This window comes from Nonomuraea sp. NPDC003727 (genome assembly GCF_053586935.1).
Genome location: NZ_JBSFNE010000010.1, coordinates 112832 through 167362, shown reverse-complemented (window position 1 = coordinate 167362; position 54531 = coordinate 112832). Strand labels below are relative to the sequence as shown.

General features: G+C 72.1%; 59 protein-coding genes and 1 riboswitch (2 of these 60 only partly in view). Of the genes, 27 read left to right on the top strand and 32 right to left on the bottom strand.

The window, feature by feature from the left end; translation table 11 throughout:
* Positions 1 to 1760, top strand: the 3' portion of a protein-coding gene (locus ACWDLG_RS25860) for a PEP/pyruvate-binding domain-containing protein (protein ID WP_449924316.1). The gene continues 895 nt to the left of window position 1, outside the view; the window shows 1760 of its 2655 coding nt (coding positions 896-2655); the start codon falls outside the window, past its left edge; it ends in the stop codon at positions 1758 to 1760.
* 106 nt (positions 1761 to 1866) lie between these two features.
* Here the strand turns inward: ACWDLG_RS25860 and ACWDLG_RS25855 are convergent, their stop codons facing one another.
* The 6 genes from ACWDLG_RS25855 to ACWDLG_RS25830 all read right to left on the bottom strand — a co-directional run bounded on the left by ACWDLG_RS25855 (position 1867) and on the right by ACWDLG_RS25830 (position 7377).
* On the bottom strand, positions 1867 to 2703 hold the full coding sequence (locus ACWDLG_RS25855) for a sugar phosphate isomerase/epimerase family protein (RefSeq protein ID WP_354904379.1): 837 nt from the start codon (positions 2701 to 2703) through the stop codon (positions 1867 to 1869).
* Positions 2700 to 3863, bottom strand: a complete 1164-nt coding sequence (locus ACWDLG_RS25850) for a dihydrodipicolinate synthase family protein (RefSeq protein ID WP_449924313.1) — start codon at positions 3861 to 3863, stop codon at positions 2700 to 2702. The genes ACWDLG_RS25855 and ACWDLG_RS25850 overlap by 4 nt, the downstream gene beginning before the upstream one ends.
* A complete protein-coding gene (locus tag ACWDLG_RS25845) occupies positions 3860 to 4999 on the bottom strand; it encodes a Gfo/Idh/MocA family protein (protein ID WP_449924310.1) in 1140 nt (379 codons plus the stop codon). The genes ACWDLG_RS25850 and ACWDLG_RS25845 overlap by 4 nt, the downstream gene beginning before the upstream one ends.
* Before the next feature lie 228 nt (positions 5000 to 5227).
* Positions 5228 to 6454, bottom strand: a complete 1227-nt coding sequence (locus ACWDLG_RS25840) for an HRDC domain-containing protein (protein WP_449924929.1) — start codon at positions 6452 to 6454, stop codon at positions 5228 to 5230.
* Positions 6455 to 6519: 65 nt separating this feature from the next.
* Positions 6520 to 7113 carry a DUF3000 domain-containing protein gene (locus ACWDLG_RS25835; RefSeq protein ID WP_354904375.1) on the bottom strand — a complete coding sequence of 198 codons (594 nt, stop codon included), beginning with the start codon at positions 7111 to 7113 and terminating at the stop codon, positions 6520 to 6522.
* Positions 7114 to 7173: 60 nt separating this feature from the next.
* A complete protein-coding gene (locus ACWDLG_RS25830; RefSeq protein ID WP_449924306.1) occupies positions 7174 to 7377 on the bottom strand; it encodes a hypothetical protein in 204 nt (67 codons plus the stop codon).
* A gap of 345 nt (positions 7378 to 7722) precedes the next feature.
* Here ACWDLG_RS25830 and hemE point away from each other — a divergent pair, with 345 nt between their 5' ends.
* Positions 7723 to 8757 (top strand): uroporphyrinogen decarboxylase, encoded by a 1035-nt coding sequence (gene hemE / locus ACWDLG_RS25825; protein WP_449924303.1) that lies wholly within the window; start codon positions 7723 to 7725, stop codon positions 8755 to 8757.
* A gap of 210 nt (positions 8758 to 8967) precedes the next feature.
* Here the strand turns inward: hemE and ACWDLG_RS25820 are convergent, their stop codons facing one another.
* Entirely contained in the window at positions 8968 to 10077 is a 1110-nt protein-coding gene (locus ACWDLG_RS25820) for a DUF4349 domain-containing protein (RefSeq protein ID WP_449924300.1), read from the bottom strand.
* A gap of 145 nt (positions 10078 to 10222) precedes the next feature.
* Between ACWDLG_RS25820 and ACWDLG_RS25815 the strand changes: the two genes are divergently transcribed.
* The 4 genes from ACWDLG_RS25815 to ACWDLG_RS25800 all read left to right on the top strand — a co-directional run bounded on the left by ACWDLG_RS25815 (position 10223) and on the right by ACWDLG_RS25800 (position 13732).
* The gene (locus ACWDLG_RS25815) at positions 10223 to 10864 is read left to right on the top strand and encodes a class I SAM-dependent methyltransferase (protein ID WP_449924297.1); all 642 of its coding nucleotides are present in this window, start codon (positions 10223 to 10225) and stop codon (positions 10862 to 10864) included.
* Between the two features lie 19 nt (positions 10865 to 10883).
* Positions 10884 to 12296, top strand: a complete 1413-nt coding sequence (gene hemG / locus ACWDLG_RS25810) for a protoporphyrinogen oxidase (RefSeq protein ID WP_449924294.1) — start codon at positions 10884 to 10886, stop codon at positions 12294 to 12296.
* Between the two features lie 4 nt (positions 12297 to 12300).
* A complete protein-coding gene (hemQ, locus tag ACWDLG_RS25805; protein ID WP_449924291.1) occupies positions 12301 to 13005 on the top strand; it encodes a hydrogen peroxide-dependent heme synthase in 705 nt (234 codons plus the stop codon).
* An 88-nt stretch (positions 13006 to 13093) separates the two neighbouring features.
* Positions 13094 to 13732 (top strand): hypothetical protein, encoded by a 639-nt coding sequence (locus tag ACWDLG_RS25800; RefSeq protein WP_449924288.1) that lies wholly within the window; start codon positions 13094 to 13096, stop codon positions 13730 to 13732.
* Between the two features lie 2 nt (positions 13733 to 13734).
* Here the strand turns inward: ACWDLG_RS25800 and msrB are convergent, their stop codons facing one another.
* On the bottom strand, positions 13735 to 14136 hold the full coding sequence (gene msrB, locus ACWDLG_RS25795; protein WP_354904354.1) for a peptide-methionine (R)-S-oxide reductase MsrB: 402 nt from the start codon (positions 14134 to 14136) through the stop codon (positions 13735 to 13737).
* 347 nt (positions 14137 to 14483) lie between these two features.
* On the opposite strand from msrB, the gene ligD reads away from it, so the two are divergent.
* The 3 genes from ligD (at position 14484) to ACWDLG_RS25780 (ending at position 16757) form a co-directional block, all read left to right on the top strand.
* Positions 14484 to 15482 (top strand): non-homologous end-joining DNA ligase, encoded by a 999-nt coding sequence (gene ligD / locus ACWDLG_RS25790; RefSeq protein ID WP_449924285.1) that lies wholly within the window; start codon positions 14484 to 14486, stop codon positions 15480 to 15482.
* Between the two features lie 62 nt (positions 15483 to 15544).
* Positions 15545 to 16078 (top strand): hypothetical protein, encoded by a 534-nt coding sequence (locus tag ACWDLG_RS25785; RefSeq protein ID WP_449924282.1) that lies wholly within the window; start codon positions 15545 to 15547, stop codon positions 16076 to 16078.
* On the top strand, positions 16071 to 16757 hold the full coding sequence (locus ACWDLG_RS25780; protein ID WP_449924280.1) for a class F sortase: 687 nt from the start codon (positions 16071 to 16073) through the stop codon (positions 16755 to 16757). Before ACWDLG_RS25785 ends, ACWDLG_RS25780 begins: the two co-directional genes overlap by 8 nt.
* Positions 16758 to 16831: 74 nt before the next feature.
* Here the strand turns inward: ACWDLG_RS25780 and ACWDLG_RS25775 are convergent, their stop codons facing one another.
* From ACWDLG_RS25775 to ACWDLG_RS25760, 4 genes are read right to left on the bottom strand one after another with little or no spacing between them, the layout of a single operon-like run.
* Positions 16832 to 18262 (bottom strand): aldehyde dehydrogenase family protein, encoded by a 1431-nt coding sequence (locus ACWDLG_RS25775; protein WP_449924926.1) that lies wholly within the window; start codon positions 18260 to 18262, stop codon positions 16832 to 16834.
* Positions 18263 to 18298: 36 nt separating this feature from the next.
* Positions 18299 to 18652, bottom strand: coding sequence for a hypothetical protein (locus tag ACWDLG_RS25770; protein ID WP_449924277.1), 354 nt, complete (start codon positions 18650 to 18652; stop codon positions 18299 to 18301).
* Between the two features lie 26 nt (positions 18653 to 18678).
* Positions 18679 to 19803 carry an ATP-dependent DNA ligase gene (locus ACWDLG_RS25765; RefSeq protein WP_449924274.1) on the bottom strand — a complete coding sequence of 375 codons (1125 nt, stop codon included), beginning with the start codon at positions 19801 to 19803 and terminating at the stop codon, positions 18679 to 18681.
* Between the two features lie 2 nt (positions 19804 to 19805).
* A complete protein-coding gene (locus ACWDLG_RS25760) occupies positions 19806 to 20525 on the bottom strand; it encodes a pyrimidine reductase family protein (RefSeq protein ID WP_354904339.1) in 720 nt (239 codons plus the stop codon).
* A 130-nt stretch (positions 20526 to 20655) separates the two neighbouring features.
* On the opposite strand from ACWDLG_RS25760, the gene ACWDLG_RS25755 reads away from it, so the two are divergent.
* On the top strand, positions 20656 to 21054 hold the full coding sequence (locus ACWDLG_RS25755) for a hypothetical protein (RefSeq protein WP_449924270.1): 399 nt from the start codon (positions 20656 to 20658) through the stop codon (positions 21052 to 21054).
* Positions 21055 to 21127: 73 nt separating this feature from the next.
* Here ACWDLG_RS25755 and ACWDLG_RS25750 read toward each other — a convergent pair whose 3' ends face one another.
* Positions 21128 to 22036, bottom strand: coding sequence for a LysR family transcriptional regulator (locus tag ACWDLG_RS25750; RefSeq protein WP_449924267.1), 909 nt, complete (start codon positions 22034 to 22036; stop codon positions 21128 to 21130).
* Positions 22037 to 22109: 73 nt separating this feature from the next.
* Between ACWDLG_RS25750 and ACWDLG_RS25745 the strand changes: the two genes are divergently transcribed.
* Positions 22110 to 22499, top strand: coding sequence for a RidA family protein (locus ACWDLG_RS25745; RefSeq protein WP_449924264.1), 390 nt, complete (start codon positions 22110 to 22112; stop codon positions 22497 to 22499).
* Between the two features lie 123 nt (positions 22500 to 22622).
* Here the strand turns inward: ACWDLG_RS25745 and glgX are convergent, their stop codons facing one another.
* The 4 genes from glgX to ACWDLG_RS25725 form a co-directional block, all read right to left on the bottom strand.
* Positions 22623 to 24752, bottom strand: a complete 2130-nt coding sequence (glgX, locus tag ACWDLG_RS25740; protein ID WP_449924261.1) for a glycogen debranching protein GlgX — start codon at positions 24750 to 24752, stop codon at positions 22623 to 22625.
* 170 nt (positions 24753 to 24922) lie between these two features.
* Positions 24923 to 25351 (bottom strand): OsmC family protein, encoded by a 429-nt coding sequence (locus ACWDLG_RS25735; RefSeq protein ID WP_449924258.1) that lies wholly within the window; start codon positions 25349 to 25351, stop codon positions 24923 to 24925.
* A gap of 104 nt (positions 25352 to 25455) precedes the next feature.
* Complete coding sequence (locus ACWDLG_RS25730; RefSeq protein WP_449924255.1) at positions 25456 to 25989, bottom strand: peptidase inhibitor family I36 protein; 534 nt, start codon at positions 25987 to 25989, stop codon at positions 25456 to 25458.
* Positions 25990 to 26122: 133 nt separating this feature from the next.
* Complete coding sequence (locus tag ACWDLG_RS25725) at positions 26123 to 27514, bottom strand: ankyrin repeat domain-containing protein (RefSeq protein ID WP_449924252.1); 1392 nt, start codon at positions 27512 to 27514, stop codon at positions 26123 to 26125.
* Positions 27515 to 27608: 94 nt separating this feature from the next.
* On the opposite strand from ACWDLG_RS25725, the gene ACWDLG_RS25720 reads away from it, so the two are divergent.
* A complete protein-coding gene (locus ACWDLG_RS25720) occupies positions 27609 to 28271 on the top strand; it encodes a DUF1707 SHOCT-like domain-containing protein (protein ID WP_354904325.1) in 663 nt (220 codons plus the stop codon).
* Between the two features lie 84 nt (positions 28272 to 28355).
* On the opposite strand, the gene ACWDLG_RS25715 is transcribed toward ACWDLG_RS25720, so the two are convergent.
* The 6 genes from ACWDLG_RS25715 to ACWDLG_RS25690 all read right to left on the bottom strand — a co-directional run bounded on the left by ACWDLG_RS25715 (position 28356) and on the right by ACWDLG_RS25690 (position 32244).
* Entirely contained in the window at positions 28356 to 29069 is a 714-nt protein-coding gene (locus tag ACWDLG_RS25715; RefSeq protein ID WP_449924249.1) for a sirohydrochlorin chelatase, read from the bottom strand.
* Between the two features lie 239 nt (positions 29070 to 29308).
* A complete protein-coding gene (locus tag ACWDLG_RS25710) occupies positions 29309 to 30037 on the bottom strand; it encodes a phosphoadenylyl-sulfate reductase (RefSeq protein WP_354904321.1) in 729 nt (242 codons plus the stop codon).
* Positions 30034 to 30177 carry an Insertion element protein gene (locus tag ACWDLG_RS25705; RefSeq protein WP_354904319.1) on the bottom strand — a complete coding sequence of 48 codons (144 nt, stop codon included), beginning with the start codon at positions 30175 to 30177 and terminating at the stop codon, positions 30034 to 30036. The genes ACWDLG_RS25710 and ACWDLG_RS25705 overlap by 4 nt, the downstream gene beginning before the upstream one ends.
* A complete protein-coding gene (locus tag ACWDLG_RS25700) occupies positions 30174 to 31847 on the bottom strand; it encodes a nitrite/sulfite reductase (protein WP_449924244.1) in 1674 nt (557 codons plus the stop codon). The genes ACWDLG_RS25705 and ACWDLG_RS25700 overlap by 4 nt, the downstream gene beginning before the upstream one ends.
* A gap of 123 nt (positions 31848 to 31970) precedes the next feature.
* Positions 31971 to 32042, bottom strand: a complete 72-nt coding sequence (locus ACWDLG_RS25695; protein WP_354905218.1) for a putative leader peptide — start codon at positions 32040 to 32042, stop codon at positions 31971 to 31973.
* Positions 32043 to 32103: 61 nt separating this feature from the next.
* Entirely contained in the window at positions 32104 to 32244 is a 141-nt protein-coding gene (locus ACWDLG_RS25690) for a hypothetical protein (protein ID WP_354904315.1), read from the bottom strand.
* A 1-nt stretch (position 32245) separates the two neighbouring features.
* Between ACWDLG_RS25690 and ACWDLG_RS25685 the strand changes: the two genes are divergently transcribed.
* The 4 genes from ACWDLG_RS25685 to glyA all read left to right on the top strand — a co-directional run bounded on the left by ACWDLG_RS25685 (position 32246) and on the right by glyA (position 35845).
* The gene (locus ACWDLG_RS25685) at positions 32246 to 33028 is read left to right on the top strand and encodes a TIGR03084 family metal-binding protein (protein ID WP_449924241.1); all 783 of its coding nucleotides are present in this window, start codon (positions 32246 to 32248) and stop codon (positions 33026 to 33028) included.
* Between the two features lie 32 nt (positions 33029 to 33060).
* Positions 33061 to 33432 carry a YccF domain-containing protein gene (locus tag ACWDLG_RS25680; protein ID WP_354904310.1) on the top strand — a complete coding sequence of 124 codons (372 nt, stop codon included), beginning with the start codon at positions 33061 to 33063 and terminating at the stop codon, positions 33430 to 33432.
* Between the two features lie 66 nt (positions 33433 to 33498).
* Positions 33499 to 34461, top strand: a complete 963-nt coding sequence (locus ACWDLG_RS25675) for a YihY/virulence factor BrkB family protein (RefSeq protein WP_449924238.1) — start codon at positions 33499 to 33501, stop codon at positions 34459 to 34461.
* 24 nt (positions 34462 to 34485) lie between these two features.
* Positions 34486 to 34566, top strand: a riboswitch (ZMP/ZTP riboswitch).
* Between the two features lie 25 nt (positions 34567 to 34591).
* A complete protein-coding gene (gene glyA, locus ACWDLG_RS25670) occupies positions 34592 to 35845 on the top strand; it encodes a serine hydroxymethyltransferase (protein ID WP_449924235.1) in 1254 nt (417 codons plus the stop codon).
* A 69-nt stretch (positions 35846 to 35914) separates the two neighbouring features.
* On the opposite strand, the gene ACWDLG_RS25665 is transcribed toward glyA, so the two are convergent.
* Positions 35915 to 36907, bottom strand: a complete 993-nt coding sequence (locus ACWDLG_RS25665) for a LacI family DNA-binding transcriptional regulator (protein ID WP_449924232.1) — start codon at positions 36905 to 36907, stop codon at positions 35915 to 35917.
* A 106-nt stretch (positions 36908 to 37013) separates the two neighbouring features.
* Here ACWDLG_RS25665 and ACWDLG_RS25660 point away from each other — a divergent pair, with 106 nt between their 5' ends.
* The 6 genes from ACWDLG_RS25660 to ACWDLG_RS25635 all read left to right on the top strand — a co-directional run bounded on the left by ACWDLG_RS25660 (position 37014) and on the right by ACWDLG_RS25635 (position 42381).
* A complete protein-coding gene (locus ACWDLG_RS25660) occupies positions 37014 to 37889 on the top strand; it encodes an ABC transporter substrate-binding protein (RefSeq protein WP_449924230.1) in 876 nt (291 codons plus the stop codon).
* Positions 37886 to 38986 carry an amino acid ABC transporter permease gene (locus ACWDLG_RS25655; protein ID WP_449924227.1) on the top strand — a complete coding sequence of 367 codons (1101 nt, stop codon included), beginning with the start codon at positions 37886 to 37888 and terminating at the stop codon, positions 38984 to 38986. Before ACWDLG_RS25660 ends, ACWDLG_RS25655 begins: the two co-directional genes overlap by 4 nt.
* The gene (locus ACWDLG_RS25650) at positions 38986 to 39729 is read left to right on the top strand and encodes an amino acid ABC transporter ATP-binding protein (RefSeq protein WP_354904296.1); all 744 of its coding nucleotides are present in this window, start codon (positions 38986 to 38988) and stop codon (positions 39727 to 39729) included. The genes ACWDLG_RS25655 and ACWDLG_RS25650 overlap by 1 nt, the downstream gene beginning before the upstream one ends.
* Positions 39726 to 40433 carry a type 1 glutamine amidotransferase gene (locus tag ACWDLG_RS25645; protein ID WP_449924224.1) on the top strand — a complete coding sequence of 236 codons (708 nt, stop codon included), beginning with the start codon at positions 39726 to 39728 and terminating at the stop codon, positions 40431 to 40433. The genes ACWDLG_RS25650 and ACWDLG_RS25645 overlap by 4 nt, the downstream gene beginning before the upstream one ends.
* 174 nt (positions 40434 to 40607) lie before the next feature.
* The gene (gene rsgA / locus ACWDLG_RS25640; RefSeq protein ID WP_354904292.1) at positions 40608 to 41708 is read left to right on the top strand and encodes a ribosome small subunit-dependent GTPase A; all 1101 of its coding nucleotides are present in this window, start codon (positions 40608 to 40610) and stop codon (positions 41706 to 41708) included.
* Positions 41709 to 41751: 43 nt separating this feature from the next.
* On the top strand, positions 41752 to 42381 hold the full coding sequence (locus ACWDLG_RS25635) for a phosphoribosyltransferase (protein ID WP_354904290.1): 630 nt from the start codon (positions 41752 to 41754) through the stop codon (positions 42379 to 42381).
* Positions 42382 to 42392: 11 nt separating this feature from the next.
* Here ACWDLG_RS25635 and ACWDLG_RS25630 read toward each other — a convergent pair whose 3' ends face one another.
* Complete coding sequence (locus tag ACWDLG_RS25630) at positions 42393 to 42866, bottom strand: ATP-binding protein (protein WP_449924221.1); 474 nt, start codon at positions 42864 to 42866, stop codon at positions 42393 to 42395.
* Between the two features lie 179 nt (positions 42867 to 43045).
* Here ACWDLG_RS25630 and ACWDLG_RS25625 point away from each other — a divergent pair, with 179 nt between their 5' ends.
* Together ACWDLG_RS25625 and ACWDLG_RS25620 are read left to right on the top strand one after the other, a co-directional pair.
* Positions 43046 to 43936 carry a helix-turn-helix domain-containing protein gene (locus ACWDLG_RS25625; RefSeq protein WP_449924218.1) on the top strand — a complete coding sequence of 297 codons (891 nt, stop codon included), beginning with the start codon at positions 43046 to 43048 and terminating at the stop codon, positions 43934 to 43936.
* A gap of 63 nt (positions 43937 to 43999) precedes the next feature.
* Positions 44000 to 44233: a DUF397 domain-containing protein gene (locus tag ACWDLG_RS25620; protein ID WP_449924216.1), complete on the top strand. Its 234-nt coding sequence runs from the start codon at positions 44000 to 44002 to the stop codon at positions 44231 to 44233.
* Between the two features lie 189 nt (positions 44234 to 44422).
* On the opposite strand, the gene ACWDLG_RS25615 is transcribed toward ACWDLG_RS25620, so the two are convergent.
* The 4 genes from ACWDLG_RS25615 to ACWDLG_RS25600 all read right to left on the bottom strand — a co-directional run bounded on the left by ACWDLG_RS25615 (position 44423) and on the right by ACWDLG_RS25600 (position 47816).
* On the bottom strand, positions 44423 to 44734 hold the full coding sequence (locus tag ACWDLG_RS25615; protein ID WP_192773819.1) for a WhiB family transcriptional regulator: 312 nt from the start codon (positions 44732 to 44734) through the stop codon (positions 44423 to 44425).
* Between the two features lie 101 nt (positions 44735 to 44835).
* Entirely contained in the window at positions 44836 to 45336 is a 501-nt protein-coding gene (locus ACWDLG_RS25610; RefSeq protein ID WP_449924212.1) for a hypothetical protein, read from the bottom strand.
* Positions 45337 to 45828: 492 nt separating this feature from the next.
* A complete protein-coding gene (locus ACWDLG_RS25605; RefSeq protein WP_449924209.1) occupies positions 45829 to 47322 on the bottom strand; it encodes a glycerol-3-phosphate dehydrogenase/oxidase in 1494 nt (497 codons plus the stop codon).
* Positions 47319 to 47816, bottom strand: coding sequence for a TetR/AcrR family transcriptional regulator (locus ACWDLG_RS25600; RefSeq protein WP_354904278.1), 498 nt, complete (start codon positions 47814 to 47816; stop codon positions 47319 to 47321). Before ACWDLG_RS25600 ends, ACWDLG_RS25605 begins: the two co-directional genes overlap by 4 nt.
* Before the next feature lie 32 nt (positions 47817 to 47848).
* Here ACWDLG_RS25600 and ACWDLG_RS25595 point away from each other — a divergent pair, with 32 nt between their 5' ends.
* Entirely contained in the window at positions 47849 to 49420 is a 1572-nt protein-coding gene (locus ACWDLG_RS25595) for an FAD-binding oxidoreductase (protein ID WP_449924923.1), read from the top strand.
* On the opposite strand, the gene ACWDLG_RS25590 is transcribed toward ACWDLG_RS25595, so the two are convergent.
* Positions 49389 to 49772, bottom strand: a complete 384-nt coding sequence (locus ACWDLG_RS25590; RefSeq protein ID WP_449924205.1) for a hypothetical protein — start codon at positions 49770 to 49772, stop codon at positions 49389 to 49391. The two genes, ACWDLG_RS25595 and ACWDLG_RS25590, sit on opposite strands and share 32 nt — an antisense overlap.
* A 95-nt stretch (positions 49773 to 49867) precedes the next feature.
* Between ACWDLG_RS25590 and ACWDLG_RS25585 the strand changes: the two genes are divergently transcribed.
* Positions 49868 to 51364: a metallophosphoesterase family protein gene (locus tag ACWDLG_RS25585; RefSeq protein ID WP_449924202.1), complete on the top strand. Its 1497-nt coding sequence runs from the start codon at positions 49868 to 49870 to the stop codon at positions 51362 to 51364.
* A gap of 126 nt (positions 51365 to 51490) precedes the next feature.
* A complete protein-coding gene (locus ACWDLG_RS25580) occupies positions 51491 to 53086 on the top strand; it encodes a bifunctional 3'-5' exonuclease/DNA polymerase (protein WP_449924199.1) in 1596 nt (531 codons plus the stop codon).
* Between the two features lie 3 nt (positions 53087 to 53089).
* Here ACWDLG_RS25580 and ACWDLG_RS25575 read toward each other — a convergent pair whose 3' ends face one another.
* Both ACWDLG_RS25575 and ACWDLG_RS25570 read right to left on the bottom strand, forming a co-directional pair.
* Positions 53090 to 54337 (bottom strand): MFS transporter, encoded by a 1248-nt coding sequence (locus ACWDLG_RS25575; RefSeq protein WP_449924196.1) that lies wholly within the window; start codon positions 54335 to 54337, stop codon positions 53090 to 53092.
* Positions 54338 to 54517: 180 nt separating this feature from the next.
* Positions 54518 to 54531 carry the final stretch of an MOSC domain-containing protein gene (locus tag ACWDLG_RS25570; RefSeq protein WP_449924193.1) on the bottom strand. Its footprint extends 802 nt past the window's final position, so only the last 14 of its 816 coding nucleotides appear in the window; its start codon lies off the right edge, out of view; it ends in the stop codon at positions 54518 to 54520.

Genomic DNA, 54531 nt, shown 5'->3' with positions numbered 1-54531 from the left:
GGGCGATCGACGCCACCGGCGCCCTCTGGCTCACCCAGGCCAGGCCCATCACCACGCTGTACCCGCTGCCCGCCACCACCAGGCAGGGCCTGCGGGTCTACTTCTCCGTCAACGTCGCGCAGGGCGTGATGCGCCCCTTCACGCCGATGGGCATGGCCGCGTTCAGGCTGATCAGCGGGGGAGCCACCGCCATGGCGGGCTTCCCGCCCGCCGACCCGCTGGCCGGGGCGCCGATCGCGGCCGAAGCGGGACAGCGGATGTTCCTCGACATCACCGCCGCCGTGCGCAGCAGGATGGGGCGGGCCGTCCTGCCCAGGGCGCTGGCGTTCGGCGAGGCCCGCGCGGGGGTGGTCTTCGCCCAGGTCGCCGAGGATCCGCGGCTGTCGGTGACCACCACCTCCCCGCTCCCGTTCGTCCGTGCGGCGCTGCGGGTGGCCAGGCGCGTCGGCGCGCACCGGCGGGTGGCGCTGGCGCTGGCCAGGCCCGAGGCGGCGCTCGCCTACACCAGGCGGCTCGGCAAGGCGCTGGAGGCGCGCCTGCGCGTCGACCCCGGCGCCACCGCCGAGCAGCGGCTCGACCACGCCGAGCGCTGCCTGCGCGGCACGTTCCCGATGATCTTCTCGATCATGCCGGTGGCGCTCCTGGGTTACGCGGGGTTCGGCCTGGCGGGCAGGCTCTCCGGCGCGAAGGGCGACCAGCTGCAGGCCGTCCTGCGCAGCCTGCCGCACAACCCGACCACCGAGATGGACCTGGAGCTGTGGCGGCTGGCCACGGGCATCGGCGCCGATCCCGAGGCGGCCGCGCCGTTCCGGACCCTGCCGGTCGGCGAGCTGGCGGCCCGCTTCGCGCGCGGTGAGCTGAAGGCGCAACGGCTGATCGAACGCTTCCTGGCCCGCTACGGCCAGCGCGGCGTCGCCGAGATCGACCTCGGCATGCCCCGCTGGTCCGACGAGCCGGCGCACATCCTCGGCGTGCTGGCCAACTATCTCCGGCTCGAGGACGGCGGCCTCGCGCCCGACGAGATGTTCGCCAGGGGAGCCGAGGAGGCCGAGCGCGCCGTGCGCGCCATCGTGTCCATGGCGGCGGCCAAGGGCCGGTTGCGGGGCCGGCTGGCGGCGGCCGGGCTGCGCCGGACCAGGATGTTCGGCGGCCTGCGCGAGCTGCCGAAGTACTACATGGTCGAGGTCCTGGCCGCGGTACGGCGCAGCATGCGCGTGGTGGGGGAGGAACTGGTGGCCAAGGGCGTGCTCGAGGCCGCCGACGACGTCTACTTCCTCGACTTCCGCGAGGTCCGCCAGGCGCTGGCCGGCGGGTCACGGGCCGCGCTGGTGGCCGAGCGGCGGGCCGCCTACGAGCAGGAGGTGCGCCGCCGCCACGTGCCCAGGATGCTGCTGTCCGACGGCACCGAGCCGGAGGCGCTTGCCGTGCCGGCGGTCGCCGAGGAGGGCGCGCTGACCGGCACCCCCGCCTCGGCCGGCACGGTCACCGGGCCCGCCAGGGTGGTGCTCGACCCGGTCGGCGCGCACCTGGAGCCCGGCGAGATCCTGGTCGCCCCCTCCACCGACCCGGGGTGGACGCCGCTGTTCCTGACGGCGGGCGGGCTGGTCATGGAGATGGGCGGCTCGATGTCGCACGGCGCGGTCGTGGCCAGGGAGTACGGGATCCCCGCGGTGGTGGGCGTGGCCGAGGCCACCCACCGGATCGTCACCGGGCAGACGATCACCGTGGACGGCTCGGCGGGCGTCATCTCGATCGACTGACCCCGGCCTCCCCAGGCTCCCGGGCGTTTCCGGCATCCCCGCTGTCCGCGGTCTCCCCGGACGCGGCGGACCTCCGCCTCCGGTCAGGGAGGGTGCCCACCGTCGATCAGGGCGCGAGGACGACGGAGGCGAAGCGCTCCTTCATCGTGGACACCACCGTGTCGGGGTCGGCCGCCCAGACGTCGGCGTTGAAGATCTCCACCTCCACGTCCCCCGTGTAGCCGGCCGCCCGCACCGCCCGGGTGAGCGGCGCGAAGTCGATCACCCCGTCGCCCATCATCGCCCTGCCGAGCAGCACGTCGGCGGGCAACGGCTGCAGGAAGTCGCACACCTGGTAGGAGGCGATCCGCGACCCCGCCCGCGCGATCTGCTCGAAGACCGCCGGGTCCCACCACACGTGGAAGGTGTCGACCACCACCCCCACCTGCTCCACCGGGTACGGCTCGGCCAGGTCGAGCGCCTGGCCCAGCGTGGACAGCACCGCCCGGTCCGCGCAGTACATCGGGTGCAGCGGCTCCAGCGCCAGCCGCACCCCGCGCTCGCCCGCGTAGGGGGCCAGCACGGACAGCGCCTCGGCCACCCGCTGCCGCGCCCCCGCCAGGTCCCGGGAGAACCCCTCGGCGGGCGGCCGGCCGGCGGGGACGCCGGGCAGGCCGCCGACGACCATCACCAGGCAGGCCGCGCCCAGCTCGGCGGCCTCGTCGACGGCCCGCCGGTTGTCGTCGAGGGATTCCGGCGAGCCGCTGGTCAGGAAGCCGCCCCTGCACAGCGACGAGACGCGGAGCCCGGCGTCGGTGACCCGCTTGACCGTCTCGGCCAGCCCCTGCGCCGCCACCTCCTGCCGCCACAGCCCGATGGCCTCGACGCCGTGCCGTACGCACCCGTCGACGGCCTCGGCCACCGTCCACCGCCTGGTGGTCCACTGGTTGAGAGAGAGCTTCACAGCCCGTTCACCGCCAGCAGGGCCCGCATCCGCCGTACGGCGAGCTCCTGGTCGGCCAGCAGCCCCGCCCGGTCGGCCAGCCTGAACACCTCGCACAGGTGCGGCAGCGACCTGGCCGCCTGGGCGCCGTTGACCATGGTGAAGGCGTCCTGGTGGCCGTTGAGCCAGGCCAGGAAGACGATGCCGGTCTTGTAGTGGTACGTCGGCGTCTCGAAGATCTTGCGCGACAGCGGGACGGTCGGGGCGAGGATCTCGTCGTAGTGCGCCAGCAGCCGGTCGCGGGCCTCGTCGGTGCAGGCGGCCTCGGCGGCGTCGAGCACCTGCAGCGCGGCGGCCGCCGCGGGCGCGATCGCGTCGAAGATGCCCAGCAGCGCGTGGGAACCGGTCCTGATCAGCGACGGGTAGTTGAAGTCGTCGCCGGTGTAGAGCTTGACGCCGGGCGGCAGCGCGGCGCGCAGCGCCACCTCGTGCGCCTCGTCCAGCAGCGACACCTTGACCCCGTCGACCATCGCGGCGTGCGCGTGGACCAGCTCGAGGAAGGACGCGGTGGCCCCGGCGACGTCGCGCGCGCCCCAGTACCCGGCCAGCTGCGGGTCGAACATCTCGCCCAGCCAGTGGAGGATCACCGGCCGGTCGGCCACGCCGAACAGCTTGCCGTACACCCGGTGGTAGTCGGCGGGCCCGGTGGCGAGGCGGGCGAGCTGGCGCGAGGCCATCACGATCACGCGCGCGCCCGCGGCCTGGACGGTCTCGATCTGTTCGGTGTAGGCGGCGACGACCTCGTCCAGGGTGGCCGCGGCGGGCGCGTGGTCGGTGCCGGCGCCGCAGGCCACCAGCTCGGCCGGGTCCCCGACGGTGGCGGCCTCGGCGGCGCTGCGCCTGATCAGCTCCCGGGTGGCCGCCCAGTCCAGGCCCATGTTGCGCTGGGCGGTGTCCATGGCGTCGGCGACGCGCAGGCCGTGCGACCACAGGTGGTGCCGGAAGCGCAGCGTGGCCTCCCAGTCGACCGCCGCGGGGGAGCCAGGAGTGTTGTCGCCCAGCGGGTCGGCGACCACGTGGGCGGCCGCGTAGACGACGCGGCTCGTGGCGGGCCCGTCGACGGCCGGCCAGGTGACGGGATCGCTCAGCGTGTGGCTCCCGCCGGGCAGGTCGATCCTCACAGCTCCGCCACCGCCATCCTGCGGCCCTCGGCCGAGCTGCGCAGCCCGAGCTCGGCCAGCCGTACGCCGCGGGCGCCGGAGGCGAAGTCGTAGGGGAAGGGCGCGTCCTCCACGACGTGCCGGACGAACAGCTCCCACTGGATCTTGAAGCCGTTGTCGAAGTCGGCGTTGTCGGGCACCTCCTGCCAGTCGTCGCGGAAGCGCGCCGTGACGGGCAGGTCGGGATTCCAGACCGGCTTCGGGGTGGTGGCGCGGCTCTGGACGCGGCAGTTGCGCAGGCCCGCGACGGCGCTGCCGTGCGTGCCGTCCACCTGGAACTCCACCAGTTCGTCGCGGTTGACGCGGACCGTCCAGGAGGAGTTGATCTGCGCGATGACGCCGCCGGCCAGCTCGAAGACGGCGTAGGCCGCGTCGTCGGCCGTCGCCTCGTACGGCTCGCCCCGCTCGTCCACCCGGGTCGGGATGTGCGTGGCCGCTCTGGCGTAGACCGACTCGACCGTGCCGAACAGGTTCTCCAGCACGTAGTTCCAGTGCGGGAACATGTCCAGGATGATGCCGCCGCCGTCCTGGGCGCGGTAGTTCCAGGAGGGCCGCTGGGCGCTCTGCCAGTCGCCCTCGAAGACCCAGTAGCCGAACTCGCCGCGCACCGACAGGATGCGGCCGAAGAACCCGCCGTCGATCAGCCGCTTCAGCTTGAGCAGGCCCGGCAGGAACAGCTTGTCCTGCACGACCCCGTTCTTCACGCCCTTGGCGGCGGCCGCCTCGGCGAGCGCCACCGCCTCCGCGTAGGACTCGGCGGTGGGCTTCTCGGCGTAGACGTGCTTGCCCGCCTCGATCGCCTTCAGCACCGACTTGACCCGGGCCTGCGTGACCTGGGCGTCGAAGTAGACGTCGGCCTCCCGGAGGGCGGCGTCGAGGTCGGTGGTGTGGTCGGCGATGCCGTGCCGGGCGGCCAGGTCGGCGAGCTTGGCCTCGTTGCGGCCCACCAGGATCGGCCGCAGCACGACCCTGCCGCCGTCGGAGAGGGTCACGCCGCCCTGCTCGTTGATGGCCAGGACCGACCGCACCAGGTGCTGGCGGTAGCCCATCCGGCCGGTGACGCCGTTCATCGCGACACTGATCGTGCGCACGCTCATGTGACCTCTCCTCAGGGAAAGCGCTTTCCAGATGACCGTACGGCGGCCGGAGCCGGGCCGTCAAGCGGCTTGCACGCGTCCTTGTCGTCAGGCGCCTTGCACGGCGCCCTTGGTGGCCAGGTGCTCAGACGGCGACCTTGGTCGCCAGGCTTACACGGCGCCCTTGGTCGCCAGGCTTACACGGCGCCCTTGGTCGCCAGGCTTACACGGCGCCCTTGGTCGCCAGGCCTACACGGCGCCCTTGGTCGCCAGGCGGTCGAGCGCCTTGGCCAGCGGGCGGGAGACGAGCACGACCTGCCACTCGCGGGCGCCCAGCGAGCGCAGCCGCTCGGCGACCGCCTGCTCGCTGATCTCCTCCGGCGGCTCCCAGGTGAGCCGGCGCACCGCGTCGGGCTGCAGGAGGTTCTCCGTCGGCATGCGGTGCTCGTCGGCCAGGGCGGCCACCACCGAGCGGGCCGCGGCCAGCCGCTTGGCGGCCGCGGGGTCGCGGTCGGGCCAGCGGTTGGCGGGCGGCGGGCCGTCGCCCGGCATGCTGGGCGACGGCAGCTCCGAATCGGACAGCGCGCGGGCGCGGTGGACCGCGTCGAGCCAGTCGCTCATGTGGCGGCGGGCGGCCCGGCCGGTGAAGGCGGTGATGTCGGTCAGCGCCTTCTTGGTGCGCGGCATCTCCAGCGCCGCGGTGACGATGGCCGCGTCGGGCAGCACCCTGCCCGGGGCGATGTCACCCTCACGGGCGATACGGTCGCGCATGGTCCACAGCTCGCGCACGATCGCCAGCGCCCTGACGTTGCGCACCTTGTGGATGCCGGAGGTGCGCCGCCACGGGTCGGAACGCGGCGCCGGCGGCGGGGTGGCCAGCACCGCGGCGAACTCCTCCTCGGCCCACGCCAGCTTGCCGCTGTCGACGAGCTGGCCGTGGAGCACGTCACGCAGCTCGACCAGCACCTCGACGTCGAGCGCCGCGTAGCGCAGCCAGTCTTCCGGCAGCGGCCTGGTCGACCAGTCTGCCGCCGAGTGGCCCTTCTCCAGGCGCAGCCCCAGCACGGTCTCGACCATCGTGCCGAGACCCACCCGCTCGTAGCCGAGGAGCCGCCCCGCCAGCTCTGTGTCGAACATCCGCCGCGGCCTGAACCCGACCTCGGTCAGGCACGGCAGGTCCTGCGAGGCGGCGTGCAGCACGATCTCCGCGTCGGCCACCGCCGCGTCGAGCTTCGACAGGTCGGGACAGGCGATCGGGTCGATCAGCGCGCTGCCCGCACCCGCCCGGCGCAGCTGCACCAGGTAGGCCCGGCCGCCGTAGCGGTAGCCCGAGGCGCGCTCGGCGTCGACCGCCACGGGGCCGCTGCCCTTGGCGAACTCCTCCACCGCCCTGGCCAGCTCCTCCTCCGAGCCGATGACGGGCGGGATGCCCTCCCGCGGCTCGAGAAGGGGGACGACGGTGTTGTCCTGGCTCAGGAGGTCTCCTCCTGCGGCCTCGGGAGGCTGCTCGCTGCGCCTGCTGGTGCCCTCACTACGTTCGGTCACGGCCTGGTGGACTCCGGATCTTCGCGTCGGCGCGGCATCGTGGCCACGTCAGGTGGTAGCGGTGGAATGCCGGCCGCCAGGCACATCAGATCGCACCAGGCGGCGACGTGGCCGGAGAGCTCCTCCTCGGCGGGCGACCACGACGCCCGCAGCTCCAGCTCCGTGGAGACGGGGGCGTCGGCCTTGTCGCCGAAACCCTCGGAGACCGCGCGGGTCACCGTGCCGCCCGCCGCGTGGTAGCCCGCCGCGTGGGCGTCGAGCGCCTCGGTCAGCCAGCTCCACACCACGGGCCCCAGCAGCGGATCGGAGGTGATCTCCGGCTCCATGTCGGCCCTGACGTAGGCGACCAGGCGGAACTGCCCCTCCCACCCGCGCTGCCCGTCGGGGTCGTACAGCAGGATAAGCCTGCCGACCGCCAGTTCCTCGTCCTCGCGGTAGACCGACGCGCCGATGGCCGCGGAATACGGCGCCAGCCGCTGCGGGGCGGGCAGGTCCTCCAGCTCGATCTCCGGCCTGACCTCGGCCGCGCGCAGGCTCTCGGCCGCCCGGCTGAAGGCGGCGGGGGCCGGCGGCGCGTCACCGAAGGTCATAGCCGAAGCGTAGGTCGAGGAGGGTCGCATGGGGACCACGGGGGTGCTCATCGGTGCCGATCAAGCCGCGACCGTCAGCGGGCGCGCGTGGGGGACGGCCAGATCGAAGGGAGCGACGAGCAGCGCATGACCGCACTCCAGGCAGGCCCACTCCGGGCACACCTGATGCCCGTCCGGGCACGGCGGCTGCTCGAACAGCCGCTCGCGTGCGCAGGACGGGCAGTGCTCACTGCGGCGCTCGGGGGAACTCCACAACGCGGTCATCGGTACGGAGCCTTTCTTCGCGGACGTGGCTCCGACGTTGGCATGCCACGCTGACAATTCCGCGCAACGCGCTCGGCGTGTCACGAAAGTCGGGCGGTATTCGATGACGCGCGGTGGATTGGCGAACATTTGGTCCAGTCAGGAGGGGATTAAGGGGAGATCGTGACAGGAACTGTACCGGGGTGGCGCCGATGGCGGAGCCGGGTGAGGGTGGCAGGCCCTCGCTAATGGGATGAACTGCGCTAAACCTCATGTTCGACTCCTGATCGTGACTTTAGCGGTTGCATGCGTATGTTTCCGATTAGCGCCGATGGAGCGACCGCCACCGGCCCATGGCACCCTTGAATGGTGAATCTCGCCGACTCCGCCTTCCTGCGCGCCTGCCGCCGCCAGCCCGTCCCGCACACCCCGGTGTGGTACATGCGCCAGGCCGGGCGGTCCCTGCCCGAATACCTCAAGGTGCGCGAGGGCGTGCCGATGCTGACCGCGTGCGCGCGTCCCGACCTGATCGTCGAGATCACCCTGCAGCCGGTCCGCCGCTACGGCGTCGACGCGGCCATCTTCTTCAGCGACATCGTCGTCCCGCTCAAGGCCATCGGCGTCGACCTCGACATCAAGCCCGGCGTCGGCCCGGTCGTCGCCGACCCCATCCGCGACCGCGCGGGCCTGGCGGCGCTGCGCCCCCTGGAGCCCGGCGACGTGCCGTACGTCACCGAGTCGATCGAGGCCCTGGTGGGCGAGCTGGGCGGCACCCCGCTCATCGGCTTCGCCGGCGCGCCCTTCACGCTCGCCTCGTACCTGATCGAGGGCGGGCCGTCCAAGAACCACGACCACACCAAGGCCATGATGTACGGCGAGCCCGCGCTGTGGCACGCGCTCATGGACCGGCTGACCGGCATCGTCATCGAGCACCTGCGGATCCAGATCAGGGCGGGCGCCTCCGCGGTCCAGCTGTTCGACTCCTGGGTGGGCGCGGTCGCGCCCGACGACTACCGCGAGCTGGTCCTGCCCTACACCCGGCGGATCTTCACGGCGGTCTCCGAGGTGCCGCGCATCCACTTCGGCGTGGGCACCGGCGAACTGCTCGGCGTGCTCGGCGAGGCCGGGCCCGACGTGGTGGGCGTCGACTGGCGGGTGCCGCTCGACGAGGCCGCGCGCCGCGTCGGCCCCGGCAAGGCGCTGCAGGGCAACCTCGACCCCGCCATCCTGCTGGCCCCGTGGGAGGCCGTCGAGCGCAAGGCGCGGCAGATCCTGGAGCGCGGGCGGGCCGCCGAGGGCCACGTGTTCAACCTCGGCCACGGCGTGCTGCCCTCGACCGACCCCGACCAGCTGCGCAGGCTCACCGACCTGGTCCACTCCTTCACCCCCGAATCCGCCTGACCGGACCGAACCCCGGCCACCGGCGGCCCGATCACTGAGGGCCCAGTCACTGAGGGCCGCGGTCGCCAGGGGGGCCGATCGTTGAGGGCCCGGTCTCCGCAGACCCGATCGCTGTGGGTCCGATCGCCCAGTGCCGGGTCGCCCAGTGCCGATCACCGAGGGGCCCGACCGGTGCGGATTCGGTCTCCGCGGGCCCGGTCGCGGCGCCGTCTAGGGCGGGGGTGGCGCGTCGCCGGTCCGGGGGCGCCGCGGGTCCGGCTGGGCCGGTGCGTCGTCGGGCCGCGGGTCAGCCTGGGCCTGCTGGGCCGGGGGCTGGTCGTCGCCGGGCCGAGGGTGGTGCGGCCGTTCGCCGGACGCCTGCGGGTCGCGCGGCCCGCCGTGGGCCGCGGGCCCCGGGGGAGCGGCGGGCGCCGGGGGAGCGGCGGGCCCGGTCCGGGACACCGGACGGCGGGCCCGGCCCCGCCGTACCAGGAGCAGGATGACGACGGCCACCGGAAGCATCGCCACGAGCCACGGCAGCAGCACGCCGACCACGGTCAGCGCGATCTGCACGAAGCCGACCAGCGCCGACCAGCCGGCCCGCAGACCGCCGAGGAAGCCCGCGGGCTCCTCCGACGGCTCCGCCACCGGCGTCACGGGCCCGATCAGCCGCAACGTCAGCGTCGCCGTCGACACCTGTGCGGCCAGCGCCTTCTGCCTGGCCTGCAGCGACTCCAGCTCGGCCTCGCGGGTGGCGATCTCCCGCTCGACCTCGATCACCTGCCCGACGGTGTCGGCCCTGGTGAGCAGCGTGCGCATGGCGGCCAGCGCCTGCTCGGCCGACTTCAGCCGGCTGGCGACGTCGGCGACCTCCTCGGTCACGTCCGTGGTGTTCTGCCGCAGCGACTCCCGCTTGCCGAGCAGCTTGCCCATCCGGTCGAGCAGCCCCTGGTAGGCCGCCGGCGGGATCTTGAAGACCAGCGTGGAGCTGCCGTCGCCGCCGTCGAAGGCGTCGGACTCCTCGCTGGACAGGTAGCCGCCCGCCGCCGTGACGAGCTGCTTGGCCTGCTCGGCCGCCTTGGTGACGTCGCCGGCGCGGACCGTCATCTCCGACACGTAGATGATCGAGCGCTGCTCGGGCGCGATCGTGACCTTCTTGGCGGACTCGCCGGAGACCGTGCTCCGCCCGGTGCCCGCCGTCTCGGCCTGCGCGGCAGGCGCGGCCGCCGGCGCCGTGCCCCCGGAGTCGTTGCGGGCGGCGGAGTTCCCGCCGCCGCAGCCGGACAGGACGAGCACGGCGCACGCCGCCGTTAACGCCATGCCGTACCGAATTCTGCTCATATCCGTGAGACGGATCCGGTGCGGGAGCTGCCGTCACGAAGGCGTCACGTTCGGCATTCCACCCGATCACGGCACGACCGCGGTACCAGAGAGAAATCGTCCTCGCGGACGATCATCGCGGCGCCGCGTCGCGCAGGCTGGAATCATGCGGACGCTTCCTGACAGGCTGCACAGGACCTTCTTTCGCACGATGTCGCTGTTGCCCGCGCGCGGGCAGGGTCGTTTCCTGCAGCGTTACTTCGACTGGTTCCACCGCAACCCCGATCCGTGGCGGCACGCCGTCGACCCCTACGAGGCGGCCAAGTACGACGCCACCCTCCGGCACGTCGGCGCCGGCGAGTTCCGCAGGATCCTGGACGTCGGCTGCAGCGAGGGCACCTTCACGCTGCGGGCCGCCGCCGCCTACCCTGCGGCGGACGTGGTCGGCGTGGACGTCTCCGACCGCGCCGTCGAGAGGGCCACGGCCAGGGCGGAGGGCAGAGCCGCCTTCGTCGCGCTCGACTTCCTCAACCAGGATCCCGGAGGCCGCTTCGACCTGGTCTTCTGCGCCGAGACGCTCTACTACGTGGGCAGGGAGGAACGGCTGCGGCTCGCCTGCGGACGGCTGCGCTCCTTCCTGGCGCCGAGGGGCACGCTGGTCGTCACGCATCCGTGGCCTGAGGCGCGCCGGCTGCACGGATTCCTCGACCGGGATCCGGCGTTGAGCAAGGTCGGCGAGCGCGTCGAGAGCGGGAACGGACGGCCGTTCGCCGTCAGCTCCTACCGGCTCGGCGAGGCGGCGGGGTGAGGCGGTACCGTCAGGAGACGTGGAAGGGAATCAGCGGCATGTAGTGATCGTCGGCGGCGGCATCTCAGGGCTGGCCGCGGCGTGGTTCCTCAGCCAGGGCGGCGCCGGCCGGGTGAGGGTGACCGTGCTCGAGGGCAGCCCCAGGATCGGCGGCAAGCTGTACGCCTCCGAGGTGGCGGGCATCGCCGTGGACGAGGGCGCCGAGTCGATGCTGGCCAGGCGGCCGGAGGGCACCGAGCTGGCTCGGGCGGTCGGACTGGGCGCCGACCTGGTCCACCCCGGCACCACCCAGGCGAGCATCTACTCCAGGGGCGTCCTGCGGGCGATGCCCAAGGGCCAGGTCATGGGGGTGCCCGGCGACCTGACCGAGCTGGCCAGGTCGGGCATCGTCTCGCCCGGCGGGCTGCTGCGGGTGCCGCTCGACCAGGTGCTGCCCGCCACGCTGGTGCGCACCGACGTGTCCGTCGCCGCCTACGTCCGGGCGCGGATGGGCTCGGAGGTCGTCGACCGGCTGATCGAGCCGCTGCTCGGCGGCGTCTACGCGGGCCGGTCCGACATGCTCTCGCTGGAGGCGACGATGCCGCGCATCGCCGCCGCCGCGCGCTCGGAGCGGTCGCTGCTGGGCGCGGTCAGGGACATCGCGCAGGAGACGCCGAAGGACGCCGGCCCCGTCTTCGCCGGCCTGCGCGGCGGGCTCGGCAGCCTGCCGGAGGCCGTGGCCAAGGCCTCCGGCGCCGACATCAGGACCGGCGTGACCGTCAGGGAACTGCGGCGCACGCAGGACGGCTGGCGCCTGGTCACGGGCCCGGTCCCGCGGCCGGAGATCGTCGAGGCGGACGCGGTGATCCTCGCCACGCCGGCGACCCCCGCCGCGCGGCTGCTGAAGGACGAGGTGCCGAAGGCCGCCGCCGAGCTGTCCAGGATCGAGTACTCCAGCATGGCCATCGTCACTCTCGCCTACCCGCTGGCCGCCTTCCCCTCGCCGCCCACCGGCAGCGGCTACCTGGTGCCGCCGGTCGAGGGTCGTCCCGTGAAGGCGGCCACGTTCAGCTCGGTCAAGTGGCCGCACCTGGCCGCGTCCGACCCCTCGGTGGTGGTGGTGCGCTGCTCCATCGGCCGCATCGGCGAGGAGCAGCTGCTCCAGCGCGACGACGCCGAGCTGGTGTCGCTCGCCACGGCCGAGATGGGCGAGGTCGCGGGCGTGCGAGGGCTGCCGCTCGACACCCGCGTGACCAGGTGGGGCGGATCGCTGCCGCAGTACAACGTCGGCCACCTCGACCGGGTGGCCCGCGTCCGCGCGGCCGTGACCGTCGAGCCGGGGCTGGCCGTCTGCGGCGCCGCCTACGACGGGGTGGGCGTGCCCGCGTGCATCTCGACCGCCCGTACGGCCGCGGCCCGGATTCTGGACCACCTGGGTGGCAGGGGAGAATGACGACATGACTGAGGGGACGACCCAGCGGCCCAAGGCCCGCGACCTTAACCAGGTGATCCGCTACACGATGTGGTCGGTGTTCAAGGCCACCGAGCAGTGCCCTGGCAACCGCGAGGGCATGGCCGACGAGGTCAACGAACTGCTCGAGCAGGCCGCCGGCAAGGACGTCGTGACGCGCGGCTGCTACGACGTGGCCGGCTTCCGCGCCGACGCCGACTACATGCTCTGGTGGCACGCGCCGACGGCCGAGGACCTGCAGGACACCTACTCGCGCTTCCGCCGCACCACGCTGGGCCGGCTGAGCGAGCCGGTGTGGTCGGCGATGGCGCTGCACCGGCCCGCCGAGTTCAACAAGTCGCACATCCCCGCCTTCCTCGCCGAGGAGGAGCCGAGGGGGTACGTCTGCGTCTATCCCTTCGTGCGGTCGCTGGAGTGGTACCTGCTCGACGACGCCGAGCGCCGTTCGATGCTGGCCGAGCACGGCAAGATGGCGCGCGAGTACCCGGACGTCAGGTCCAACACGGTGGCCTGCTTCGCCCTCAACGACTTCGAGTGGATGCTCGCCTTCGAGGCCGACGAGCTGCACCGCATCGTCGACCTCATGCGCCACCTGCGCGGCGCCGAGGCCAGGCGGCACACGCGGATCGAGGTGCCGTTCTACACCGGCGTCCGCAAGCCGGTGGGCGAGCTCATCGCGACGCTGCCCTGACGGGTCGAGGCGCTCGCCCGGCGGATCCGCCATCTCCCGAGACGGATCTCTCCTGCGCTGTCATAATCAGGCCAAATCCCCTGTCGTTGTGAGGCAAAGGGTGGCTGAAGGCGGCGGCCTGGCACGCTCCAGGCGTGGCAGGCACGGGCGGCGGCGCGGCAGAGCGCGCGGGTTACGGGTGCTGGAGGGCGCGGTCGCGGGGGCGGCGGTGGTGGCGCTCGCGCTGGCGGCCGGCGCCGGGATGTTCGGGCGGGAGCGGGCCCAGCGGGCGGCAGGCACGGTGGTGACCGTCGCTCCCTCCGCCCCGGTCGCCGCGGCGGCCTCGGTGGGAGGGGTGGGCGAGCCGACGAGCCGGGCCCCTTCGTCCGGGGCGGCGCCCGCGGCCGTACCGGACAGGCGGAAGAGGTCCGAGCACACCGACCAGCGGGCGGCCGAGTATTTCGACAAGCGGTGGGGCCGCGGCGACAAGGCGGCCAAGCGGCTCAAGGACATCCGCAGCGTGGGGGGATACCTGCGCATCTATACCGACCTGCCGGAGTCGGCCCACAACTCCAAGCAGGCGATCACGCTCTGCGAGCGGGGGCTGGAGTACCTGCGGGAGATCGGCGAGGACCGGCCCGTGGTCTTCGTCCAGGCCGAGTTCGGGGAGAACGGCAATCCCGTCCTCGCCAACGTCCTCGGCCCCGACGACGGCGACTGCCGCGTCACCCATCCCGCTCCCGGCTGACGCTACGCCTTGGGCTCGAGCCGTACCGAGATCGAGTTGATGCAGTAGCGGTCGTCCGTGGGCGTGGGGTAGCCCTCGCCGTGGAAGACGTGCCCGAGATGGGAGTCGCACGTGGCGCAGCGCACCTCGGTGCGGACCATCCCATGGCTGTGGTCCTCGATCAGCGTGACCGCGCTCGACTGGGACGGTTCGAAGAAGCTCGGCCACCCGCAGTGCGACTCGAACTTCGCGTCGGACCTGAACAGCTCGGTGCCGCAGGCGCGGCAGGAGTAGACGCCCTCGGTCTTGGTGTCGACGTACTCACCGGTGAACGGACGCTCGGTGCCCGCCTCCCGGAGGACGTGGTACTCCTCGGGGGTGAGCTGCGCGCGCCACTCGGCCTCGCTCTTGACCACCTTGTTCATGCCCTCCACCTTATGCGGAGGAAGAATCATTCGAGCGAAGCATCCATTCCGGGGTCTTTCTGCGTCTTTGTCGATGTGGGGGTGACTTCGCCTCCCTAGAGGGGTGAGACCGCTCGCCTGGGGTCGTCGCCGCTGCGCAGCATGCCCGTACTGCGCGCCGGCGGCCCGTTGAGGCCGGCCGGACGATGCGCCAGCGTCCGGGACGGCGTGAAGGCGGGCGGTCGTCAGGTTCGTCCTGTCGAGCGCCCGGTCCCGCCACCGCGGCGCTCCGGGACGAACCCACCCACTCCTTCGCTCGTCGGCCCCGTCGGGGGCGTCATGCGGGGATTCGGGGTAGGTTCAGCCCCATGGCGTCGCCCTTCATCGAACTGCAGGCCGGGGACCGTACCATCAAGGTCACCAATCCCGACAAGGTGTACTTCCCGGGCATCGGGGCCACCAAGCGAGAACTGGTGGAGTACTACATCAGCGTGGGCGAGGGCGCGCTCCGGGCGCTCAGGGACCGCCCGACGCATCTGAAACGGCACCCCGACGGCGTCGAGAGCGAGGCCATCTACCAGAAGCGGATGCCGGCCAAGCGCCCCGACTGGCTGCGGACGGTCACCGTGACCTTCCCGAGCGGGCGGACGGCCGACGCGCTCAGGGTCACCGAGGTGGCCTCGATCGCCTACTGCGCCAACCTCGGCACCATCGACTTCCACCCGTGGCAGGTGCGGGCCGACGACGTCGAGCACCCCGACGAGCTGCGCATCGACATCGACCCGCAGCCCGGCCTCGGGTTCGACGCGGCCCGCCGAGCCGCCTTCCTGGCCCGCGAGGTGCTGGCGGAGGCCGGCCTGACCGGCTTCGTGAAGACCTCCGGCAACAGGGGCGTGCACATCGCGGTCAGGATCGAGCCCCGCTGGGACTTCGTCGAGGTACGGCACGCGGGCATCGCGCTGGCCAGGGCGGTCGAGGAGCGCGACCCCGACCTGGTGACGACGGCCTGGTGGAAGGAGGAGCGCGGCGAGCGGGTGTTCATCGACTACAACCAGAACGCCAGGGACAGGACCGTCGTCAGCGCCTACGCGGTGCGCGCCCAGCCGCACGCGCCCGTCTCCGCGCCGCTCACCTGGGACGAGCTGGCCGACGCCGAGCCGGGCGACTTCGACATCAGGACCATGCCCGAGCGTTTCGCGCGGATCGGCGACGTGCACCGCGACATCGACGAACGCGCGTACTCGATCGAGACGCTCCTGGACTGGTACGCCAAGGACGATCGCGGCGACCTGCCGTACCCGCCGAACTATCCCAAGATGCCCGGCGAGCCGAAGCGGGTGCAGCCCAGCAAGGCCAGGGACGAGTGACGTGTATCACTTGAATCACATTACTTGACGCCCGGTCCAATAGTTCGGGAGGCTCTCGGACTATGGCTCTGGCATCAGCACGACGGCTCGCCGCCGCTGGAGCGGTGACGGCCTTCATCATCGGCGGCGTGACCATGGCGGCGGGTGTGGGCACCGCCATGGCCGCCGACTGCAAGCTGCTCGTCCTGGCATGCGAGGACGATCCGGTCCAGGGTGGCGACCCGGGAGATCCGTGGCAGCCCGAGGTGCGGCCACCGCAGCTGCCGGTCCCCGACGACGTCTGGTCCGACGTCCCCGTCCCCCGCGACACCTGGTCGAACGCTCCCGCGCCGCAGGACACCTGGTCCAGCGGCCCCGCCCCCCAGGAGACCTGGTCCTCGGGCCCCGCCGAGCCGCCGCGGCCTGAGGCGCCGTGGAAGCCGGCGGACGAGGACAGGCACCGCATCCCCGACGGGCCGCCGCAGACCGGCGCGGGCGGGCTCGCTCCCGCCGACCCGATGTGGCCCTTCGCCGCGGGCGGCGCCGCCCTGCTGGCCGGCGCGGGTCTCGCGGGCTTCGCCGTACGGCGCGGCGCCGCGGAACGGCGGAGTGACTAGGCCGCCCGCGCACAAGCCGATCATGGCGGGGGCCGTGCTGGTGTCGCTCGCCGGGCTCGCGCTGATCTGGTTCGGGATCACCGGCATGGCAGGCGCGCCCGAGAGCGCGCCGGCGTCCGCCACGACCGGCACGGCGCTGCCCGAGGTCGGCGCGCCGGCGCTGACCGGGCCGCCCGAGGCGCTGGTCGGCCGGGTGGCCGCGCCCATGAGAGCCGCCAGGCCGACGGCGGTGTACATCCCCAAGCTCGGCGTGTCGGCCCCGCTCATGGAGCTCGGGCTCGACGCCAGGGGCGCCATCGAGAACCCGCCGCTCGACCATCCCAACGTGGCGGGCTGGTACCGGTACGCGCCGGTGCCGGGCGCGCGGGGCGCGGCGGTCATCACCGGTCACCTCGACACGCGCACCGGCCCCGCGGTGTTCGCCAACCTCCGCTCCATCAAGCCGGGTGACCAGGTGCAGGTGATGCGAGCCGACCGGTCGGTGGCCATCTTCGTGGTCGACCGGGTCGAGCAGGTGGCCAAGAGCGCCTTCCCGAGCAGGAAGGTGTTCGGCAAGGTGACGTACGCGGGGCTGCGGCTGGTGACGTGCGGTGGCGCCTTCGACAGGAAGGCGCACAGCTACCGGGACAACACCATCGTCTACGCGCACCTCGCCCACGCCTACCACCCCGGCTCCTGACGCGCACCAGGGCGGCGCGGACCCGGATCAGGGATCGCGGGGAGGGCCGAGCGCGCTCAGCCGGCCGGGGCCCGTCACAGGTTGATGATCGCGGCCTTCTCCCTGGTGTACTCCAGTACCGCGTCGTGACCGTAGCCGCTGTCCTTCACCCCGCCGAACGGCAGGCCGGGCGGCATCTGCCGGAAGGTGTTGACCCACACCGCGCCGCTGTCCAGGTCGCGCACGAACCGGTGGGCCCGGCCCAGATCGCGCGTCCACACGCCCGCCGCCAGCCCGTAGACCGAGTCGTTGGCGATGGCCAGCGCCTCCTCGTCGCTGCCGAACGGCAGGGCCACCGCGACCGGCCCGAAGATCTCCTCCTGGCAGACGCGCAGCGCGTTGTCGGTGGCGGTGTAGAGCGTCGGCGCGACCCAGTAGCCGCCGGGCAGGCCGGGCACCACCTCGGCGCCGGTCGTCCCGCCGAAGACGAGCTCGGCGCCCTCCTTCTCGGCGATCTCCAGGTAGGAGGCGACCCTCTCGTACTGGCCCGCCGACACGATGGGGCCCATCGTGGTGCCCAGGTCGAGCGGGTCGCCGAGCACGATGCCGGCCGCGGTCGCGCGGATCCGCTCCAGCATCTCGTCCCAGATGTCGCGGTGGATGAGGATGCGGGAGCCGGCCACGCAGACCTGGCCGGCGTTGCCGGTGAAGACGGAGTTCACCGTGACGCCCTGGGTGGCCGCGTCGAGGTCGGCGTCGGGGAAGACGATGTTGGGCGACTTGCCGCCCAGCTCGAAGGTGAGCGGCTTGATCCCGGCCGCCTGGGTGATCGCGATGCCGGTCTGGGTGGAGCCGGTCAGGCTGATCTTGTTGACCCCGCGGTGCCTGACCAGCGCCTCGCCGACGTCCTCGCCCATGCCGGAGACGAGGTTGAGCACGCCCGGCGGCAGCACCTCGGCCAGCAGCTCGCCCAGGCGCAGCACCGAGGCGCTGGCCTGCTCGGCCGGCTTGACGATGACGGTGTTGCCCGCGGCCAGCGCGAAGGCCGCCTTGGCGGAGAACGTCGAGACGGGGGAGTTCCACGGGATGATCGCCAGCGCCACGCCGTACGGCTCCCGCCTGGTCAGCCCCAGGCTGTCGGGACCGAGGATGACGGTGTCGCCCTTGACCGCGTCGAGCACCTGGCCCGCGGCCAGTTCCCAGAGGAAGCGCATGCCTGGCAGGTCCTTGTGCAGGGTGTCGCGCAGGATGCGGCCGTTGTCGCGGGTCTCGATCCTGGCCAGCTCCTCGGCGTGCTCGGCGAAGACCGCCGCGACCTTGCGCAGGTACTGGGCCCTGCCCAGGGCGGGCATCGCCGACCAGGCCGGCAGTGCCGCCCGGGCGGCCGCCACGGCGGCGTCGGCGTCGGCCTTCCCGCTGGCGGGGATCCGCGCCCACACCTCGCCGGTGGCCGGGTTGACCGAGTCGAGGGTGCGGCCGTCGGCCGCGCTGACGAGCCTGCCGCCGATGAGGTTGCGATACTCCATCACGCAACCAAGCATATGCTTGCTTGCTCGACGAGGCTAGCGGCGCGACGACCCCAGTGTGAAGGCGACGTTCACCAGGACGACGCCGCCCCAGACGACCAGATAGGTGAGCAGCCCCGCGTCGCCGACGGTGATCGCGATGGTCGCGATCGTGCCCATCACCAGCGAGACGATCGCCAGCGCCAGCCGCATGCCGGTGATGCTCTGCTGCTGCTTCAGCGTGTGCCACGTGGCGCCCGACTCGGCGGCCACGCGATCGTCCACGCGCCGGTCGACCTCCTTGCCGATCTTGTCGAGGAAGGACTCGACGAGGGAGTCCTCGAAGTCGGGCCCGAGGTCGCGGCGCGCCGCGACGGCCGCACGCAGCTCATCGCCAGGAGTTGACGTCATAGATCGAGATATAACGTATCTTGCGCTCAGCGGGCAAGAATGTCATCAAGGTTGTACGAAACTGGCCTTTCCAGCTGCTCATAGGTGCAGGATTCGGGCGTCCGATCCGGCCGCCACCGCCGGAACTGCGCGGTGTGGCGGAACCTGTCGCCCTCCATGGCGTCGTAGGCCACCTCGATCACCAGCTCCGGCCTGAGCGGGATGAACGACAGGTCCTTCTTGGCGTTCCAGCGCGACACCGCGCCCGGCATCCGCTGGCCGCCGCTCGACGGGGTCGCCGCGGGCAGGCCCGCGCGCAGCAGCGCCTGGTCGGCCCACTCGCCCCAGGGATGCTCGCCCAGCGCGGCGAGGTACGGCTTGAGCTCCTCGACCAGCTCGGCCCTGCGCGCCATGGGGAAGGAGGCGGCCACCCCGACATGGTGCAGCCTGCCGTCGGGGCCGTAGAGGCCGAGCAACAGCGACCCCACGATCGGCCCCGTCTTGTGCTCGCGGTAGCCGGCGATCACCACGTCGGCGGTGCGCTCATGCTTGACCTTGAACATGGTGCGCTTGTCGGGGACGTACGGCTGGTCGCCGGGCTTGACGATGATGCCGTCGAGCCCCGCCCCCTCGAACATCTCGAACCACTCCGACGCCTGCTCGTCGTTCGTGGTCACCGGGGTGAGCCTGATCGACTCGCCGGCCTCGGGGAAGAGCTCCTCCAGCCGCGCCCGCCGCTCGGCGAACGGCGCCTCCATCAGCGAGCGCGACCCCAGCGCCAGCAGGTCGAAGGCGACGAACGAGGCGGGCGTCTGCTCGGCGAGCATCCGCACCCTGGAGGCGGCAGGATGGATGCGCTGCTGCAGCGCCTCGAAGTCGAGCTCCTGCCCCCTGCGCAGCACGATCTCGCCGTCGACCACGCACTTGTCGGGCAGCTCCGCCCTGACCGCCTCGACCAGCTCGGGGAAGTAGCGCGTGAAGGGCCGCTCGTTGCGGCTGCCCAGGAACACCTGCTCGCCGTCACGGAAGATGATGCAGCGGAAGCCGTCCCACTTCGGCTCGTAGAACAGCGTGCCGTCCTGCTTGGGCATGCCCTTGACCGCCTTGGCCAGCATCGGCGCCACCGGCGGCCGTACCGGCAGGTCGAGCTGGGGATCGAGCTCGTCGTCCATGGCTACTCCCTGATGTATCTGCAGAAGAGGAAGCCCTCCTCCTCCAGCACGTGCGCCAGGCCGAGGCCGGTCTGGTTCGCCTCGCCGTTCAGGATGCGCGCGGCGCCGCCGCCGATCAGCATCGGGCTGATCGACAGGCACAGTTCGTCGACCAGCCCGGCGGCGGCCAGCTGGGCGTTGAGCCGCGGCCCGCCCTCGCACAGGATGCCGCCGAGCCCCCGGTCGTGCAGCGCCTCGACGGCCAGGCCGAGGTCGACCCGGTCGGCGCCCGCCACGATCACGTCGGCGAGCTCGGCCGCCTCCGCGCGGCGGTCCTTCGGCGCGGCCTCGCAGGTGATCACGATCGTCCGCGCGTACGGCGCCGCCTCGGTGAACAGCGGGCTGCCCAGGTCGAGGTCGAGCCGGCGGGTCACCACGGCGATGGGCGGTGCGGGAGGGCGGCCCTCGCGCAGCGGCTGCCACGACTGCCTCGGTCTGGCCGGGCCGTAGCCCTCGGTCCTGACGGTGGCCGCGCCCGCCATCACGACGTCGGCCAGGCCGCGCAGGACCCCGAAGATCCGCCGGTCACCCTTGCTGGACAGGCCGCCCGACAGGCCCTTCACCCACGAGCCGCCGTCGGCGCTGGCGACCATGTTGACGCGCAGCCAGGGCCGCCGCTCGGGGTAGGCGTAGGCCTGGGGGATGTCTGGATCGTCTGCTGTGTCGGGATGGATGCGACGCACCCCTCTACCTTGGCACACAGCACCGACGAACCGGGGCGAGGGGCGTTATTAGCAGTTTGGTGTAACAGGAGACGTACATAGCCGTTTGTGCATAACGTGGCGGCAGGGCTGCTGCTTCGGAGGAGGCCGGGTGGGCGTGGTCACGGTCGCGTCGTGGGTGCTCAACGCTCTGATCGGCGGCTACCTGCTGTACCTGTGGCTGTCGGGCGGCGGGCTGCGGCAACAGGCGACGAAGGTCACCCGCTTCCCCGTGGCGCTGATCTTCTCCCATCCGGTGCTGGCGTGCTCCGCGCTGGCCTGCTGGGTGGGATACCTGGTCACCGGGCAGCGGGCGCTGGCGTGGCTGGCCTTCGCGGTGCTGTCGGTGGCGGCGCTGCTGGGCTTCACGATGTTCACCAGATGGCTCGGCGCCGGACGCCACGCGCGGGGCGCCGAGCAGCGCTTCCCGCTGCTGGCGGTGCTGGCGCACGGCGTGGTGGGCGTGGCCACCTTCGTCCTGGTCCTGCTGTCCGCGTCGTCGATCAGCTGAACGGCGGCGCGGCCGGAAGAGCGGTCGCGGCTCAGGGCCGGCCGCGCGGCGCTGCTGGGCGGGTGGTCGCGGCTCAGGGCTGCTCGCGCGGCGTGGGCGGGGCGAGGGTCGTGGCCAGGGTGGCGAAGGCGTCCACCAGCGGGTCCCTGGTGTCCGCCCGCCAGGCCAGCGCGACGCTCGTCGTCGGTGCGCCCGCCAGCCGCCGGTAGACCACGCCAGCCGGCCGTACCATGCCCGCCGCGGCGGGGGCCAGGCTGACGCCGAGTCCGGCCGCGACCAGGCCCGCCACCGTCTGCCACTCCACCGCCCGCTGCGCCACCCGCGGCTCGAAGCCCGCCGCCCTGGCCAGCCCCAGCAGCCGGTCGTGAAAGCCGGGGCCGTGCTCGCGAGGGAAGAACACGAACGGCTCGGCGGCCAGGTCGGCCACCTCGATCCGGCGCCGCGCCGCCAGGCGATGGCCCGAGGGCAGCACGGCCACCACCTCCTCGGCCCGCAGCGGCCGCAGTTCGAGCCCGGGCTCCTGCTCCACCTCGCGCACCAGTCCCACGTCGATCACCTCGTCGCGCAGCGCCGCCAGCTGTCGCGTCGTGGTCATCTCGTGCATCTCCACCCGCACCGCCGGCCGCGCCCGGCCGAAGGAGGCGATCAGATCGGGCACGACGGTCAGCGCGAGGGAGGCGGCGAAGCCGACGCGCAGCCGTCCCGCCTCACCTCGCCCGGCCCGCCTGGCGGCCTCCAGGCCGTCGGCGACCTCCTCCAGCGCCCGCCGCGCGGCCGGCAGCAGCTGCGCGCCCACGGCGGTCAGCTCGCGGGCGGCCCGGTCGAACAGCGGATGCCCCACCCGCTCCTCCAGCCGCCTGATCTGCTGGCTGAACGGCGGCTGCGCGACGCCGAGGCGCTCGGCGGCCCGCCCGAAGTGCAGCTCCTCGGCCAGCACCACGAAGGCGTGCAGCTGCCTGAGGTCCAGCTCCGGGCGTTCCATATCTCAAGAGATATCAGGCATGCCCACGCCGCGTCTTGGACATATCGCCCGTGCCGCTGTGAGGATGCCTGCCATGACAGCACGCACGCTCATCTCCAGCGGGTCGACCTTCGAGGAGGCCATCGGCTACTCCCGCGCCGTCGTCCAGGACGGTTGGGTCTTCGTCTCCGGCACGACCGGCTTCGACTACCGGACGATGACCATCTCCGACGACGTGACCGAGCAGGCCGCTCAGTGCCTGCGCAACATCGGCGACGCCCTCGACCGCGCGGGCGCGTCACTCGCCGACGTCGTCAGGGTCACCTACATGCTCCCCGACCCCGACGACTTCGAGCCCTGCTGGCCGGTGCTCCGCGCGGCCTTCGCGCAGGTACGGCCGGCCGCCACGATGATCGCCTGCCGCCTGGCCGACCCGCGGATGCGCATCGAGATCGAGGTCACCGCCCTCCTGCGCGCGTCCTAGCGCCCGGCCGTGCCGCGGACGGCCGCTCACCGTCCGGTGCCGGCCGGCGGCATGCGCGCCCACTGCTCGAAGGCGCGCGGGGACGCCGGGCAGGGTAGCGGTGCCGGCGACCTCGGCACTCGTCTAGGGCTGGGACGCCGGCCGCGCGTGGCGCAGGACCTGCATGCTGTGGGCCGTGACCGGCACCAGCGCGCCCGGCGACCGCTGATCGTCCAGGGACTCCTCGCGCGGCGTCTCGTCGTCCGTGTTCAGCACGATGGTCCACGAGTCGGCGAACTCCGCGCCGGGCAGCGTGAACGTCATGTCCTCGTGGTGGGCGTTGATCAGCAGCAGGAAGGAGTCGTCCACGATGCGCTCGCCGCGCGGCCCAGGCTCGGTGATGGCCTCGCCGTTGAGGTAGACCGACATCGACTTGGCGTAGCCGGTGTGCCAGTCGCTCGCCGTCATCTCCGCCCCCGCGGGGGTGAGCCAGACCAGGTCGCGCTTGCCGTCCTCCGGCGTGTGGCCGCGGAAGAAGCGGCGGCGCTGGAAGACCGGATGCTCGCGGCGCAACCGCGACAGCGCGCGGACGAAGTCGAGCAGGCCCTCCTCGGTGCGGGCCATCGACCAGTCGACCCAGGCGATCTCGTTGTCCTGGCAGTAGGCGTTGTTGTTGCCGCGCTGGGTGCGGCCCAGCTCGTCGCCGTGGGAGAGCATGGGCACCCCCTGCGACAGGAACAGCGTGGTCAGGAGGTTACGGCGCTGGCGGTGCCGCAGCCGGACGATCTCCGGATCCTCGACGGGCCCCTCGGCGCCGCAGTTCCACGAGCGGTTGTCGTCGGTGCCGTCGCGGTTGTCCTCGCCGTTCTCCTCGTTGTGCTTGCGGTTGTAGGAGACCAGGTCGGCGAGCGTGAAGCCGTCGTGGCAGGTGACGAAGTTGATGGAGGCCACCGGGCGGCGGCCTGAGGTGGCGTACAGGTCGGCGGAGCCGGCCAGGCGGGAGGCGAACTCGGGCAGCGCCGACCCGGTGCCGCGCCAGAAGTCGCGCACCGAGTCGCGGTACTTGCCGTTCCACTCGGTCCACAGCGGTGGGAAGTTGCCGACCTGGTAGCCGCCCGGACCGACGTCCCACGGCTCGGCGATCAGCTTGACCTGGGAGATCACCGGGTCCTGCTGGATGAGGTCGAAGAAGGCGCTCAGCCGGTCGACGTCGTGCAGCTCGCGGGCCAGCGCGGCGGCCAGGTCGAAGCGGAACCCGTCGACGTGCATCTCGAGCACCCAGTAGCGCAGGGAGTCCATGATGAGCTGCAGCGCGTGGGGGGAGCGCACGTTGAGGCTGTTTCCGCAGCCGGTGTAGTCGAGGTAGTAGCGCCGGTCGCCGTCGTGCAGGCGGTAGTAGGCGCCGTTGTCGATGCCGCGGAAGCCGAGCGTCGGGCCCATGTGGTCGCCCTCGGCGGTGTGGTTGTAGACGACGTCGAGGATCACCTCGATGCCCGCCTCGTGCAGCGCCCGCACCATCGCCTTGAACTCCAGCACCTGCTCGCCGCGCTGGCCGGCGCTGGAGTAGGCGCCGTGCGGCGCCAGGTAGGCCATCGTGTTGTAGCCCCAGTAGTTGGTCAGCCCGCGGGCGACCAGGAAGTGCTCGGGCACGAAGTGGTGCACCGGCATGAGCTCGACCGCGGTGACCCCGAGCGAGAGCAGGTGGTCGATGATCGCCGGGTGCCCGATGGCCGCGTAGGTGCCGCGCTGCTCCTCGGGGACCGCGGGATGGCGCATGGTCAGCCCGCGCACGTGCGCCTCGTAGATGACCGTCTGGTGGTACGGCGTGTGCGGCGGCCGGTCGTTGCCCCACTCGAAGAACGGGTTGATGACCACGCTCTTCGGCATGTAGGGGGCGCTGTCGACGGTGTTGATCTTGGAGGGGTCGGTGAAGTGGTAGGAGAAGACCGCCTCGTTCCACCGCAGCTCGCCCTCGATGGCCTTGGCGTAGGGGTCGAGCGTCAGCTTGGCGGGGTTGCAGCGGTAGCCGCGCGGCGGGTCGTAGGGGCCGTGCACGCGGTAGCCGTACCGCTGGCCCGGCATGATGCCGGGCAGGTAGCCGTGCCAGACGAAGCCGTCGACCTCGGGCAGCTCGATGCGCTCCTCGGCGCCGTCGTCGTCGAACAGGCACAGCTCGACCCGCTCGGCGACCTCGGAGAACACCGCGAAACTGGTGCCTACGCCATCCCAGGTGGCGCCGAGGGGATAGGGCTCACCCGGCCAGACCTCTCGCATGTGGCCCGATTGTCGCACGTGTCCGCCTTTCCGTCGCTATGACGAGAGTACGAACCCTTGAGGGGTTCTCGCTCCCGCGGCGTGTCGCCGTCCCGTCAGGGGCGGGGAAGATGTCGCGTCGCGGGCCCCGCGTCGAGCGGCGGCGCCGGGCCCGCGCCGACCGGCGGGCCTCAGCCGAGCAGTTCGGCGTTGAGCGAAATGATGGTGCCCGCCAGCGCCTTGCTCACCGGGCAGTTGGCCTTGGCCGTCTCGGCCGCCTCCTGGAACTGCTCGGCGGTGATGCCGGGCACCTGCGCGCGCACGCTCAGCACGATGCCCGTGATGCCCTCGCCCGGCTGGAAGGTCACGTCGGCCTTGGTCTCGATCGTCTGCGGCGGGGTGCCTGCCTGCGCCAGCCCGTGGGACAGGGCCATCGAGAAGCACGAGGAGTGCGCGGCCGCGATGAGCTCCTCGGGAGAGGTCTTGCCGTTGGCCGCCTCGGCCCTGGAGGGCCAGGAGACGTCGAAGGTGCCGACGCCCGAGGTGTCGAGCGAGACCTGACCGGAACCGTCGAGGAGCGCGCCCTTCCACTGCGTGGTCGCGGTACGGGTGGTCGCCATGGCGATGTCCTTTCGCTGGAAAACCCCAACATATCCCGCTGGTCGTCGATGATCGCCGGTACCCGCCGCGGGGTCGCGGGGCCGCGTCGACGGCCGGCGGGCGGTCAGTCGCAGCCGCCCGAGCCGCGCGTGCTCAGGCAGGCCCAGCCGAGCGTGCCGGCCTGGCGGCGCGCGCCCGAGGGCAGCGTGTTGGGGCTGCCCAGGTAGGACCCGTAGACCTTCACGGTGGGGGTGTCACGGGTGCGGCGCAGCAGCAGCTGGGCGGTGTGGTGGTTGTTGTGCACCGAGCCGAACCGGTCGATCCGCAGGTCGACCCACTTGCCCTTACCGCTGAGCACCCACTGGTTGCCGCGGTAGCGCGACCGCTCCCAGAAGCAGGCCACGCCCGAGTCGCAGTCGCCCTGCCCGTCGAGACTCGCGCACGTGGACGGGAAGACGTGGACGCTCAGCGCGCCGTCGTCGTAGCTCACGGTGTTGGTGTCGACCCTCGTGCCGCCGGGATGGCGGGCCAGCTGCGCCGCTATCGCATTGTCGCTGTCGAGCGCGCACTGGTCGGTCGGGTCGGCGGCGGCATGGCCCGCCGAGGCGGGCAGGCAGGCGGCCAGGAGGGTGATCGCGGCGGCGAGTCCGATGTGCACGCACGGTCCTAACGTCGGAGGCTGATGACGAACGGAACGTTAGCGTGTGACTGCGCTGTGTTACACCACCTTCTCGCCAAAGTCGCCGCGTGACTCCCGCGCGGCACGTCGGGGAGTCACGCGGCGTGCGCGCTCAGCCCTCCAGGGACCTGCGGGCCTCCTCAGCCACCTCGCGGGCGTAGTCGTCGTCACTGTCGGCCAGCACCCGCTCGAACCCGGCCCTGGCCCTGTCGTCCTTGCGCAGCGCGAGCCCGCGGGAGGCCTCGGCGACGGTGCGCAGGTCGCTGTCGGCCAGCCTGTTCGCCAGCGCCTCACGGATCTGCGGGGTGTCGGCGTCGAGGTTGGCCAGACCCGTGGTGGCCCAGTCGCGGACCTCGTCCTCGTCGTCGGCCGACATCTCGACCAGCAGCGCGAGGCCCTCGCTCCAGAGCCCGCCCTCCTCGCCGCCCAGCTGTTCGGCATCGCCCGGCAGCACGTCGGCCAGCGCGATCGCGTCCGTCATGGTGCGCTTGTGCCCGGGGCGGCCGATGATGCCGAGCACCTGGGGCAGCGCCCTCGGGTCGCCCTGGTGGCCGAGCGCCGCCAGCACCGACCGCAGCACCTGCGGGTCGCCCTCGGTCGTGGCCATCTTGCGCAGCAACGGCAGGGTCCGCTCCCGGTACGGCTTGTCGCCGTCCTCGGTGACCCCGAACTGCGCGATGGCGTCGACGCCGAACTCCCGCTCGCGGGCGTCCTCGCTGACGCACAGCCGGGACAGCGCCTCGTAGGTCTCCTCGTCGGCGCGCTTGCCGAGGGTGTCGGCGACGATCCACCACGTCTCGGCGTCCTCGTCGGTGTCGCGGTGCGCCACCGCCCTGGCCACGAGCTGGTCGACGGGGGTGTGGATGCCGTCGGCCTCCTCCAGGAGGGTGGCGATCGCCGCGTGGCCGCGCTGGGCCTGGACCTGCTCGCGCTCCTCGCCGTCGGGGGACTGGCCGGCCACCGTGACCAGCTCGGTGCCGTCCTTGGCGTACTGGCGGCCCACGACGTACTCCCAGCCCTCCTGCTCGATCTGGTCGAGCAGCGCGCTCTCCAGGTGGACGCCCACCCAGTCGACCGCGATGTCGAGCGGTGTGTCGCCGTCGGCGTCGTACTTCTCGATGTCGGCGCCCGCGTCGAGCAGCACCCTGACCACGCCGAGCGCGCCACGCCTGGCGGCCAGCGTCAGCGGCGTGTCACCGTCGTCGTTGGCCGCGTTCACGTCCGCGCCCGCCTCGATGAGCACCTGGGCGGTCTCGGCATGGCCGTTGGCCGCCGCCCACGCCAGCGCCCGCCAGCCGCCACTCTCGGCGCCGTCGACGTCGGCGCCCCCGGCCAGCAGCGCCTGCGCCACGGCCACGCGGTCCCACGCGGCCGCCGCGCACAGCGGGAGGCCCTCCTCCTCGCCCTGGCTGACCACCTTGGGGTCGGCGCCCGCGGCCAGCAGCTCGCCCACGGTCTCCAGGTCGCCGGTCAACGCCGCCCTGTAGAGCTGTTCCTCATGCATGACAGGACCCTAGCGTCTTCCGTCTCGGCCCAGACTCGTGCGGCTCGGCGATCTCGGGCTCCGCAAGCCCGTCAAAACGCGATATGTTGCGTCTATGAATGAACCGGGGGACCTGCGCGCCTCAGACGCCGAGCGAGAGGCCGTCGTCGAGCGGCTGCGAGAAGCCTCGGTCGAGGGCCGGTTGACGCTGGTCGAGCTGACCGACCGGACGGAGGCCGCCTACCAGGCGACCACGCACGCCCAACTGGCCCTGATCACTCAGGACCTGCCGGCCGCCGGCATCGCGGCACCCCTGCCCGCCGCGCCGCCCTCACGTCGCCGGCGGTGGTTCGTGGCGATCATGGGTGACTCCAAGCGCCGCGGCAAGTGGCGGATCGACCAGGAGCTCGGCGCCGTCGCGGTGATGGGCGACGTGCTGCTCGACCTGCGCGAGGCCGAGGTCCGCACCAACACCATCGACGTCACGGCCGTCTCCGTGATGGGCGATGTGAAGATCATCGTTCCGGACGGCGTGGACGTCGACCTCGACGGCATGGCCGTCATGGGCGACAAGAAGGTCGACGTGCTGGAGGCCGCGCCCGGCATGAACGTGCCCGTGGTGCGCGTGCACGCCTACGCGGTCATGGGCGACGTGAAGGTCATCGGCGACTCGCGGGCCAAGCCGATCAAGCGAGGCTGGGCCGCCTGGCGCGAGCACCTCGGCCTGTCCCACGAACAGCTGTGGAGCGGCGAGCGGCGGCAGCTCGACCGCGACTGACCCCGCGGGACCGGGCCGGGCCGACCACGCCGGGTTTCGAACCGGGCCGGACGGGGTCGCCCCGATAGGCCGGGGCAGCCCCGATCAGGCCGGGACCGCGGCGGGTTCGGCCCGCAGCGCGAGCTCGTAGCGTTCGAGCAGCACCTCGACCAGCTCGGGGGCCGGACCGAGCACGTCCGACACGACGTCGGCGCCCGCGCCGCGCCGTACCTTGTCGGCGAAGAAGCCGGGCGCCAGCAGGTACGGCGCGACGGCCACCCGCGGTGCTCCCGCGGCACGCAGGGCCGCGACCGCCTCGGCGGGGGTGGGCCCGGCCGCGGACGCGTAGGCGGGCGTGACGGCCCACCAGCCGGACCGGCGGTCCCAGTCGCGGGCCAGAGCCGCGACGACGGCGTTGGCGCGGGCGTCGCTCGAGCCGGCCGAGACCAGCACGACGGCCGTGCCGGGATCGCCGGTGGCGACCCCCGCCTCCGTCAGGCGGCGGTCGAGGGCGTCGAGCAGCAGCGGGTGCGGGCCCAGCGTCGTGCCGTAGCGCACGCGCAGGCGGGCGTCACGGGCGCGTGCCTCGGCCAGCGCGGCCGGCAGGTCGACCCTGCTGTGGTAGGCCTCGGTCAGCAGCAGCGGCAGCACGACCGCCTCGCGCAGGCCGTGCAGCGCCTGGCCGAGCGTTGGCGGGCCGTGGTCGAGGTAGGCCGAGCGGACCTCCAGGCCGGGCCGCCGCCGGCGGACCCGGTCGAGCAGGGCCTCCACGGTCGCGGCGGCGCGCGGGTCGCGTGACCCGTGCGCCACCGCGACCAACGGGATCGCGCCCCTGCCAAGGCGCGCTCCCTCACCCGCCGGATGCCGACCGGCGGTGGCAGGAGGTCCCGGGGCATGCGGTTCAGCGGCCACCGCTCCCGGGACGACAGCTCGCGGGGTCACAGCTCCCTGGGCCACCGCTCCCGGGAGCAGGGCTGCAGGGATCGGAGTCCCCGCGGCCAGGGTCTCCGGAGCCGGCGTTTCCCGCGTCAGCGCTTCCTGGATCAGCGCTTCCTGGATCAGAGGTGAATGCCGCATTCGGTCTTCCCCATGCCCGCCCAACGGCCGCTGCGCGGATCCTCGCCCTCGGCCACCTGTCGCGTGCAGGGCGCGCAGCCGATGGACGGGTAGTTGTCGTAGTGCAGCGGGTTGATCAGGACGCCGTTGTCGGCCATGTAGTTGTCGACGTCGTCCTGGGTCCACGCGGCGATCGGGTTGACCTTGACCATCTGGCGCTTGGCGTCCCACTCCACGACCTTGGTGCCCGTGCGCGTCGGCGACTCGTCGCGGCGGATGCCGGAGAGCCACGCCAGGTACGGCTCGAGCGCCCGGTTGAGCGGCTCCACCTTGCGCAGGTAGCAGCACAGGTCGGGATTGCGGCCGAACAGCCGCGGACCGAGGTCACGCTCCTGTTCCTCCACCGTCCGCGACGGCTTCACATCGATCACGTTGACGTCATAGACCTGCCGTACCGCGTCACGGGTGCCGATCGTCTCGGCGAAGTGGTAGCCCGTGTCGATGAACAGGACGTCAACACCCGGCTTCACCCTGCTCACCAGGTCGATCAGCAGGGCGTCGCTCATGGAGGAGGTCAGGCACAACCGGTCGCCGAACGTGGCGGCCGCCCACCGGATGATCTCCCTGGCGGGCGCGCCCTCCAGGAACACGGCGGCGGACTCGACAATGGACTGCAGGTCGAGCGTGCCGCGCTGTTCTCTTAACGTCACCTCGATGTCAACCAGCGTCATATCCTCACTCCGATCCCGAGAAACTTGAGCTTGAAGGCGCGGGCGCAGGCCCGGCAGTACCAGCCGCCGTCGCCCTCGTAGGGCTCCAGGTCCTCCTCACCGCAGTACGGGCAGTGGAAGGGAACCGCGCGCTCGCTCATCTGAGGTCCGCCTCGTCCGCTCGCTGGACCCAGTCGGCGAACGACTCGCCCTCTTTCTTCTGGTCCTCGAAGTGGGTCAGGACCCGCTCGACGTAGTCGGGCAGCTCCTCGGCCGTGGTCTTCAGGCCGCGCACCTTGCGGCCGAAGCCCGCGTTGACGCCGAGCGAGCCGCCGAGGTGGATCTGGAAGCCCTCGACCTGCTCGCCCTTGTCGTTGACGACCAGCTGGCCCTTCAGGCCGATGTCGGCGACCTGGATGCGGGCGCAGGAGTTCGGGCAGCCGTTGACGTTGATGGTCAGCGGCTCGGCGAAGGACGGCAGCCGCTTCTCCAGCTCGTCGATCAGGTGGGAGGCGGTGGCCTTGGTCTCGACGATGGCCAGCTTGCAGTACTCGATGCCGGTGCAGGCCATCGTCTGGCGGCGGAAGGTGGAGGGCGTGACCTGCAGGTCGTGCGCCTCCAGCGCGGCCACCAGCGAGTCGACCTGGTCGGGCGCGACGTCGAGGATGACCATCTTCTGCTCGACGGTGGTGCGGACCCGGGCCGAGCCGTGCCGCTCGGCCAGGTCGGCGATCACGTGCAGCGTGTCGCCGTCGAGTCGGCCGACCTTGGGCGCGAAGCCGACGTAGAAGTTGCCGTCCTGCTGCGGGTGGACGCCCACGTGGTCGCGGCGGCTGTTGCGCGGCTGCTCGGGCGCGGGGCCGTCGGGCAGGTCCTCCTTGAGGTACTCCGTCTGCAGCACCTCGCGGAACTTCTCCGGGCCCCAGTCGTTGACCAGGAACTTGATCCTGGCGCGGTGCCTGAGCCTGCGGTAGCCGTAGTCGCGGAAGATGCCGATCACGCCGCCGTAGACGTCGCCCACCTGGTCGGGGCGGACGAACACGCCGAGCCGCTTGCCGAACATCGGGTTGGTGGACAGACCGCCGCCCACCCACAGGTCGAAGCCCTTCTCGCCCTGCTCGTTGACGACCCCGACGAAGGCCACGTCGTTGATCTCGTGCACCGTGCAGTGGGCCGGGCAGCCGGAGATGGCCGACTTGAACTTGCGCGGCAGGTTGGAGTAGGCCGGGTCGCCGATGAAGCGCTCGTGCACCTCGCGGATCGCCTCGGTGGCGTCGAGCACCTCCTCGGAGTCGATACCGGCCAGCGGGCAGCCGAGGATGACGCGCGGCGTGTCGCCGCAGGCCTCGGTCGTCGACAGGCCGACGGCCTCCAGGCGCTGCCAGATGTCGGGCACCGCCTCGATCTCGATCCAGTGGTACTGGATGTTCTGCCGGTCGGTGACGTCGGCGGTGCCCCGGCCGTACTGGTTGGAGATGTCGGCCAGCACCCGCAGCTGCTCGACGCTCAGCTGCCCGCCGTCGATGCGGACGCGCAGCATGAAGTAGCGGTCGTCCAGCTCCTCCGGCTCCAGGACGGCGGTCTTGCCGCCGTCGATGCCGGGCTTGCGCTGGGTGTACAGGCCGTACCACCGCATGCGTCCACGCAGGTCGGCCGGGTCGATGGAGTCGAAGCCGCGCTTGGAGTAGATGTCGATGATGCGCTGGCGTACGTTCAGCCCGTCATCGCTCTTCTTGTTCTCCTCGTTCTTGTTCAGCGGCTCGCGGTAGCCGAGAGCCCACTGACCTTCGCCGCGCGGGCGCTTGTGATGCCGGCTGGCAGGGGTGGTCATAGCGCGTCCTTTGGGTCATGGGCGCGCGCCGGCCTCCTCCTGCCTCATCGTCGAGTGCAGGGGACCGGGGTGTGCGACGCGCGCGTCGTTCCAGAAAGAAAACGGAAAGGAGAGCGGGCGTCGCTAACAGATGGCGCTGCGGACACGCTGAAGGTCGACGTGACGTCGCACGACGAGCATCGGGTCCGCTGGCATACCTCAGACCATACCTTGGCGGTCTGCCATGTCCAACAGTGGTCCAGAGTCTGGACGATCTTCAGCCCTGCCTGGGCCAGTCGAGTTCCGACTCCTTGGGCGTGTCCTCGCTCTGGTGCTGGCAGTCGCACCACGAACCGCCCCTGCACTCCTCGTGATGCTTCTCCTTGCACTTCTCGCAGATCACCACTTGATTATTCATCGTGGACTTCTTCCCGGCCCTGCTCATCGACCTGCGCGACGAGACCGCCGACCTCGAGTCGCTCCTGGAGGGCGCCGACTGGGAGCTCCCCACGCCGGCCGAGGGGTGGCTGATCCGCGACCAGGTCGGCCACCTGGCGTGGTTCGACGAGGCGGCGGTCAGAGCCGTCACCGACCCCGGCTCCCTGCGGGCCGGCGAGGTGGCCGAGACCTTCGTCGACGACCTGGTGGCCGAGGCCCGCGCGCTGCCCGCGGCCGAGGTGCGCGCGTGGTTCCGTACCGCCCGCGCCCGCATGCTGGAGGTGTTCGCCACGCTCGATCCCAGGCGGCGCGTCCCCTGGTACGGCCCGCCCATGTCGGCCGCCTCCTTCGTCACCGCCAGGCTGATGGAGACCTGGGCCCACGGCCAGGACGTGGCTGACGCGCTGGGCGTGGTCAGGACTCCCACCGCCAGGCTCAGGCACGTCGCCACGCTGGGGGTGCGGGCCATGCCGTACGGCTTCGCGGTCAGAGGCAGGCCGGTGCCCGCCGACCCGGTGCGGGTGGAGCTGACGCTGCCGGACGGCGTGCCGTGGACGGCCGGGCCCGCGGGAGCGCGGGACGTGGTGCGCGGGCCGATGCTCGACTTCTGCCTGCTGGTGACCCAGCGGCGGCACCTGGACGACCTGCGCCTGGAGGTGACGGGCGAGACGGCGCGGGAATGGACGGCGGTCGCGCAGGCGTTCGCGGGCCCGCCGGGGAAGGGCAGGGACCCGTCAGGGGTGATTCAGGGCGATTCCGGATGATCGTTTGGGATATGTGCTGACATGCTGAACATATGCGCACCATTCTGAACGTGATCTGGCTGGTCCTGGCCGGCCTCTGGCTGGCGATCGGCTACGTGATCGCCGGCGTCATCTGCTGCATCCTGATCATCACGATCCCCTTCGGCATCGCCTCGTTCAGGATCGCCGGCTACGCGCTGTGGCCCTTCGGCAGGACCGTCGTGCGCGATCCCGACGCCGGCGCGATGTCGACCATCGGCAACGTCATCTGGATCATCTTCGCGGGCTGGTGGCTGGCGCTCGGCCACATCATCACCGCGATCCCGCTGTTCATCTCGATCATCGGCATCCCGCTGGGAGTGGCCAACATCAAACTCATCCCCGTCTCGCTCCTGCCCCTCGGCGCGCGTATCGTCGAAACCTGACACGAGATCGGATTGTCACAGGTCATGCGGGGAAGCTGACCTCGGACAGCGAATACCTTGGTTGCCATGACGTCCACCGACGCACCGCCCGGCGCGAAGCGCCGCGGGCCGCGGCTCAGCATGAGCCGCGCGAGGGAGCGGCTCAGCTGGGTGCTGGACACCCGGTCGTGGGCCATCGTTCGCGCGTCCGTGGACGCCGGCGTCAACTACCGCGTCACCGGTCTGGCCGGCGAGGCCGCCTTCTTCGCCCTGCTGTCGCTGCCGCCGTTCGTGCTCGGGCTCATCGCCGTGCTGGCCCAGCTGAGCTTCGTGCTGGGCCCCGACACCGTCCAGACCGTGCGCGCCGAGGTGGAGAAGCAGGCGCAGTTCATCTTCACCGACAACGCCATCGACCAGGTGATCAAGCCGCTGCTGGACGACGTGCTCAGCAGCGGCAACACGGTGCCGCTGATCTCGGTCGGCTTCCTGCTGGCGCTCTGGTCGGGCTCACGCGCGCTGTACGTGTACGTGGACCTCATCTCGGTGGCCTACGGCCTGGGCGAGGAACGCGGCATCATCCGCACCCGGCTGATGTCCTTCGGCCTCTACCTCATCGCCCTGCTCATCGGCGTCGTCGTCATGCCGGTCATGCTCATCGGGCCCGACCTGCTCAGATCGGCGATCAAGGACTACGCGGTGCTGGTCGACGTGCTGTACTGGCCCGTCGTCATCATCGGCTCGGTGCTGTTCCTGACCCTGCTCTACCACGTCAGCGTGCCCGTGCGGACCCGGTGGTTCCGCGAACTGCCCGGCGCGGTCCTGGCGCTGTTCCTGTGGCTGGTGTGCGCGATGGTGCTGCGCACGGTCCTGGCCTCCTGGTTCTCGCCCGTCTCGGTGTACGGCTCGCTGGCCGCGCCCATCGCCGTGCTGCTGTGGCTGTACATCACCGCGCTGGCCGTGCTCATCGGTGCCATCCTGAACGCCGAGGTCGACCGGCTGTGGCCGGGGGAGGGGACGACCAGGGGCAGGGCCGGCCGTGCGGCAGGCTGACAGCCGATGGACATCCGATATCGTCTAGGGCGTCGCGACTGGCGCATTAGGTGGTTGACCACCGGGGAGCGGAAGGGGCGAAGGCCGAGCGCCTGGGTCTTCGCGCAATGTCAATGATGACAGGGGAGTCATGAGTTCTCTCGCCAACGTCGACCCGCAGCTCGCCGAGCTCATCAAGGCCGAGGAACGCCGTCAGGCCGACACCGTCAAGCTCATCGCGTCCGAGAACTACGTGTCCAAGGCGGTCCTCGAGGCCACCGGCACCGTTCTCACCAACAAGTACTCCGAGGGTTACGCGGGCAAGCGCTACTACGAGGGCCAGCAGGTCATCGACCAGATCGAGACGCTGGCCGTCGACCGGGCCAAGGCGGTGTTCGGGGTCGAGCACGCCAACGTCCAGCCCTACTCCGGCTCGCCCGCCAACCTGGCCATCTACATGGCCTTCCTCAACCCGGGCGACACCGTCATGGGCATGGGCCTGCCGTTCGGCGGGCACCTGACCCACGGCTGGTCGGTCAGCGCCACCGGCAAGTGGTTCAACCCGGTCCGCTACGGCGTCCGCCAGGACACCGGCCGCGTCGACCTCGACCAGGTCAGGGAGCTGGCCCTGGAGCACCGGCCGAAGCTGATCTTCTGCGGCGGCACCGCGATCCCGCGCACGATCGACTTCGAGGGCTTCGCCTCGATCGCCCGTGAGGTCGGCGCGGTCCTGGCCGCCGACATCGCGCACATCGCCGGCCTCATCGCCGGTGGCGCCCACCCGTCGCCCGTCGGCCACGCCGACGTGATCTCCACCACCACGCACAAGACGCTGCGCGGCCCGCGCGGCGCGATGCTGATGGCCTCCTCCGCCGAGCACGCCACGGCGCTGAACAAGGCCGTCTTCCCCGGCCTGCAGGGCGGCCCGCACAACCACACGACCGCCGCGATCGCGGTGGCCCTGCACGAGGCGGCCCAGCCGGCCTTCCGCGAGTACGCCGCTCAGGTCGTCGCCAACGCCAAGGCGCTGGCTGAGGAACTGTCGAGCCGCGGCTTCGACCTGGTCTCCGGCGGCACGGACAACCACCTGATCCTGCTCGACCTGACGCCCAAGGGCATCGGCGGCAAGCCCGCCGCGCAGGCGCTCGACCGGGCGGGCCTGGAGACCAACTACAACACGGTGCCGTTCGACACCCGCAAGCCGTTCGACCCGTCCGGCATCCGCATCGGCACGCCGTCGGTCACCTCGCGCGGCATGAAGGAGGCCGAGATGCGGCAGATCGGCGCGTGGATGGACGAGGTCGTCACCGCGCTGGCCAAGGGTGACGCCGAGGACGTGATCACCCGCGTGCACCACGAGGTCTCCGAGCTGACCGCGCGCTTCCCCGCGCCCGGCCTGTCCTAGACCGCCCAGCTCATCCCGCCCCGCCGCGCACGTCGTGGCGGGGCGGTGGCGTGTCAGCCCGTCGGCGTGTCAGCCCGTCGAGGTGCGGATGACCAGGCGGGTCGGGACGTGCAGCCGGTCGGCCGCCTTCCCGGCCAGAACGTCGATCAGCGCCGCCGCCGCGATCGCGCCGCGCTCGGCGGCCTCCAGGCTGATCACGGTGAGGGGCACCTCCCAGCGCTTGTCCTCCGAGGTCTCGCACATCATCGACACGCGCAGGTCGCAGGGGATGGACAGGCCAAGCCTCCTGGCGGCGGCCAGCAGCGCCTCGCCGTAGGTCTCGTTGAGGCCGTGGACGGCGTCGGGCCGGTCGGCCCGCGACAGCAGCCGCTCGGCGGCCATCTCGGGGACCTCGTCGGGCTGCAGCGCCTCGACGATCGGCGGGTTGCCGGTGGCCGCGCACCAGGCGCGGTAGGCGCGGTCGGTGTCGATCGTGTAGGAGTCGGCCTCGGTGCCGGTCAGCAGCGCGATGCGGCGCGAGCCCGTGGCGCGCAGCCGGTCGAGCAGCGTGCGCAGCACGTCGTCGGCGTCGCTGTGGATGACGGGGACGGTCGCGTGCCCGGGGTCGAGGGGCGCGCCGTCGGCGACCACGGGGATCGCCCTGCGCAGGCAGTCGGCCAGGATGGCGTCGTTCGGCTCGGGGTCGACCACGATGACGCCGTCCAGCGGGACCCTGCGGATCATCCCCGAACCGGGTGCGGCCGGCACGACGACCAGGGCGTGCTCGCGCTCGACGGCCAGCATGGTGGCGCCGGCCGTGAACGCGGCGTAGTAGGGCCGGTAGGTGTGGCCCCAGTGCCGCGAGTCGAGGTGGACGACGGGCACGCCGATCACGCCCACCCGGCCGGAGGCCAGGCCCGCGGCGATCGGGTCGGGCCGGTAGCCGAGCTCCTCCGCGGCGGCCAGGACCATCGCCCTGGTCTTGGCGGAGACGCGGCCCTTGCCGCTGAGGGCGTGGGACACCGTCGTGATCGACAGCCCGGTGGCGGTGGCGACGTCGCGGATGCCGGCGCGTGAGCTCATGGAATGATCCTATCGGCGTTTGAGAAAACGTTTTGGCAACACCCATTGACCGAGCCAAAGCGTTTTTGCAACCGTGGCGTACCCCAGAACGACTCAGGAGTGAGCCATGACCCGAACCCGCTCCGGCCTCGCCGCCGCCGGTCTCACCGTCCTGCTGCTTGCGGCAGGTTGCGGATCCTCCACCTCCAGCACCACCGAGGCCAGCGGCACCGCCTACGGCAACTGCACCGTGACCGGCAAGCGCGGCGAGTTCAAGCTCGCGACCGTGACCGAGGACACCCTGACGGTGCAGGGCGACCTGCCCTCCAAGGGCTGGTGGAACGGCGACACGGTGGCCGACATCAAGGACGGCTTCGAGTACTGCATGGCGGCCACCATCGCCTACCGCGCGGGGCTGTCCAAGCTGGCCGTCGAGAACGCGCCCTTCGACGCGCTGGTCGCCGGCCACACCAAGGACTTCGACCTGGCCCTGGCCGAGATCTCCATCACCGAGGCGCGCAAGAAGGTGGTGACCTTCTCGGCGCCCTACTTCGCCTCCAACATCGGGGTGATGACCAAGAAGGGCGCCGACGTGACCGCAGGCAACCTGCGCACGCTGCGCCTGGGCGTCAAGCAGGGAACCACCGGCGCCGACTTCGTGGCCAACGTCCTCAAGCCCGAGCAGCAGCCCAAGGTCTTCCCCAACGACCCCGAGATGGCCGCCGCCGTCAAGGCCGGGCAGATCGACGCCGGGCTCCAGGACGTGGCCATCATGCTGGGCACCGCCGCCAACTCGCAGGGCGCGCTGACCGTCGTCGGCCAGTACTCGACCGGCGAGTCGTACGGCGCGCTCTACCCCAAGGGCTCGCCCAACGCCGCCACCCTCGACGCGATCATCCAGCAGATGAAGTCCGACGGGACGTTCGACAAGCTGTCGGCCGACCACCTGGCCAAGGTGTTCGGCGGCGACCCGGCCTCCGTCCCGCTCTGGCAGGCGTCGTGACCGCCCAGCAGACGCTCCTCGGGGGCGCCTCGGCCGCGCCGGAGCGCGCCCAGCCCGTCCCCGCGCCGGGACGCGGTTTCGCGGCGGCCGGCATGACGGGAGCGGCGCTCGCCACCGCCGCCACCTGGGCCGTGGCCGCCGACCTCGTCGGGGCGGCCACCGCCGGGCCCTGGCGCTGGGTGCTCGGCGCCGTCGCGGTCGCGGGCGCGCTGGCCGTCCTGGCGGTGTTCCGGCCCGCGTGGGACGCCTGGCGAGCCTCGCGTGCCTGCGCCGCCGCGCTTGAGGAGACCGACGTCGTGGCGGCGCGCCGGCTGGCCGCGCGCGTGCGCGAGTCGGCCTGGACGGCGCTCGGCGCGGCGCTGGCCGTCCTGTGCGCGCTGGGCGCGATCGTCTTCGTGCTCGCCAACGACGCGGCGGTGCAGAAGACCTTCCTCGACGGCGCCCTGATGTGGGCGAGCTTCCCCGACATCGCCCGCGCCTTCGCCACCAACCTGGTCATCGCCGTGGTGGCGCAGGCGCTCGTGCTGGTCTGGGCCCTGGTCCTGGCCCTGGCCAGGCTCGCGCCCGGCCGGGCGGGGCGGCCGATCAGGCGGCTGGCGACCTTCTACATCGACGCCGTCCGGGCCGTTCCCGCGATCATCGTGATCTACCTGATCGGCTTCGGCCTGCCGCTGGCCGAGGTTCCGCTGCTCAGCGGGCTCAACCAGACCTGGTACGCGATCCTGGCGCTCACCGTGGTCTACGGCGCCTACGTCGCCGAGGTCTTCCGCGCCGGCATCGAGAGCATCCACCCCAGCCAGATCGCGGCCTCGCGCTCGCTCGGCTTCTCCTACCTGGCGACCATGCGGCACGTGGTGGTGCCGCAAGCCACGCGCCGGGTGATCCCGCCGCTGCTGAACGACTTCATCAGCCTGCAGAAGGACACCGCGCTGGTGAACGTCATCGGCAGCATCGACGCCTTCAACCAGGCCAAGATCCTGGCCGCCAACAACTTCAACCTCTCCTCGGTCACGGTCGTGGCGGTGCTGTTCATCCTCATCACCATCCCGCAGGCCCGGCTCGTCGACCGTCTCCTCACCCGCGAACGGAGCACGTGATGGCCTTCCTGGAGCTCGAAGGGCTGCGCAAGAGCTACGGCGGCCACGAGGTGCTCAAGGGCATCGACCTGTCCGTGGAGCGGCACGAGGTGATCTGCCTGATCGGCGCCTCGGGCAGCGGCAAGTCCACCCTGCTGCGCTGTGTCAACGCGCTGGAGTCCATCGACGCCGGCACCGTCCGCCTGGACGGCGAGGTGGTCTCCGGAGCGGGCGTGGACGTCAACCTGCTGCGCAAAGACATCGGCATGGTCTTCCAGAGCTACAACCTGTTCCCGCACATGAGCGTGCTGGACAACATCACGCTGGCGCCGGTCAGGCTCGGCGGCCTGCCACGTGAGCAGGCCCGTGCCCGTGCGCTGGAGCTGCTGCGCAGGGTGGGCCTGGAGGAACGCGCCGACGCCTACCCCGACCGGCTGTCCGGCGGGCAGCAGCAGCGGGTCGCGATCGTCAGGACCCTCGCCATGGGGCCTCGCGTGCTGCTGCTGGACGAGATCACCTCGGCGCTCGACCCCGAGCTCGTCGCCGAGGTCCTCGGCATCGTCCGTGACCTGGCGGCCGAGGGACTGACCATGCTGCTGGCCACCCACGAGATGGGCTTCGCCCGCGAGGTGGCGAGCCGGGTGTGCTTCCTGCACCAGGGCTGCCTGCTGGAGGAGGGGCCGCCCGAACAGATCTTCACCGAACCACACGAGGAGCGTACGCGCATGTTCCTGAAGTCCATCATCGAGGCGGGACGCCTGTGATCCTCGGCATCCAGCACGAACACGGCACCGGCCCCGGCCTGGTCGGGGAGCGGATCGAGCGGGCCGGGCACAAGCTCGACCTGCGCCACCCGTACCTGGGCGAACCCCTGCCCCCCGACCTGTCGGGACACGACGGCCTGGTCGTGCTCGGCGGCACCCCGGGAACCGGCGACGTCGGCCTGGCCCCGTGGCTGCCCGCCGTGGAGGCGCTGCTGCGGGAGGCGGTCCGCGACGAGGTCCCCGTCCTGGGGGTCTGCCTCGGCGGCCAGCTGCTCGCCCAGGCCTGCGGCGGGACGGTCACCGTCGCCGCCGCCGCCCAGGTCGGCCTCTTCCCGCTCGGCGCCTACCCGGCGGCCGACGACGACGAGCTGTTCTCCGGCTTCCCCGCCGACGGCCAGGCCGTCCAGTGGCACTGGGACGAGATCGCGGAGCTGCCGCCAGGGGCCGTCCCCCTCCTGCGCGACGACGCCTTCCCGCACCAGGCCTTCCGCCTGGGCCGGCGCGCGTGGGGTGTGCAGTTCCATCCCGAGGTGCTGCTCGCCTCGGCCACCGAGTGGGCCTCGGGGGAGTCGCCGCAGCTGGCCGAGCTCGGCCTGGACGTGCCCGCCATGCTGGGCGGCGTCGCCGCGGCCGAGCCGGCGCTGCGCGACCTGTGGGGCGGGATCACCGACCGCTGGCTGGCCCTGGTCCGCGAGCCCGCGTGACCGCTCACGACGCACGTGATCTGCGGGAGTGATACTGTTCGGCTACGCAGACGGCCACGACACATGGGAGGTGAGGACTATGCGGGTCTTTCTGAGCTGCTCGCTGTCCGAAAACTTCCGGGTGCCCGCCTGACCTTCACGCCGCGGGGCCCGGCTTCCGAAGGGTACCCAAGCGTGACCACACACGATCTTTCCCTGCTCGGCTGGACCGGCTCGCTGGCCGCCGAGCTTCCCGCGGACACCGTTCCCGCGCGCGTGGCGCGGGTCGACCGCGGAGCCGCGGAGGTCATCGCCTCCGACGGCCATCACCATGTCAAATACGGCGCCCGCGTGCGCAGGGCCGCGGCCGGCGACCCGGTCGCACTGCCCTGCGTGGGCGACTGGGTGGCGCTGCGGGCGCTGCCCGAGGGCCGCTACGAGCTCGACGAGGTACTGCCCCGCCGTACCGCCTTCGTGAGGGGCGGCGTCAGCCGCGTCTCGCGCGGGGGACTGTCCGGCGACGGACAGGGGCAGGTGCTCGCCGCCAACGTCGACGTCGTCTTCGTGGCCGAGCCGTCCATGCACGCCACCGACTTCGCCGACCTCGGACGCATCGAGCGGCTGGTCGCCCTGGCGTGGGAGAGCGGCGGCACGCCCGTCGTGCTCATCACCAAGTCCGACCTGTTCGAGCTGGGGCTCGACCAGCTGCTGGCCGACGTCTCGGCGGCGGCGCCCGGCGTGCCGGTGCACGCCGTCTCCTCCCTGCTCGGCGAGGGTGTCGCGCCGGTGCGCGAGCATCTCGCCGGCTCGCGCACGGCCGTGGTGCTCGGTCCTTCGGGAGCGGGCAAGTCCACGCTGGTCAACGCGCTGGCCGAGGAGGGGGTGATGGACACCCAGCAGGTCCGCGCCGCCGACGGCAGGGGCCGGCACACCACCGTGCACCGGGAGCTCATCCCGCTGCCCGGCGGCGGGCTGATCATCGACACGCCCGGCATCAGGCGGGTCGGCCTCTACGAGATGACCGACGGGGTCGACCTCGTCTTCGCCGACATCGAGGACCTGGCCCGCTCGTGCAGGTTCGGCGACTGCTCCCACAACGGCGAGCCGGACTGCGCCGTGCAGGCGGCCCTGGATTCGGGTCTGCTGCCCGAGCGCAGGCTGGAGAGCTGGTTCAAGCTCCAGCGGGAGGCCGCGTGGATGGCCGGCAGGACCGACGCCAGGCTGCGCAAGGAACAACAGCAGAAGTGGAAGATCATCCACAAGGAGATGCGCAGGTCAGGGCGTAATCGGCCCTAGCCGGCGCAGGGATGCGCGGCACCGGTACGGGTATGACTCGGGCATGGGGCCGCTGTTCGCCGACAGAGCCGAGGCAGGCGCCCTGCTGGCCGAGCGCCTGCGCGGGCTGAAGGACCCCGTCGTCCTGGCGTTGCCACGCGGCGGGGTCGCCGTGGCGGTGCCCGTGGTCCGCAGGATCGGCGGCGTGCTGGACATCCTCGTCACCAGGAAGATCGGCTACCCCGCCCAGCCCGAGCTGGGCGTGGGCGCCATCGCCGAGGGCGGGGAGCCGGTCTTCGACGAGCGGCTGATGGCCGGTCTCGGCCTGACCCGCTCCGGCCTGGAGAAGGTGGTCGAGCGGGAGCGCGAGGAGCTGCGCCGCAGGGTGCGCGTCTACCGGGGGGACCGGAAGCTGCCGTACCTGACGGGCCGGGACGTGGTGGTCGTCGACGACGGGCTCGCCACCGGCGGTACGGCGAGGGCGGCGCTCAGGGCGGTCGAGGCGGCCAAGCCGGGCAGGCTCACCCTGGCTGTGCCGGTCGGGGCGCCGCAGACGGTCAGGGCGTTGCGCGGCGAGGCCGACGAGCTGGTCGTGCTGGCCACGCCGCCCGACTTCCACGCGGTCGGGCAGTGGTACGGAAGCTTCGAGCAGCTGACCGACGCCGACGTGCTGGCGCTGCTGGCCCAGCAGTGACGTGGGCCGCCTCAGTTGAGCGCGGCCCAGACGAGCTTGCCGCCGCCGGCCGGATGAAGCCACCCCCAGGTGGTCGTGAGCGCCTCGATGAGCGGCAGCCCCCTGCCGAACTCGGCCAGGAAACCGGTTGTCGCGGTCACCGGCACCGCGCCGCTGAAGTCACGGACCGCGCATCCGAGCCGGCGCTGCGAGCACACCAGCCTGAGCGACCTGGCGCCCCCGCCGTGCCTGATGGCGTTGGTCACCAGTTCCGAGACGACGAGCTGCGCGTCGAACACCGCGTCGCAGGACTCCCATCCCGCGAAGGTGGTGCGCACGAACGACCTGGCCACCCCCACGACGGCCGGGTCGGCGGGCATGGCGAAGTCGAGCACCACCGCCTGGTCGCCGGGCGGGCTGCCGGACAACAGGGTGCTGAGCCAGTCGGGCGGTGCGGTGCCCGTGGCGGCGTGCCATGGTGCTGATGGTGCGGCGGAAGTGGTCATGGAGGTCCCCGGGGCTCGGATACTTCGCGCGGTCCAAGTGACCATATTTACGGCGAGAGCTTACAGATGCAAGACTTTCCGTGCTTTACCGATGCAAATCGCAAATGCACGTGCGTGAAGGGTGATGCCCGCCCCGGATCCGTGTCACACTGTGATCTTTACTCGAGAGGAGACAGCGCGTGGAAGCGGCGGAGAACGTGCGACCCCTGAGCTCTGTCAAGGGTGGCGGCCCGACGGTTCTGCGTATCCTGCTCGGTGCCCAGCTCAGGAGGCTGCGCACCGCCAAGGGGATCTCCAGGGAGGACGCCGGCTACGCCATCAGGGCCTCGCACGCCAAGATCAGCCGACTCGAGCTGGGCCAGGTGAGCTTCAAGGAGCGCGACGTCGCCGACCTGCTCACCATGTACGGCGTGACCGACCCCGGCGACCGGGCGCGCCTGCTCCACCTGGCCAGGCAGGCCAACCAGCCGGGCTGGTGGCACAAGTACAACGACCTGCTGCCGAACTGGTTCGAGGTCTACATCGGCCTGGAGGGGGCGGCCTCGATCATCCGCACCTACGAGAACCAGTTCGTCCCCGGCCTGCTGCAGACACCCGACTACGCGCGGGCGGTGATCTCGCTGGCCCACGACAAGGCGCCGAAGAGTGAGATGGAGCGCCGCGTCACGCTCCGGATGACCAGGCAGGAACGCCTCAGGGGCGAGCGGCCGGTCGCGCTGTGGGCGGTGCTCGACGAGGCGGTGCTGCGCCGCGCGCTGGGCGGGAACGAGACCATGCGTGGCCAGATCGGGCACCTCATCGAGGTCGCCGACCTGCCGAACGTGACGGTGCAGGTCATGCCGTTCGAGCGGGGCGGGCACGCGGCGGCCGGCGGCGCCTTCTCCATCCTGCGCTTTCCCGAGCCCGAGCTGCCCGACGTCGTCTACATGGAGCAGCTGTCGAGCGCGCTCTACCTGGACAAGCTGGGTGAGTCCGAGCACTACATGAAGGTCATGGACCGGCTCAGCGTGCAAGCGGACACTCCCGCCGAAAGTCGGCGCTTTCTGGAGCGACTGCGCAAGATCTTCTAGTTCGCGTATCCTCGTGCCCTGCAAGCACCGATGCACGTGCATTCGCACGCACGAGGAGGAACCATGGGGGAGATTCCCAACGGCATCGCCGCGAGCAGACTCGCGGTGGCCTGGCGCAAGGGCAGGCGCAGTAATCCGAACGGCAACTGCGTGGAGGTGGCCGCCCTGCCGACGGGCCAGTACGCGGTGCGGAACTCCCGCTTCCCCGACGATCCCGCGCTCGTCTACACCAAGGCGGAGATGACCGCGTTCGTACTGGGCGCGAAGGACGGGGAGTTCGACGACCTGATCGCCTGAGGCGCGGCATCGTCACGCTGCCCTCGACGGGGGGGAGTCGCGCGCCCCCTGTTGGGAGGGGGGATGTGATGCCGGCGACGCCCGTGGTGCTTGATGGTGCTTGATCAGGCAGTTGTCCCGACCGGGTTCGAGGTGGTCATCGGGACAACTGCGTGATCACGCTGCTGCTGGACGCTGCCGGGGTGGACCTCAGGCGGCGGAGATGCCTGCGCTGGCCGCGCGGCGCATGCGACGGCGGCGCTCGGAGGCGCGCTCGTCCTCGTTAAGACCGCCCCACGTGCCGTACTTCTCGGGCCGGGACAGCGCGTAGTCAAGGCACTCGGCGCGAACGGGGCACTGGGCGCAGATCGCCTTGGCCTTCCGCTCGCGAACGTCACGCTCGGGCTGCCGCTCGCCGTCGGGACCGAAGAAGAGCACGAGGTCCTCACCTCGGCACGCGGCATCATCCTGCCAACCCCAGCTGGGGCGCGGGCGGGCGATCTGCCGACGTACCTGAGACATGAGAAAACCACCTTCGTGAGAGGTATTTCAGTGATTGAGCCGCATTGGACGCTTTCGGCGTCACTGTTCCAACGCAGGGGTGTGCCGTGATGTTCCCGTGATCAGGCGAGAGCGGGCGTGGCGTACCGCACAGGCGCGAGCCTGTCCAGCGAGACCAGCCGGTAGGTCGTGATCGTCTCGGCGCAAGCCGTACCACACGGTGTTGGGAACACCGCTGGCTCAACCACAACCTGGAACCGGACGTCACCGCAGCGCACGAGGGCCTCGGTGACGTCGCCGTCCGACCTGGAGGATTCCACGGCCACTTCGCCGACCGACAGTTCACCCGTGTGGGCACGGGCGAAATGCTCGGCGGCCTGCAATGGCTCAGGGATGCCTGCGCGTCCCCGGTAACGGTCGAGAATCACCTCGCCGGACCGGTACGCGTTGACTGCTGCGATCGCAGCAGCCTGAGACATGCTGCCGTAGAAAATTCCGTGTGGCAAGCACACGAGGTTGGCGGCGTAGCGATCGCCGCCAACATGAGGTTTCCCACACTCTGTCCGGCAAAACTTCTGCCAGCCGTCGAGCGAGGGGTAGTCCAATGCGGGCGCAGCACGCATTGCGCTTGGCGTGCGTGCAGACCAGAAATACCGGCTCGTCTTCAAGTATGCAGGACTCTGGGACCACTCCGGCCACCACGGCGTCCAAGTCAAGATCGTCAGGACCTGCGATGACACCGCTGGCCAGCCAGGGGTTCTCGCCTGCCGCGTAGCCGACTAGCACACGGATGTGCTGCTCCCGCTGCCGGGTTCGGCGCCCTGGGCGGCGGATGAGCTGGGGTCTGATACCGCGTTCGGCGGCTCTTCGCACGAGTTCCGCGATCTCTTCAGGAAGTTCACAGTTTTCCAGGTGCGAGGCCCACGGACCCTCGTGCTCGATGAGCAGCCACAGGCGGGCGCCGACCGTCGCGCTGGCGAGGGTCGGCACGTCGCCCGTGTGACAGCCGACCGGATGGTCGCACCCCTTGGCCATGCCCACCTTCCCCTTGATCCTTCTTCCTTAGGTAAGACTAACCTAACGGTTTGGGGAGTGTGCATGCGGCCGACACGCGCTCAGAGGGTCAGGGCGTGCCGGGCCGCCGCGAGCGCCGCCGCCCGGTCCTCGGGGACCAGCCCGATCCTGGTGCGCCGGTCGAGCAGGTCGGCCTCGTCCAGCGCGCCCTCGTGCCGGACCGCCCACACCAGTTCGCCGAGCGTACGGCCCGCGCCCACCGGCTCGGGATGCCGCTTCACCAGCTCGTGGACGGCCGCCGCCTCGCCGCCGTACCGAGCGACGAGGTCCGCGGGGCCGCCCGCGAGCCGGGCGCCGACCAGCGGCAGCCGATCCGACACGCACGGGCCCGCCGGCAGCGCCCGCCGCGAGACGGCCAGGTCCACGGCGTCCTGCGCCATCCGCCGGTAGGTGGTCAGCTTGCCGCCGGTGACGGTGACCACCCCGTCCGCCGACGTCAGCACCGCGTGCCGGCGGGACAGGTCGGCGGTGCGTCCCTCGGCCTCCAGGAGCGGCCTGAGACCCGCGTAGGCGCCCGCCACCGCGCCGCGGGCCACGGGGACCTCCAGGACCGTGTTCAGCACGCTCAGCAGCGCCGTGACGTCCTCTTCGGGCACCTCCGGCACGTCGGGGACCGGGCCGTCCACCGGCTCGTCGGTGAGACCGACGTAGACCCGCCCGTCGTGCTGGGGGAGGACCAGGGCGAACCGGTTGCTCTCGCCGGGTATGGGCACGTGAAGCCCGGCGCGCAGCCCGGGCAGCGTCTCGCCGCGCAGCACCAGATGGGTGCCGCGCGAGGGGCGCAGCCTGAGGTCGGGGTTGAGCAGGCCGGCCCACACGCCCGCCGCGTTGATCACCGCGCGGGCCCTGATCGTGAACGTCTCGCCGGTCAGCTCGTCGCGCACCTCGGCGCCGTCGCCGTGCAGTTCCAGGGCCCTGCACCTGGTCAGGATCCGGGCGCCGTGGCCGGCCGCCGTCCGGGCGATCGCCACCACCAGGCGGGCGTCGTCGACGAGCCTGCCGTCCCACGACAGCAGCGCCCCGCGCAGGCCGTCGCCGCGCAGGGGCGGCGCCAGCTCCCGCGCCTTGGCGGAGGGCAGCCGCGACGGCCCCGGCAGCAGCCCGCGCGGCGTGCGCGCGGCCACGCGCAGCGCGTCGCCCATCCGGTAGCCGGTCATGACCAGCGCGGCCTGCGCCCGCGAGACCGCCGGGGTGAGCGGCAGCAGGTACGGCGCGGCCCTGACCAGATGCGGCGCGGTGCGGGTGAGCAGGATGCCGCGCTCGACCGCGCTCTCGCGGGCCACCCCCACCTGGCCCTTGGCGAGATAGCGCAGCCCGCCGTGGATCATCTTCGAGCTCCACCTCGAGGTGCCGAAGGCCAGGTCGTGGGCGTCGATCGCGGCCACCGTGAGTCCGCGGGAGGCGGCGTCGAGCGCCACGCCCGCCCCCGTGGCGCCGAGCCCCACGACCAGCACGTCGACGGTCTCGTGGCGGACCCGCTCCAGCTCGGCGAGCCTGCGCGCGGCGGTCAGGGAGGTGTTCGTCGCGGGTGTCATGCCAGATACCTCTCCAGGAGGGTCGTCAGTTCGGCGTCGAGGGCGTCGGGGTCGCCCATGGTGTGGGCCGACAGCAGGAACGACTGGGCGGTCAGCAGCACGGCGCGGGCCCGCGCCGGGCTCATGCTCCGCTCCAGGACCTCGAGGATCGCGTCGTGGCTGGCGCCCCTGCGCACGGTCAGGTACGGCAGCAGCAGTTCGGGGTCGACCTCGACGATCTTCCGCCACAGCGGGTGCTCCCGCAGCGTCCGCACGCCCTTGACCACGGCCGGCACGGGATCGCTCAGGTCGAGCTCGGCCACCACGCGCAGCCACTCGCGGGTCATCAGATCCGCCACCAGGCTGCCCACGTCGGGCCAGCCGCGATAGATGGTCATCCGCGACACCCCGGCCCGCCGGGCCACGTCGGTCAGCGTCGTGCGCCGCACGCCGTAGGCCAGCACGCAGGCACGTGCGGCGTCCAGTACGACGTCATTGTGACGAATTGCCGTCATGTGTCACAGTGTAAGGCGTGGAGAACGAACCGATGCTGTGGAGCGGCTGGGGCGACCCCGCCAAGGCCCGCGAGCTGCCCGACCAGATCCGCAGGCTCCTGCACGACCTCATGGGGGTGAGCGCGCCCGCGCCCGCCGTGGCCATCGACGAGGTGAAGCTCCCGCCGGCCTCGCTGCCCGGCGCGGCGCTGGCCGAGCTGCGGGAGGCGGTGGGAGCGGCCCACGTGCGCGACGACCACGAGGCCAGGGTCCGGCACACCCGCGGCAAGTCCACCCCCGACCTGCTGCGCATACGGGCCGGCGACGGCTCGGACGCCCCCGGCGCGGTCGTCCTGCCTGGCTCGCACGAGGAGGTGCTGCGCGTCCTCGAGGTGTGCGGGCGACACGGCGTGGCGGTCGTCCCCTTCGGCGGCGGCACCTCGGTCGTCGGCGGCGTGACAGGCGGCGTGACAGGCGGCGTGACGGGCGACGTGACGGGCGGCGGCGTGATCGCCCTCGACCTGGCCAGGCTCGACCGGCTGGTGTCGGTCGACACCGAGTCGATGGTCGCCGAGCTGGAGCCCGGCCTGCGCGCGCCCGACGCCGAGCGGCTGCTGGGCGAGCACGGGCTCACGCTGGGGCACTTCCCCCAGTCCTACGAGTACGCCACGCTCGGCGGCTTCGCCGCCGCCAGGTCCAGCGGGCAGGCCTCGGCCGGGTACGGGCGCTTCGACGACATGGTCGTGGGCATGACCGTGGCCACCCCCACCGGGACGCTCGACCTCGGCCGGGCGCCCAAGTCCGGTGCGGGCCCCGACCTGCGCCAGCTGGTCCTCGGCTCGGAGGGCGCCTTCGGCGTCATCACCTCGCTGCGGCTGCGGGTGCGCAGGATCCCGGCCGAGACGGTCTACGAGGGCTGGCGGTTCGAGTCGTTCGCCGCCGGCTCGGCGGCGATGCGCGCCCTCGCGCAGGCGGGGTCGCTGCCCACCGTGCTGCGGCTGTCCGACGAGACCGAGACGATGATCGGCCTGGCCAAGCCCGAGGCCATCGGCTCCGGCGACGCGGGCTGCCTGCTGATCGCCGGCCACGAGAAGGACCGGCAGCCTGCGGCGGCCGTGCTGGCCCAGGCGGGCGGCACCTACCTGGGCGCCGAGCCGGGGCAGGCCTGGGCGCACGGCCGCTTCGCCGCGCCGTACCTGCGGGACTCGCTCCTGGCCGCCGGCGCCACCGTCGAGACGCTGGAGACCGCGACCTTCTGGGCGAACCTGCCCAGGCTCTACGACGCGGTACGGCTGGCGCTGCTCGGCGCGCTCGGCACGCCGCTGGTCATGTGCCACATCTCGCACGTCTACGAGACCGGCGCGTCGCTGTACTTCACCGTGGTGACCGGCCACGGCCTGGCCGCATGGGAGAGCGCCAAGCGGGAGGTCAACGCCGCGATCGTCGCCGCCGGCGGCACCATCTCGCACCACCACGGCGTCGGCAGGGACCACCGGGAGGCCTACGCGGAGGAGATCGGCCCGCTCGGCGTGGAGATCCTGCGCGCGGTCAAGGAGCGCCTCGACCCCGCCGGGATCATGAACCCCGGCGTGCTCATTCCTTCTCCGCCTCGACCAGCAGGATGAACGCCTCCTCCTTCCGGCCGAGCGCCGTCAGCACCTCGGCGGTGCAGCCCAGCGCCATGACCAGCGGCGCGCCGCCGAGGCTCCTGGCCAGCTCCAGCGCCTCCTCCGCCAGCGGCAGCGCCCTGGCCGGCCGGCCGCGCGACATCAGCAGCCCGCAGCCCGCCCGTAGCGCCCTGACCAGCAGCCCCGTGTGCGTGACGGGATCGCGGGCCGCCAGTACGCGCGCGCCCGCGATCGCCCTTTCCGTCGTCCTCATCGCCGCGCCGCCGAACCCCCGCTGCGTCGCGGCATAGGCGAGCAGGCCCTCGACGGCGTCGGCGCTGATCCCATCCCCTGAACCGGTGCGGGCCATCCCCAGCCCCCCGCAGCATCGACAACCGCTTGCTTGGGGGTGAAGGCTACCGCACGTGGTCGCCTGATGACAGCTTCATGAGATCAGGTAAACATATGACCATGGTCGACGTCGCCGCAGAGCGTGGAAAGCGGTCCTCCTCCCGCACCTCGGAGGAGGGCGCCGGATGGCGGTGCCAGCAGATCGGAACCTACCGTGACCTGCGCCCGGACAACGACACCTTCTCCTGGCTCAACCCCCGGACCCTCTGGCGTTCGCGCAACGAGATCCTCGCCGGCCTGTTCGGCGACCCCTCGGGAGAGGTACGGCGGCGCTGGGTCGAGGCGCAGCGGCGGCGGGGCGTCGACGCCGACCTCAGGATCAGGCCGGGGCTCGGCAAGCGCTTCGGCTTCCTGCTCTTAGGTGATCCCGGCGAGGGCGACGCCTCCCAGTACGCGGTGGTGCCGGGGATGCTCGAGGTCGGCCGGGACACCTCCTTCGCCGTCATCGCCAGCGACGTGATCTATCCGACGGGCGCGGGCAACGAGTACCCGAACAAGTTCTTCCGGCCCTACAAGGACTACCCGGCGCCCGTCTACGCCGTTCCCGGCAACCACGACTGGTACGACGGGCTGGGCGGGTTCATGCGCGTCTTCTGCGACGCGCCGCCGCTGAAGCCCCGGCCGGACCGGGGCCCGCGCGGCCTGCTGTGGCGCAAGCCCGAGCCGATCGACGAGGCGGCGCTGGCCGCGGCCCGCCGGTTGCGCGGCGCGCCGGAGCAGCAGGCCCTCCAGCCGGCCTCCTACTGGGCAATCGAGAGCGAGAGCCTGCTGATCGTCGGCATCGACACCGGGATCCGCGGACTGATCGACAAGGACCAGGTCGCGTGGCTGCGCAGGACCTCCCTGGACCCGCGGCCCAAGATCCTGGTCACCGGCAAGCCGATCTACACCCGCAACGTCTACAAGCCCTCGCCGCTGGAGGGCGGCGGGACGATCGACGACATCGTCCGCGACCCCGCGCACCGCTATGTCGCGGCCATCGGCGGCGACGTGCACAACTACCAGCGCTACCCGGTCAGGGTGGGGGACCGGGTGATCCAGTACGTCGTCGCGGGCGGGTCGGGCGCGTTCATGCACGCCACCCACACCATCGAGCGCGTGGACGTGGCCGGCGTGCACGAGGACGACTTCAGGTGCTACCCGCTGCGGGGCGACTCGCTGTCGTTCTACAGCCAGCTGTACGCCAGGCGGCTGCGCATGCGGTGGCTGTACCTGACCCCGGCCGAGGCGGCCTGCATCATGGCCGACCGCGTCAAGAACACCCCGGTCAGGCCGATCCGCCCCGAGGTGACGATCACCCGGCGGATGCGGTGGGCGGCGCGCGTGCTCGGCGCCTGGCCGATGCCGCTGCGGCTGCCGGTGGGCAGGACCTTCCACCGGTCGCTGTCGGAGCTGTCCGACTGGGACACCCCGCCGTTCTTCAAGAGCTTCCTGCACCTGGACGTGACGCCCGAGGCGCTGACGCTGCGTTGCTTCGCGGCCACGGGGTGCCTGCCGCAGGAGCTCGACCCGCCGCTGGAGGACGAGGTCACCATCCCCCTGACCCCGTGACCCCGCTCTACGACCCCGCGACCCCCTGACTCCCGGGACCCCGACCTGCTGGCCTTGTGACCGAGACCTCGTGACCCCCCTGGGAGCCGCGGGAGAACTGTCGGTACGGCCTGGCAGGCTGGAGGCGTGTACGTCGCCCTGACCCCTGACTCCTCGGGCGGCGGGACGCTGCGCCCGATCGAGGGCCGGGCCCGCCGCGTCGCCGACCTCGCCGCCGCCGTCGGCGAGCTGGAGCCGCGCCGCCCCCGCTGGGTCTGGGCCGACGCGCGACAGGTCTACCCGGCGCTGCTGGCGGCGGGCGTGCGGGTGGCGCGCTGCCACGACCTGGCGCTGACCGAGGGGCTGCTGCTCGCCCACGAGGGCAGGTACGGCGAGCCGCGCTCGGCCGAGGCCGCCCACGCCAGGCTCCACGGGCTCCCGGTGCCCGACGACGGCGGCGGGCCCGCGGCCAGGCAGGACACCCTGTTCGAGCCGGAGCGGGCCGAGCTCGGCGCCGACGCGCTGGCCGAGGTGCTGCACGACCAGCTGGCCAGGATCGAGGCGCTGCCCGACCCCGGCCGCTTCCGGCTGCTGGTCGCCGCCGAGTCGGCAGGGGCGCTGGTCGCCGCCGAGCTCGGCCACGACGGCATGCCGTGGCGCAGAGACGTGCACGACGACCTGCTCACCGATCTGCTCGGCCCGCGGCCCGTCCACGGCATGCGGCCCGCCAAGCTGCAGGCGCTGGCCGACCAGGTGTCGGCCGCCTTCGGCCACCCCGTCAACCCCGACTCCGTGCAGCAGCTGGTCAAGGCGTTCAAGACGGCGGGCGTGGCGGTCAAGACCACCAGGTCGGGGGAGCTCAAGAAGATCGAGCATCCCGCCGTCGCGCCGCTGCTGGCCTACAAGGAGCTGGCCAGGCTCCACAGCTTCCACGGCTGGGCGTGGGCCGACCAGTGGGTGCGCGACGGGCGTTTCAGGGCCGAGTACGTCGTGGGCGGCGTGGTCTCCGGCCGCTGGGCCACCAGCGGCGGAGGGGCGTTGCAGATCCCCAAGGTGATGCGCAGGGTCGTGCTGGCCGACGAGGGGTGGGCGCTGATCGTGGCCGACGCCGCCCAGCTGGAGCCGCGGGTGCTGGCCGCCATGGCGGGCGACAGGGGCCTGGCCACCGCCGCCGGCGAGATCGACCTCTACTCCGCGCTGGCCAAGGCCTTCGGCGGCGAGCGCGACCACGCCAAGATCGCGATGCTGTCCGCCATGTACGGCGGCACCAGCGGCGACGCGCCCAAGCTGCTGGCCGTGATGCGGGAGCGCTTCCCGCTCGCCTACCGGTTCGTGGAGGACGCGGCCAAGGCGGGGGAGGAGGGCAAGCTCGTCAGGTCGTGGCTGGGCCGTACCAGCCCGCCGCCGTCCCAGCGCTGGAAGCAACTCGTCTCGGGGCCCGACGGGGCGCGGGCGGCCCGCGACCGGGGGCGCTTCACCCGCAACTTCGTCGTCCAGGCCACGGCGGCCGAGTGGGCGCTGGCCCTGCTGGCGGTGCTGCGCGGGCTGCTGCCGGAGCCGGCCAGGCTGGTGTTCTTCCAGCACGACGAGGTGATGGTGCACTGCCCGCTCGACCAGGCCGAGCAGGTGAGCGCCGCCGTGGCCGCGGCCGCCGCCGAGGCGACACGGCTGCTGTTCGGGGCGACGCCGGTGCGCTTCCCGATGGAGACGGTGACCGTCTCCTGCTACGCCGACGCCAAGTGAGCGTCAGGCCGCGGGTGCCGCCTGACCCGGCCGTCCGCGCAGCACGAGCCAGCCGCCCGTGATCGTGACCATGACGCCGACGACCAGACCGAGCACGCCGTACGACAGCGCCCCCACGATCGCGCCCGCGACGATCGTGCCGGTCGCGCCGCAGACGTTCATCAGCAGGTCCGACAGGCCCTGCACGGCGGGACGGCGTTCGATCGCCACCGACTCCGACAGCATGGCCGAACCCGCCACCAGCCCGCACGACCAGCCCACCCCCAGCAGGACGAGCCCCACGGTGACCTGGCCGACGCCGTGCCGGCCCGCCGTACCGGCGAGTGCCGCCGCGGCCAGCAGCAGCGCCATGCCGAGCACCAGCACGGGCACCTTGCCCAGCCGGTCGGCGAGCCAGCCGACCACCGGCGACAGCATGAACATGCCCGCGATGTGCAGGCTGAGCACCAGCCCGATGACCTCCAGGTCGGCGCCCCCGTGGTCCAGGTGGACGGGCGTCATCGACATCACCGACACCATCGCGGTGTGGCTGACGGCGATCGCGAGCAGCGCCCTGCGCGCGGTGGGGGTGGCGCGCAGGGTGTCCCAGGCGTCCCTGATCGTCCTGGATCCCGCCATGGACGGTGTGTCGGTGCCGCTCAGCTGCCTGGCGAGCGTCAGCGGATCGGGGCGCAGGCCCACCACGACGATCAGCAACGCCACGGCGAAGGAGAGCGCGGCGACCGCGAACGGCCCTGCCGCGGGCACCAGCCCCAGGTCCCTGCCGATCGAGTCGGCCGGCCCGGCCAGGTTGGGACCGGCCACCGAGCCGATGGTCGCGGCCCACACCACCAGCGACAGGTGCCGGGCGGCGTGCCCCTGCGGTGAAAGGTCGGTGGCCGAGTAGCGGGCGGCGAGGTTGCCCGCGCTGCCGCCGCCGACCAGGACCAGCCCCGCGAGCAGCAGCGGCCACGAGCCGACGGTGATCGCCAGCACCGAGATCAGGCACCCGGTCAGTGCCGCCAGGTACGCGAGGCCGAGCCCGGCCCTGCGCCCGCCCTTGCCCGACACCTTCGCCGCCGGAAGCGCCAGCAGCGCCGCGCCGAGGACGGTGGCCGTGCCGGCCAGTCCGCTGACCGCCTCGGAGCCCGACAGCCGGAAGACGACGAGCGAGCTGAGCGCCAGCCCGACGGCCACGCCGACGCCTCCGGTGATCTGGGCGGCGGAGAGCACGGCGAGGGTACGGCGCTGCACGCCCTGTACTGACGACACTGACGGTTTTGTCGGGCTGGTGGTCACCGGTGAAGTGTCGCATAACCTCCAACATCATCCCAAAGCGGACGCCCTGGCGGGGCGGGGGGCCGGGACGCCCGGCCGCGGGCGGGGCGGGAGGTGGTCGGCCGCGGGTCGGCCGGGAGGTGACCGGGCAGTCCGGAGGCGGTCGGGAGGCGATCAGGAGGCGGTCA

Coding starts and splice junctions, on each gene's coding strand:
- ACWDLG_RS25765 (WP_449924274.1), bottom strand. CDS start 19,803: ATGGACGACGAGCTCGATCCCCAGCTCGACCTGCCGGTACGGCCGCCG.
- hemE (WP_449924303.1), top strand. CDS start 7,723: ATGGTGAATCTCGCCGACTCCGCCTTCCTGCGCGCCTGCCGCCGCCAG.
- ACWDLG_RS25650 (WP_354904296.1), top strand. CDS start 38,986: ATGGCCTTCCTGGAGCTCGAAGGGCTGCGCAAGAGCTACGGCGGCCAC.
- ACWDLG_RS25835 (WP_354904375.1), bottom strand. CDS start 7,113: ATGACCTTCGGTGACGCGCCGCCGGCCCCCGCCGCCTTCAGCCGGGCG.
- ligD (WP_449924285.1), top strand. CDS start 14,484: ATGGCGTCGCCCTTCATCGAACTGCAGGCCGGGGACCGTACCATCAAG.
- ACWDLG_RS25750 (WP_449924267.1), bottom strand. CDS start 22,036: ATGGAACGCCCGGAGCTGGACCTCAGGCAGCTGCACGCCTTCGTGGTG.
- ACWDLG_RS25745 (WP_449924264.1), top strand. CDS start 22,110: ATGACAGCACGCACGCTCATCTCCAGCGGGTCGACCTTCGAGGAGGCC.
- ACWDLG_RS25680 (WP_354904310.1), top strand. CDS start 33,061: ATGCGCACCATTCTGAACGTGATCTGGCTGGTCCTGGCCGGCCTCTGG.
- ACWDLG_RS25775 (WP_449924926.1), bottom strand. CDS start 18,262: ATGGAGTATCGCAACCTCATCGGCGGCAGGCTCGTCAGCGCGGCCGAC.
- ACWDLG_RS25690 (WP_354904315.1), bottom strand. CDS start 32,244: ATGAATAATCAAGTGGTGATCTGCGAGAAGTGCAAGGAGAAGCATCAC.
- ACWDLG_RS25615 (WP_192773819.1), bottom strand. CDS start 44,734: ATGTCTCAGGTACGTCGGCAGATCGCCCGCCCGCGCCCCAGCTGGGGT.
- ACWDLG_RS25735 (WP_449924258.1), bottom strand. CDS start 25,351: ATGGCGACCACCCGTACCGCGACCACGCAGTGGAAGGGCGCGCTCCTC.
- ACWDLG_RS25710 (WP_354904321.1), bottom strand. CDS start 30,037: ATGACGCTGGTTGACATCGAGGTGACGTTAAGAGAACAGCGCGGCACG.
- glgX (WP_449924261.1), bottom strand. CDS start 24,752: ATGCGAGAGGTCTGGCCGGGTGAGCCCTATCCCCTCGGCGCCACCTGG.
- ACWDLG_RS25605 (WP_449924209.1), bottom strand. CDS start 47,322: ATGACACCCGCGACGAACACCTCCCTGACCGCCGCGCGCAGGCTCGCC.
- ACWDLG_RS25700 (WP_449924244.1), bottom strand. CDS start 31,847: ATGACCACCCCTGCCAGCCGGCATCACAAGCGCCCGCGCGGCGAAGGT.
- ACWDLG_RS25610 (WP_449924212.1), bottom strand. CDS start 45,336: ATGCGTGCTGCGCCCGCATTGGACTACCCCTCGCTCGACGGCTGGCAG.
- ACWDLG_RS25665 (WP_449924232.1), bottom strand. CDS start 36,907: ATGAGCTCACGCGCCGGCATCCGCGACGTCGCCACCGCCACCGGGCTG.
- ACWDLG_RS25785 (WP_449924282.1), top strand. CDS start 15,545: ATGGCTCTGGCATCAGCACGACGGCTCGCCGCCGCTGGAGCGGTGACG.
- msrB (WP_354904354.1), bottom strand. CDS start 14,136: ATGAACAAGGTGGTCAAGAGCGAGGCCGAGTGGCGCGCGCAGCTCACC.
- ACWDLG_RS25620 (WP_449924216.1), top strand. CDS start 44,000: ATGGGGGAGATTCCCAACGGCATCGCCGCGAGCAGACTCGCGGTGGCC.
- ACWDLG_RS25660 (WP_449924230.1), top strand. CDS start 37,014: ATGACCCGAACCCGCTCCGGCCTCGCCGCCGCCGGTCTCACCGTCCTG.
- ACWDLG_RS25705 (WP_354904319.1), bottom strand. CDS start 30,177: ATGAGCGAGCGCGCGGTTCCCTTCCACTGCCCGTACTGCGGTGAGGAG.
- ACWDLG_RS25770 (WP_449924277.1), bottom strand. CDS start 18,652: ATGACGTCAACTCCTGGCGATGAGCTGCGTGCGGCCGTCGCGGCGCGC.
- ACWDLG_RS25590 (WP_449924205.1), bottom strand. CDS start 49,772: ATGGCCCGCACCGGTTCAGGGGATGGGATCAGCGCCGACGCCGTCGAG.
- ACWDLG_RS25820 (WP_449924300.1), bottom strand. CDS start 10,077: ATGAGCAGAATTCGGTACGGCATGGCGTTAACGGCGGCGTGCGCCGTG.
- ACWDLG_RS25600 (WP_354904278.1), bottom strand. CDS start 47,816: ATGACGGCAATTCGTCACAATGACGTCGTACTGGACGCCGCACGTGCC.
- ACWDLG_RS25815 (WP_449924297.1), top strand. CDS start 10,223: ATGCGGACGCTTCCTGACAGGCTGCACAGGACCTTCTTTCGCACGATG.
- hemQ (WP_449924291.1), top strand. CDS start 12,301: ATGACTGAGGGGACGACCCAGCGGCCCAAGGCCCGCGACCTTAACCAG.
- ACWDLG_RS25725 (WP_449924252.1), bottom strand. CDS start 27,514: ATGCATGAGGAACAGCTCTACAGGGCGGCGTTGACCGGCGACCTGGAG.
- ACWDLG_RS25635 (WP_354904290.1), top strand. CDS start 41,752: ATGGGGCCGCTGTTCGCCGACAGAGCCGAGGCAGGCGCCCTGCTGGCC.
- ACWDLG_RS25585 (WP_449924202.1), top strand. CDS start 49,868: ATGACCATGGTCGACGTCGCCGCAGAGCGTGGAAAGCGGTCCTCCTCC.
- ACWDLG_RS25675 (WP_449924238.1), top strand. CDS start 33,499: ATGACGTCCACCGACGCACCGCCCGGCGCGAAGCGCCGCGGGCCGCGG.
- ACWDLG_RS25720 (WP_354904325.1), top strand. CDS start 27,609: ATGAATGAACCGGGGGACCTGCGCGCCTCAGACGCCGAGCGAGAGGCC.
- ACWDLG_RS25845 (WP_449924310.1), bottom strand. CDS start 4,999: ATGAGCGTGCGCACGATCAGTGTCGCGATGAACGGCGTCACCGGCCGG.
- ACWDLG_RS25630 (WP_449924221.1), bottom strand. CDS start 42,866: ATGACCACTTCCGCCGCACCATCAGCACCATGGCACGCCGCCACGGGC.
- ACWDLG_RS25830 (WP_449924306.1), bottom strand. CDS start 7,377: ATGACCGCGTTGTGGAGTTCCCCCGAGCGCCGCAGTGAGCACTGCCCG.
- ACWDLG_RS25595 (WP_449924923.1), top strand. CDS start 47,849: ATGCTGTGGAGCGGCTGGGGCGACCCCGCCAAGGCCCGCGAGCTGCCC.
- glyA (WP_449924235.1), top strand. CDS start 34,592: ATGAGTTCTCTCGCCAACGTCGACCCGCAGCTCGCCGAGCTCATCAAG.